The organism is Pseudomonas sp. GM50 (assembly GCF_000282375.1).
In the GTDB taxonomy this organism is placed as follows: domain Bacteria; phylum Pseudomonadota; class Gammaproteobacteria; order Pseudomonadales; family Pseudomonadaceae; genus Aquipseudomonas.
The window spans coordinates 1-43049 of record NZ_AKJK01000074.1 but is presented as its reverse complement, the minus strand read 5'-3'; the positions used below and the strand labels follow the sequence as shown (position 1 = coordinate 43049).

Genomic DNA, 43049 nt, shown 5'->3' with positions numbered 1-43049 from the left:
CCGCCACCGGCGGTGCTGCCGGTGCCGTAACGAGTAATGCTCATGAGTGGTTCTCCTGATTGAAAAAGTTAAAAGCGCGTGTTCTTGAGAAATTCCGCCAGACGCGGGGACTGTGGGCGTTCGAACAATTCCTTGGGCGGCCCCTGCTCTTCGATCCGCCCCTGATTCATGAACACGATCTTGTCCGACACCTCGAAGGCAAAGCGCATTTCGTGGGTCACCAGCAGCATGGTCATGCCGTCTTCGGCCAGCCCCTTGATCACGTTCAGCACTTCGCCGACCAGTTCCGGGTCGAGGGCCGAGGTGACTTCATCGAACAGCATCAGGCTTGGGTTCATCGCAATCGCCCGGGCAATCGCCACGCGCTGTTGCTGGCCGCCAGACAACTGACCGGGGTAATGATCGCGCCGTTCCAGCAACCCAACCCGCTCCAGCCATTTTTCCGCCAGCGCCACGGCTTCATCCTTGTGCAGCTTTTTGACCTTGAGCAACCCCAGGGTGACGTTCTGCAACGCGGTGAGGTGCGGGAACAGATTGAATTGCTGGAACGCCATGCCGGTCATGGCGCGATGGCGGGCGATGACTTTTTCCGCGTGACGCACGCGCTTGCCGTTGACCTCGTCATAGCCGATGGATTCGCCGTCGAGCAGAATCTGCCCGCCCTGGAACTCTTCGAGCATGTTCACGCAGCGCAGCAGCGTGGTCTTGCCTGAGCCGCTGGAGCCGATCAGAGTGACCACGTTGCCGCGCTGCATCGTCAGGTCGACGCCCTTGAGCACTTCGAGCTGGCCGTATTGTTTGTGCAGGCCGCGGATGTCCAGCAGCGCTTGAGTCTGCGTTGAAACTTGAGCTTGTGTCATGGCAAGGCCACCCGCTTTTCAATGTGCCGGCCGAGTAATTCGATGGCGTAGTTGATGACGAAAAACAGCAATCCGGCGAACAGGTAAAACTCCAGGGTCATGAACGTCCGGGCGATGATTTGCTGGGTGCTGAGCAGCAACTCGGCGACGCCGATCACCGACAACAGCGTCGAGGCCTTGACGATCTCGGTGGACGAGTTGACCCAGGTCGGCAGAATCTGCCGCAGCGCCTGGGGCAACAACACGTAGCCCAGCGCCTGGTAAAACGTCAGGCCGATGGCCTTGCTCGCTTCCATCTGGCCACTGGGCAGCGCTTGCAATGCACCGCGCACAATCTCGGCGACGTGGGAGCCGCAAAACAGCGTCAACCCCAAGGTGCCGGCGCCGAATGCGCTGATTTGCCAGCCCAATGCCGGAGCCATGTAGAAGCAGGCCAACACCAATACAAACACCGGCGTGCCGCGAATGATGTCGACGTAAAAGCGGAACGGCGCGCGCATCCAGAACGTGCCATAGGTGAGCACCAGACCGGCAACGATGCCGACCAGCGTGCCCAACAAAATCGCCAGCGCCGAGCACTGCACACTGGTCAGAAAGCCCTGCCACAGGACTTCCCGCGCCACCCATAACTCATGCAACCAACTGGGGGATTCGTACATGAGGGGCTCCTATCGGCGAATCGCCAGACGCTGTTCGAGGTAACGCAGCATCATGGCAATGAGGTAACAGGCCGCAACATAGAGCGCTGTGGTCACCAGCCAGGTTTCAATCACCCGGTAGCTCTCGACATTGATCTTGCGCGCGTAATAGGTCAGCTCCGGCACGGCAATCGCCGCCGCCAGCGAGGTGTCCTTGAACAGCGAAATGAAGTTGTTCGACAGGGCCGGCAGCACATTGCGCAGCATCACCGGCACGGTGACGTACGCCTTGACCTGCCACTCACCGAGCCCGATGGCCAGGCCCGCTTCACGTTGCCCCTTGGGAATGCTCAACAACCCGCCGCGGAACACTTCGGTCAGATACGCCCCGGCATACAGCGACAGGGTGATGATGAACGAGGGGATCTTGTCCAGACGAATCCCCAGGCTCGGCAACGCGAAGTAGATCAACAGGATCAACACCAGAATCGGCGTATTACGGATCACCGTCACATACACCGACGCCAGCACCCGCAACGGGCGGTGCTTTGACAGCAAGGCAAACGCCATCAGCAGGCCGATCACGCAGCCGATGGCGATCGACACCAGCGCCAGCTCAAGCCCCAGACCGAGCCCCGCCAGCAAGGTGTCGAAGTCGCGCCAGACGGCGGCAAAATTCAACTGATAGTTCATGGTCAGCAGTACCTTGAGCGGGGCGATTTAAAACCGCCCCGCTCCTCATTCAAAAATTGGAAACGTCGCGAGCGAAGGAAAGACAAGGCGAAAACAGACGAGAAAGCGGAGTTGACTTTAGTCAATGAGCATTTCGAGTCTGTTTTCAACGCAGTATTTCCGAGCGCAGCAGTTTTCATTTGAATTCAGCGGGGAAACCGATGGCTGGGGTCGGCAGGTCTACACCGAACCACTGCTTGAACGACGCCGCATACGTCGGGAACTCAACACCGGTCATGCTTTCATGCAGCACGGTGTTAACGAAGTTCAACCAGTCCTGATCGCCGCGCTTGACTGCACAGGAGTAGGTTTGCGGGCTCCAGGCATAGGCCGGGCTGCGATAGCGACCAGGGTTCTGCACCATCAGGTATTTCACCGACGACTGATCGGTGGCCGCCGCGTCGGCACGGCCGGAGTTCACCGCCTGATACATCAAATCCACGCTGTCGTATTGATCGACCTTGGCCTTGGGCAACGCCTGATGCACCAGTTCCTCGGCGTACACGTTCTGCAGCACCGCCACGATGACGCCATCGCCGGCAGCTTTCAGGTCGTCGATTTCCTTGTACTTGCTGTTGGCCGGCAACAACAGGCCGACGCCTTCGCGGTAGTACGGCAGGGTGAACGCCACTTGCTGTGCACGGCTGGCGGTCACGGTGATGAACTGGCAACTCATGTCGACCTTGTCGGTCAGCAGATTCGGAATCCGCGCATCGGATGACTGCACCACGAACTCGACCTTGCTCGGGTCGTTGAACAACCCTTTGGCCACCATCCGCGCGATATCAATATCGAACCCCTGCAACTTGCCATCCGCGCCCTGGAAGTGCCACGGCGCATTGGTACTGCCCGTGCCCACAATCAATTTCCCACGGGCCAGCACGCTGTCGAGCTTGCTGTCTGCTGCCTGGGCGACACCCACGACAGCAGCCGAAGCCGCGAACAGAAAAACACACGCTTTAAACAAAGAAGGTCGGCGATGCATGGCAAGCACTCCAGAGTTGTGTTTATTCCGCTATACCGGAACATGGTATGTAACAACGGAATAGACAGCAGAAAGTGTGCCACAGGATGGATAGAAAATCCTGCCAATGCTGGAAAGACAATTGATTCAAATGGATAGACAGGATTCACACGCCGGGCCCACGCACAATCATGCATAGGAAAGCGCTACCGCTGGCTACAGGGTGAGTAGCAAGGCCACATTCGAGTGCATGACGTGCCAAAAATGCAGGCAACACACTGGCTCGCCATATCGCAGAAACCTGTTCTTACGACTGACCGCTCGTCGACTTTCTTGCTTTACCTGTCAGATCTGACAGTTGTGGTTCGCTCATTCGAGGCGTCCAATCTGTTCAGCCCGGTTCCGAAGCCGCTATCACAATGTGGCTGATGATGATCGGAGCTCAGCCATTACTTACAGGAGTTTTTGTATGTCTCAACAATCAGAAAAAACCAACTTGCTGAAGAACGGTGATTTTTCAGAAGCAGGCCTGCACTGGAAAGCGATTGATGCGAAGAAAGTCGACTACCGAGATGGTTATTGTGCCCTACAGACACCGGGCTCAATCAATCGAGAGATATCAATCCAGGGGGGTGGTTCATTCCGATTTTCCGCAAAAATGCGTACTGACCCGCGTGCTTACGGCAGAGTACGCCTGCTGATTGAACCTTCATGGTCAATCATTGAGCTCAATTTAAGCAACAGCGACGACTGGACTTTCGCTTATACAGACTTCTCAGTGGGGTCTGACGCTACCAGTTTTAAAATCAAGCTCGAAGCGGCCGATGGCTCATTAGAAACTTTCGGCGTGTATGTCGACGACGTAGTTCTCGAACGACGTTGAAGCCCTGACCAGCTGGTAGCCAACCACCTGGCTACCAGCCCCTTCACCGCCACAACATCTGCCCTTGTTGAAGACGGAGATTTCAATGAGCTCGATAACCACCCATCAGACCATGGCTGCGGCCTACCGCAAGGCCCTGAAAACCTGGCGCCCGGTGATCCTGTATTTCGGCAATAAAAACTGTTACGCCTGCGAAATGGCCGAGCCGGTTTTCCGTACGATCGCCGAGCAGTATAAGGATCATGCGCAGGTCTACATGCTGAGTACGAGCGAGTCCCCCAGGCATCCGGAAGTCACCGGCACCCCCACGGTGTTGTTCTACAAAGAGGGGAAATTGCTGAAGAAACTCAAGGGGATTGGAACCCGGGAAACCCTGGAAGAGAATTTCAAAAAGCACATCGGCAAGCTCAGGCCTAAACAGGTTGCCCGCAAACCTCACCACGACTTGCCGTGGTTGCAGAAAACCCTCAGCACTTTATGCACCGCGCCTCGGGCGCGGGAACTGTTGAATGTGCGTTTAATGAGTACCCTGTAGGAGCGAGGCTTGCCCGCGAAGAACGATGACGCGTAACGCCTGAAAAACCGCGATGCATTCTTCGCGGGCAAGCCTCGCTCCTACAGGTTCTGCGAATGCTTGAGCGACGCCAGCACCCGCTCGGCATTCGCACCGCACCCCATGCCCTCGGGTCGCGCCTGGATACTCTCGATCACCTCCAGTAACTGCGCCTTGCTCTGGGCCAGGTGCAGTTGCATCGCTTCGATCTGTTCGATCTTGCGCCCGAGGCTCGCCACCAGTTCGTCATGATTGACCTCACCCGTCGTGGCATCCGGTAGCAGCAGCTTCAGTTCTTCCAGACTAAAACCGGCCTGCTGAGCACACTGGATGATCTTCAGGGTTTGCAACACTTGCGGCGGATAACGCCGATAGCCATTGGCCTGCCGCTCGACCTGACGGATCAGGCCCTGGGCTTCATAAAAACGAATGCGCGAGGCGTTCAAGCCGCTTTGCTGCGCCAATTCACCAATCTTCATCACGGGCCTCGTTTGCACGCTTGACATTAAAGTTAACTTTAAGCTTAGCCTCTACGCTTCACTGATGAGGAGTCAAGCATGTCGCCCTTCCAAGCGTTGAATTTGCCCAACGGCCAGACCATCGGCAATCGCATCGCCAAAGCCGCGATGGAAGAGAACCTCGCCGATACCGGGCAGGCACCTTCCAGCGAGTTGTTTCGGCTGTATCAAGCCTGGGCCGACGGCGAAGCCGGGTTGTTGCTGACCGGCAACGTGATGATCGACCGCCGCGCCATGACCGGTCCCGGTGGCGTGGTGCTGGAAGATGAGCGAGACCTCGAACGTTTTCGTCAGTGGGCAACCATCGGCCGGGCCGGTGGTGCGCAGTTTTGGGTGCAACTCAATCATCCCGGCCGCCAGACCATGGCCAACCTCGGCCAGCAAGCCTGGGCACCTTCGGCGGTGGCGCTGGATCTGGGCGGGTTTTCGAAGATGTTTGCCGAGCCCAAACCCATGAGCGAGAACGACATTGCAGAAGTCATTCAACGCTTCGCCACCAGCGCTGCCCTGGCGGAAAAGGCCGGTTTCACCGGGGTGCAGATCCATGCCGCGCACGGGTATCTGATCAGCCAGTTTCTCTCGCCATTGACCAATCGCCGCACCGACCGCTGGGGCGGCGCTCTGGAAAATCGTGCGCGCCTGCTGCTGGAAGTGCTCAGCGCGGTTCGCAAGTCCGTATCGCCGCAGTTTTGCGTGGCGGTGAAGCTCAATTCCGCGGACTTCCAACGTGGCGGTTTCGACGCCGACGATGCCCGGCAAGTGATCCAGTGGCTCAATGACCAGCAAATCGATTTGCTGGAACTCTCCGGTGGCAGCTACGAAGCCCCGGCCATGCAAGGCGAGGCTCGCGACGGTCGGACCCTGGCACGAGAAGCGTACTTTCTGGAAATGGCCGGTGAACTGGCCAGTGTGGCGAGCATGCCGGTGATGGTGACCGGCGGAATACGGCGACTGGCGATCGTCGAACAGGTACTCGACAGCGGCATCGCCATGGCCGGCATCGGCACGGCCATGGCCATCGAACCGAACCTGGTCAAACGCTGGCGTGCAGGCCAGAACAGTCACCCGCAGTTGCCGCCAATTCGCTGGAAACGCAAACCTTTGGCGGCGCTGGCGAACATGGCCGTGGTGAAGTTCCAGCTTCATCGATTGAGCCGCGGGCGCAAGCCTAGACCGCAAGTTTCGGCGGTATGGGCATTGATCCTCGATCAGTTGTACATCGCCCGGCGTACCCGTCAGTACCGCCAGGCGATGGGTAAATAACCGAAGGTCAAACCTGTGGGAGCGAGCCTGCTGTGGCGAGGGGGCTTGCCCCCGTTGGGTCGCGGAGCGGCCCCAAAACCAGAAGCTCCGGGACTGCTACGCAGTCCAACGGGGGCAAGCCCCCTCGCCACAGCAAGCCCGCTCCCACAGGTTCCGCTCCTTGCCGGGTTGTTTATCGTCCGGCAAAGCGCAACCGCGACAACATGCGCAGATCGCCTTCGCGGTAATAGTCATCGGTCCAGCTGTCATCCGGCGCCAACGGCCGGACCTGTTTGAGTTGTAGTTTTTTTGCAAAGTAGCGGAACCGGTAATGCTCGTAAAAGCGCAGCAGTTCCAGCCCGTAGCGATCGGCCAGGTCGGTGTCGCCACGGATGATCAGGAAGTTCTCATCATTGCCATTACTGGCTGCCTCACTCAGGTTATGGCTGCCGCTGATGATCGTCGGTGCGTCGGTGGTGAAGTCGACGACGATGGCTTTGGTATGCACCAGCAGCCTGCCCTTCTGGCCTTTCATGTTTTCCTTGAGCCAGCCTTCCAGGCCGGTATTGAGCAACGCGGTGGCGGCAAATTGAGCGGTGCGGTCAGCGTGGATACCGGTGATGCTGCTGACGGTGTTTTGCAGGCCGTAACGCAAAATATCGTCGTGGGGCTGGCCGAGCAATGCGTTGAGCACTTCGTCCGGCAAGGCAAACGCGGTGACAAACAGCAGGTCTTTTTTAGCGGCGTTGATGATCTCGACGAACTCATGCAGGTCGCCCTGGCCCGAGCGCGGTGAAAAACCGGCGAACAGCGGCTGGTCCGGTGCCATCGGATTGTGTTCCGTGAGCCATTCCCGTGTGGCGCCGACATCCGTGGGGTCGGCCCAGACCTGCTCGAAGGTTTGCAGATAACTGGCGCCGATCCGAGCGTCGTCCAGCACATGCACGACGTTGGCCTGACGGTAAACGCCGTTGGGAGTGAAGTTGGTGCTGCCACAGAGCACCGCTTCGGGCTGATGCTGCCCCGCTGCGTCGAGCCGGCTGAGGACCATGAACTTGTTGTGGAAGATGTTGTGAGTGACTCGCCCGCGCTTGTTCGCCGCCGGGATTTTTTCCAGGCTGGCTTCGTTCATCGCAGTGGTGTCTTCGTCGGGTTGGGCGTGGTACAGGACCCGAACCTTTACGCCGCGCTCGAAAGCGGCGTTCACCGCATCGACAATCACCTTCAGCTGGTATTCATAGATCGCGATGTCCAGCGCCCACTGACCATCCTCGGCCCGTTCGATGAACCCCAGCAAGCGTGCGAGCAGACCATTTTCCAGCCATTGCCGTGGAGCATCGGGCCATTCTTCGATGGGCAGTTTCTTGTTGGCGCTGAGCTGCGCATCGAGGTCGGCGAATTTGCGCTGGAAGGCCTGACTCGCGGCCACCGCCCGGTTGAAGATGACATTCTGGCCCGCTGGAAGGCCATTGTCGGTGGTGAGCGTCACTTCCAGAAACTCACCCAGCTGCGGCGCATCGGCGGTGCCGTAGGCCAGGTGAATCCGATAATGGATCGTCACACCCGGGTTGACCGCGTAATCGGCCCAGCGAAATTTCTGCAACGGCGCGGCATCACTAGGGGTGGCGTGAAACTGGGGGAACGTATGAGCCTTGCCGGGGAAGGTCAGGCTGTTGAACAGAAACAGCCAGGGTTTGTTGCCTTGCTGTTTTTCGATGGCGAAACCCAGCAGGCCTTTGCGACGGGGTTCGGCCACGTCGATGGCCAGCAGCACGCCGTTGGTGCCAGCGTAGGCTTTGACGCGAAAATCGTCCTGATCGTTGCGGGCTAGAACGCGCATGGGTCACTCCTGTGATTGGCTTGCTTACAGAGCATAGGGCAGCGATGCGGATTAACCGCAATTATCCGATTCTGAGGTGATGCCATCGCGAGCAGGCTCGCTCCCACAGGGAAACGCATTCCAATGTGGGAGCGAGCCTGCTCGCGATGGGGTCAATACTGTCAGCACAAAACTCAACCTGAAATCAGCTCATCGATATGTCGATAATCAACCTGCAACTGCGCCGCCAACACCTTTGCCCGGCCAAGATGAATCGGCCCGCGCTCAATGTCGATCAGCAGCCCCGGGCAATCCAGCGCCGGCAACGTTGACCATTCCTTCACCCGTCCATCCGTCACCAACAGCAGCCGTTGCTGCTCTGCCGGAAAACGTTTTTGCCGTGCCGCTAGCCAGTGCCCTGCTTCACTCAGCGCCGCCAGCATCGGTGTACCGCCGCCGGCACCCAGCCCGTCGAGCCAATCGCGCAAGCCCGCGGAGGCTTTCAACCCTTGCACTTGCCACTTCGGCACATGACCACTGGCGGTCAGCAACGCCAGTCGCGCGCGCTGCCGATAGGCATCGTCGAACAGTTGCGCCAGCAGGCCCTTGGCATCGCTCAACGCTTGATGACGTCGGGTTGAGGCCGAGGCGTCGACGATCACCAGCCATAATTCATGAGGACTGCGGGTACGCAGGTGAAACAGTACATCGTCGCGTTGACGCGGTCGGCCATTGAGCAAGGTGCCGGGCCAATTGATCGATCCGCTCAGGGTTGCGTGACGCTTGCCCTGTTTACCGTGATCCAGCCGTCCTGCGTGGGGTCTGGCATTCGCCCCCGCGTCTGATCGAGGGCGAATGCCTAGGGCTTTTTTGGCCAGCTCGGCACTTCACGTCGTGCGCCGACCGGCAGCGCCTGGGCGGGCATTTCGCCCCACTGGCCCTGACCTTCGCTCGGGTTGGGGTTCTGATTGGAGGGCTGTGCTGCGGGGGATTGGTGCGGCATCGGTGGCGAGTGTTCGCGACGGCGATGGCGCAACGCAAACTCGGCGACCGCGTCGATATCGTCCTCGCTGATCGCGTTCGCGCCCCGCCATGCCGCGTGAGCCCGGGCCGCGCGCAACCAGACCAGATCGGCTCGCAGGCCATCGACGCCGGCAGCAAAGCAGCGCTCGGTGATCTGCGCCAGCGCGGTATCGTCGAGGGGAATGCTCGCCAATGCCGAGCGCGCCTTTTGGCAACGCTCGCGCAGTGCGTGTTGCTGGCTTTCCCATTCGGCGCAGAACCCTTGCGGGTCGCTGTCGAAATCCAGTCGACGACGGATGATCTGACCGCGCTCGGCGGGTGCGGTGTGGCCACTGAGGGCGACGTTCAGGCCAAAGCGGTCGAGCAATTGCGGACGCAGCTCGCCCTCTTCCGGGTTCATGGTGCCGATCAGCACAAATTTCGCCGAATGCCGATGGGAAATCCCGTCGCGCTCGATCAGGTTGGTGCCGCTGGCGGCCACGTCGAGCAGCAAGTCCACGAGGTGATCGGGCAGCAGGTTGACTTCATCGACATACAACACGCCGCCGTCGGCCTTGGCCAGTACACCGGGAGAAAACTGTGCGCGCCCCTCGCTCAGGGCCGCGTCCAGATCGAGGGTGCCCACCAGCCGTTCTTCGGTGGCGCCCAAGGGCAAAGTGACGAATTGACCGCTGGCCAACAGGTCCGCCAGGCCACGGGCCAGGGTGGATTTGGCCATGCCCCGTGGACCTTCGATCAGCACGCCACCGATTTTCGGATCGATGGCGGTCAGGTACAGCGCGAGCTTCAAGTCATCGGCGCCGACCACGGCGGAGAGCGGGAAATGGGGGGTGTCGGTCATGTTCAAATCTCGGTCATGGTCGGTGGCAGGCACACCTTGTACCTTGTGGGAGTGAGCCTGCTCGCGATAGCGGTGGATCAATCGACATCAATATTGACTGGTCGACCGCTATCGCGAGCAGGCTCGCTCCCACAGGGGGTTGCGGCGCGTCAGGTGTCTTCTTCTATATCCAGCAACAAATTCTCCAGCGCCTCGCGGTACTCGCCCGGTTCTTTCCACATCCCCCGCTGCTGCGCCTCGAGCATGCGCTCGGTCATGTCGCGCAGGGCATGGGGATTGTGTTCGCGGACAAACTCCCGGGTCGCCGGATCGAGCAAATAAGCGTCCGCCAGCAACGCATATTGGTGATCGTCGATCAACTGCGTGGTGGCGTCGAACGCAAACAGGTTATCGACCGTCGCCGCCAGTTCGAACGCGCCTTTATAGCCATGACGCTTGACCCCGTCGATCCATTTCGGATTGGCCGCACGGGAACGGATCACCCGGTTCAGCTCTTCCTTCAACGTGCGAATCTTCGGCAAGTCCGGCTGACTGTGGTCGCCGTGATAACTGGCCGCCGCTTCACCGCTGAGGCTTTCGACGGCCGCCAGCATGCCACCCTGGAACTGGTAATAGTCGTTGGAATCGAGCAAGTCGTGCTCACGGTTGTCCTGGTTTTGCAGCACCGCCTGCACCTGGCTCAGACGCTGGGCGAACTGTTCGCGGGCGGCGGTGCCTTCATCGGAGCCGCCGTAAGCGTAGCCGCCCCAGTTCAGGTAAACCTCGGCCAGGTCTTCGCGGCTTTGCCACAAGCGAGCGTCGATGGCGCCCTGCACGCCCGCTCCGTAAGCACCCGGTTTGGCCCCGAAGATGCGCCAGCCGGCCTGCCGCCGCGCCGCGTCTTCATCCAGCCCGGATTCCAGCAGCGCTTGCCGCTCGGCGCGGACCTTGGCCGCCAACGGGTTGAGATCGTCCGGTTCATCCAGCGCGGCGACCGCTTGCACGGCGGCGTCAAACAGCCGGATCAGGTTGGCAAAGGCATCGCGGAAGAATCCGGAGACGCGCAAGGTCACATCCACCCGTGGGCGGTCCAGCAAACTCAACGGCAGAATCTCGAAATCGTCGACACGCTGGCTGCCGGTAGCCCAGACCGGTCGCACGCCCATCAGCGCCATGGCCTGGGCGATGTCATCGCCGCCGGTGCGCATGGTCGCGGTGCCCCAAACCGACAGGCCGAGCTGCCGCAAGTGATCGCCATGGTCCTGCAAGTGACGCTCAAGAATAAGGTTCGCGGACTGGAAGCCGATGCGCCACGCGGTGGTGGTCGGCAGGTTGCGAACATCCACCGAATAGAAGTTGCGCCCGGTGGGCAAAACGTCCAGACGGCCGCGACTGGGTGCACCACTCGGCCCGGCCGGAACGAATCGACCGTTGAGGGCGTCCAGCAGGCCGCGCATTTCCGCCGGACCGCAGGCGTCCAGGCGTGGGGCAACGACTTCGCGCAGGCTGTCGATGATGGCGCTCACTTCCGACCAACCTGCCTCTTGTGGGAGCGGGCTTTTGTGGCGAGGGGGTTCACCCCCGTTGGGTTGCGAAGCGGCCCCAAAAAATGGGACTGCTGCGCAGTCCAACGGGGGCAAGCCCCCTCGCCACAAGGTTTGAGGCATGCTCAGTGCCTGCGAGATCAGTTGAGCGGCGAACAGCTCAAGACGTTCACGGGTATCGCCCGCCGTGCGCCAGACTTCATCGCTGATCGACAACAAGGCATCCGGTCGAGGACCATCCCAAGGCTCGGCCAGCGCACAATCCAGCGGATCAAACCCCAACACAAACGCCTTGGCCAGCGCCCGCAACAAACTCGATTGCGCCCCTCGACCGTCGCCGCGCGGAATCCGCAGCAAGGCCAACAAGGTGTCGATGCGCAACCGCCCGACCGGCGACTCGCCAAACACGTGCAGGCCATCGCGGATCTGCGACTCCTTCAAGTCGCACAGGTACGTGTCCAGACGCGGCAACCAGATCGCCGCATCGGTATCGCTGTCGAGCTTTTCGTCGAGCTGCAGTTCACGGTCGATGTGCGTGTCGCGCACCAATTGCAGAATGTCACGCTGCAACTCTCGGGCGCGGCGCGGATCGAGCAATTGCGCTTCGTAATATTCGTCGGCCAACAATTCGAGATTGCGCAGCGGGCCGTAGGTTTCAGCGCGGGTCAGCGGCGGCATCAAGTGATCGATGATCACAGCCTGCGTACGGCGTTTGGCCTGGGCGCCCTCACCCGGGTCGTTGACGATGAACGGATAGATGTTCGGCAGCGGCCCGAGCAATGCGTCCGGCCAGCAGTTTTCCGACAGTCCGACGCCTTTGCCCGGCAGCCATTCGAGGTTGCCGTGCTTGCCCACGTGGATCACGCCGTGAGCGCCGTAGGTGTTGCGCAACCAGAAGTAGAACGCCAGATAACCGTGAGGCGGCACCAGATCGGGGTCGTGATACACCGCACTCGGGTCTACCTGATAACCCCGCGCCGGTTGAATGCCGACGAAGGTCAGGCCGAAGCGCAGACCGGCAATCATCATTCGTCCGCCACGGAACATTGGATCGCTTTCGGGCGAGCCCCAACGTTCCAGCACGGCTTGGCGATTGGCCTCGGGCAGCGCGTTGAACATCAGGTTGTAGTCGTCCAGCGCGAGACTTTGATGACAGGGACGCTGGTCGAGGGTGTCGAGGTCATTGCTGACGCCGCCGAGCAATTGCTGGATCAGCGCGGTGCCGCTGTCCGGCAACTCGGCCGGCAGCGGATAACCTTCGGCGTGCAGGGCACGGAGGATGTTCAATGCCGCAGCCGGAGTATCGAGGCCGACGCCGTTGCCGATGCGCCCATCGCGAGTCGGGTAGTTGGCGAGAATCAGGGCGATGCGTTTTTCGCCGTTGGGCACCCGCGCCAGATCGATCCAGCGCCGCGCCAGTTCTGCGACAAAATCCATGCGCTCAGGTTGCGGCCGGTAGCAGACCACGTCGGACTGACTGCGCTCGCTGCGCCAGGCCAGGTCCTTGAAACTGATCGGCCGGCTGATGATCCGCCCGTCCAGCTCCGGCAGTGCGATGTGCATCGCCAGGTCGCGGGGGCCGAGGCCTTGTTCGCTGGCGCGCCAACCGGGTTCATTGTCCTGGGCGCAAATCGCCTGGATCACCGGAATATTGCGGCGAAACGGCCGTAGGTGCGGCGCTTCAGGGCTGGACTGGGCGAAACCGGTGGTGTTGAGAATCACCCCCGCCTCGACTTCATCCAGCAAGTCTTCGACCACCGTCAGGCAGCCGGGCTCTTTCAAACTGGCCAGCGCAATCGGCAATGGGTTCAACCCCGCCGCCTGCAAACGCTGGCAGAAAATATCGATGAAACCGGTGTTCGCCGCCTGCAAATGCGAGCGGTAAAACAGCACCGCCGCCACCGGCTGATCAGCTTGCCAGTCGGCTTGCCAATCGCTCAACTCAGCGGGGCTTTTTTGCGGGTGGTAGATCGCGGTGCGTGGCAGGGTTTGCGGCTCGGCCCATGAGTAGTCGCGATCCAGCCAGCGATTGGCGAGGCAGCGAAACAGGTCGAGTGCGTTGGCCATGCCGCCCTGACGCAGGAAGTGCCAGAGCCGGTCGCGGTCTTGCGCGGTTACGGTGCTCAGGTCACTGAGCTCCGGGTCCGGGCGATCGTCCCCCGGCACCAGAATCAGCTGCACGCCGCGCTCGGACAATTCCACCAGACGCTCAATGCCATAACGCCAATAGGCGATGCCGCCGTGCAGCGAGATCAGAATCACTTTGGCGTGGCGCAGCACTTCGTCGACGTAGAGATCGACCGAGGCGTGATTCTGCACCTGCATCGGGTTGGCCAGGCGCACGCTCGGGTAATCGTCGGGCAACTGCTGCGCCGCTTCGGCGAGCAACGCCAGGCTGGAATCGCCGCTGCACAGGATCACCAGCTCGGCGGGAGTTTGTCCAAGGTCGGCAATGTTGTCATCCGACACGAAACCGCCGGGCTGGGTCCTGAGCAGGTGCATGGTTTAAACGCTGAGCGCAGCGCGCAATTGCGCTTCGAGCGCAGCGGCGTCCAGATCCTGACCGATCAACACCAGACGCGTGGTGCGCGCTTCTTCAGCGCCCCACTGACGGTCGAAGTGCTTGTCGAAACGCGTGCCCACGCCCTGGATCAGCAGGCGCATCGGCTTGTTCGGCACCGCTGCAAAGCCTTTCACCCGAAGGATGCCGTGCTGGACCACCAATTGAGTCAGCGCATCCATCAGCAGGCTTTCGTCGGCTTGTGGCAGCTCGATCGAGATGGAATCGAACGCGTCGTGGTCGTGGTCGTCCTCGCCTTCATGGTGATGATCGTGATGGCTGTGGCGGCTGTCGATGTGTTCTTCCGAACCGGCGCCGAGGCCGATCAGCACGTCCAGTGGCAGACGACCGCTGCTGGCTTCGATGACTTTCACCGCTGGCGGCAGTTCTTCAGCGACTTCCAGGCGCACACGGGCCAGGTCTTCAGCGCTGATCAGGTCAGCCTTGTTGAGGATCACCAGGTCGGCGCTGGCCAGTTGGTCGGCAAACAGCTCGTGCAGCGGCGATTCGTGGTCCAGATTCGGGTCGAGTTTGCGCTGGGCATCGACCTGATCCGGGAACGCAGCGAAGGTGCCAGCAGCGACGGCCGGGCTGTCGACCACGGTGATCACCGCGTCAACCGTGCAGGCGCTACGGATTTCTGGCCATTGGAAGGCTTGAACCAAAGGCTTTGGCAGGGCCAGGCCCGACGTTTCGATGAGGATGTGGTCGAGGTCGCCGCGACGAGCGACCAGTTCGCGCATCACCGGGAAGAATTCTTCCTGAACCGTGCAGCACAGGCAGCCGTTGGCCAGTTCGTAGACGCGGCCGTTGGCTTCTTCTTCGGTGCAACCGATCGAGCACTGCTTGAGGATTTCGCCGTCGATGCCCAGCTCGCCGAACTCGTTGACGATCACCGCGATGCGACGGCCCTGGGCGTTGTCGAGCATGTGGCGCAGCAAGGTGGTTTTGCCCGAGCCGAGGAAGCCGGTAACGATGGTGACGGGGAGTTTGGCCAGTGTTTTCATCGGATGCCCTTTGGCAAGGTGGCGGGCATACGGGACGACAATCGCAGCGGCAGGTGCGCGCGCAAGAGTTCCGCCACCGGATCACCCCGCCCGGTTGTAGTGAGAATCTGTGTCGAGGCAGGTCTCCTGGCTGACGGTGTGCCAATCGTTCGACTGGCGTTAGCTGCGCCTTCCCGCGAACCTGATGGATCAGGGCTTGCAGTGGCGTGGCAGCGAACATCACCGTTCACAGTTGCGGGGGCAGCCGCGGCATCGACCGCGTTCCCTTCTTAGCTTCGGCAAATGCCGAAGAACCTCGAAAGCGCAAGGCTACGCATCGTGTGGGGGCGGGTCAATGTCCTATAGGAGAATGCGATCACCTGTGGCGAGGGGGCTTGCCCCCGTTCGGCGGCGAAGCCGTCGTAGATCCTGACAACTCGGTGTGGCTGAAAGAACGCAAGGGGTCGCTTCGCAACCCAACGGGGGCAAGCCCCCTCGCCACAGAAGTGAGAAACCATGCCAATTGACGCCCAACCCCCGCCCATGCTCTCCTACACGCCTTGTTACGGGTGCCCTTCACAGGGTGAAACGGGAAACCGGTGAATCATGTGCTTTACTCTAAAGCCATGTCAGTCCGGTGCTGCCCCCGCAACGGTAAGCGAGTGAAGCGTCAGATCCACTGTGCCCGTCATACGGCATGGGAAGGTGATGCTTGCAGGTTTCGGCGCAAGCCCTGCCCCTCGCGAGCCCGGAGACCGGCCCGCAACACAAAGTGACTTTTACGTTCACTGAATAACAAACCCGCGGTGGGCGGGCGCTGTTCGAAATCTCTGCGTGCCCCGGCGTGCGGAGGTTTTCATGCGCTCTATTCACCCGCTGACAGACCAGAGGGAAGCGCCATGTCGATCATCAGCAGCACCGGCAGCAACACCGATAAGAACAGCACGATCAGCACCACCACAACCCTGAGCCAACGCCTGACCGCCGCTTTTTGTGCGTCGATCCTTGGCGCCAGCCTTGTGTATTTCGCCGGTTTCTCGCACATCGAAGCGGTACACAACGCCGCGCACGATACCCGTCACAGTTCTGCCTTTCCGTGCCATTGAGACCTGCTGACATGATCAAGCGTATCGCGCAAACCGCAGGTTTCACCGGGCTGCTGGCCGCCCTGCTGCTGACCCTGCTGCAAAGCTTCTGGGTGGCTCCGCTGATTTTGCAGGCCGAGACCTACGAAAAATCCGAGCCGGCCGCGGTTGAAATCCATGAGCACGCCGCGGGTGCTGTCACCGCTCATACCCACGATGCCGAAGCCTGGGAGCCGGAAGACGGCTGGCAGCGCGTGCTGTCGACCACCGGCGGCAATCTGGTGGTGGCGGTCGGTTTCGCCCTGATGCTCGCGGGCCTCTACACCTTGCGCGCTCCACGCCGTACCTCTCAGGGCTTGCTCTGGGGTCTGGCCGGTTATGCGACGTTCGTGCTGGCGCCAACCCTCGGCCTGCCACCTGAACTGCCGGGCACTGCCGCTGCGGATCTGGCGCAACGGCAGATCTGGTGGATTGGCACTGCCGCCTCCACCGCTGTCGGCATCGCGCTGATCGTGTTCAGCCGCCACTGGCTGATGAAGATCCTCGGCGTGGCGATTCTGGCCGTTCCGCACGTCATCGGCGCGCCACAACCGGAAGTGCACTCCATGCTGGCTCCAGAAGCCCTGGAAGCGCAGTTCAAAATCGCTTCGCAGCTGACCAACATGGCGTTCTGGCTGGCCCTGGGCCTGATCAGCGCCTGGTTGTTCCGCCGCAAAAGCGATGGCCAATACTCCGCATGACTGACATCAGCGCAGCGCCGACCCTGGTGGTCGGCCTGGGCTGCCAGCGCGGCTGCCCCGTCAGCACGCTGCGGGCGCTGCTTGATCAGGCGTTACAGGCTCATCAAATCGAGCTCCGTGAGATCAAGGCCTTGGCCAGTATCGACCTGAAGCGCGAAGAACCCGCCCTGATCGAACTGGCCGAACAGCTGGCATTGCCGTTGATGTATTTCAGCAGCGAACAATTGGCCGGTTATGAACCGCAACTCAGCCACCACTCGGACATCGCGTTCGAACGCACCGGTTGTTACGGCGTAGCGGAAAGTGCCGCGCTGGCACTGGCCGAACAATTGGCTCAGGCACCGGCAAAGTTGCTGATTCCACGACAAAAATACGCCCAGGCCACCCTCGCATTGGCCAGCGCCGCGTAAAATCCCCGATAATCCCCGCCTTCGATCATGAGCAATCTTCATCTGAAGCGTGCCCATACCCTTTTTCTGACAGGAAACGACGATGACCGTCTACTTCATTGGCGCAGGCCCCGGCGACCCGGAACTGATCACCGTCAAAGGCCAGCGGCTGATTCGTAGCTGCCCGGTCATCATCTATGCAGGCTCCCTGGTCCCCGCCGCCGTGCTGGAAGGCCACCGGGCCGAACAGGTGGTTAACAGTGCCGAACTGCACCTGGAACAGATCATCGAGCTGATCAAGAGCGCCCATGCCAACGGCCAGGACGTGGCCCGGGTGCATTCCGGTGATCCGAGCCTGTACGGCGCGATTGGCGAGCAGATTCGTTACCTGCGTGAACTCGACATCCCTTTCGAAATCATTCCCGGCGTCACCGCCACCGCCGCCTGCGCGGCGCTTTTGGGTGCCGAGCTAACCCTGCCGGACGTGTCACAAAGCGTGATTCTGACCCGCTACGCCGACAAGACCGCCATGCCAGCCGGTGAAGAGCTCGGTAGTCTGGCGCAGCATGGGGCGACCATGGCGATCCACCTCGGGGTCAATCATCTGGAGAAGATCCTTGCCGAGTTGCTGCCGCACTACGGCGCCGACTGTCCGATCGCGGTGATCCACCGGGCGACCTGGCCGGATCAGGATTGGGTGGTGGGAACTCTGGCGGATATTGCCGGGAAGGTTCAAGCCAAGGGATTTCGCCGCACGGCGCTGATTCTGGTGGGTCGGGTGTTGGGTAGCGATCACTTCAGTGAATCGTCGTTGTACCGCGCGGGGCATGCGCATTTGTATCGCCCATAGGACGCCATCGCGGGCAAGCCCGCTCCCACAGTTGACCGCATTCCAATGTGGGAGCGAGCCTGCTCGCGATGGGGCCAATGAATTTCACCCATAAAAAAACGGTGCTCACGGGCACCGTTTTTTTTATGTCGCAGCGAACACCTTAGTAGTAGGCGTTTTCTTTCTGCGTGTGGTCGGTCACGTCGCGAACGCCCTTGAGCTCGGGAATACGCTCGAGCAAGGTGCGCTCGATGCCTTCGCGCAGGGTGACGTCTGCCTGGCCGCAGCCTTGGCAACCGCCGCCGAACTTCAGCACGGCGATGCCGTCTTCAACCACATCGATCAGGCTGACCTGACCGCCGTGGCTGGCCAGCCCCGGGTTGATTTCGGTTTGCAGGTAGTAGTTGATGCGCTCGTTGACCGGGCTGTCGGCGTTGACCATCGGTACTTTGGCGTTTGGCGCCTTGATGGTCAGTTGGCCGCCCATGCGGTCGGTGGCGTAGTCGACTACCGCATCGTCCAGGAAGGCTTCGCTGAAGTGATCGATGTACGCGGTGAAGCTTTTCAGCCCCAACGCAGTGTCTTCAGGTTTTTCTTCGCCCGGCTTGCAGTAGGCAATGCAGGTTTCGGCGTACTGGGTGCCAGGCTGGGTGATAAAGACGCGGATGCCGATACCCGGGGTGTTCTGCTTGGAGAGCAGATCAGCCAGGTAATCGTGGGCGGCGTCGGTAATGGTAATAGCGGTCATGGAAACTCCTCGCAGGCTTGGACGCAGTTTACGCCAATCATCGCGCCGGACAAAGTCCTAGTATTTTTGTCGGGAAAGTGTGCCTGTCGATGAACATCTGATCACCGTCGCCCCCTGTAGGAGCGAAGCTTGCTCGCGAAAGCGGTCTGACATTCAGTATAGATGTCGACTGTTGGACCGCTTTCGCGAGCAAGCTTCGCTCCTACAGGGGTTCAGCCAGGGTTCGGGGGGCGTGTTCAGGCTCTCAATCAAAGATTCTCGTAGCGGTTCATGTCCAGCACACCCTCTTCCACCGGGTCGGTGTCGTGGATGTAGCGGCTCAGATCATGGAAATACTGCCAGAACTGCGGATGACTGCGACGAATGCCCCAGCGTTCAACGATTTTCTCGAAGCTGGCGGCGTCCCTGGCGTTTTCCATCGCGTCGACGAACGCGGGCACTTGTCCGGCCGGGATGTTGAACATGAAGTTCGGGTAGCTGCTGAGCACACCCGGGTAAATCGTCAACGTATCGAGCCCCGGCTGATAACGTAGCGATTCACCGAGCAGGAACGCCACGTTGCTGTGGGCCCGGTTGCGCAGCAGGCTGTAGACCTCGCGCTTGCCGCTTTGGGTCTCGATGCGCAACATCGTGGCTTCCGGCAACTGTTCGATGACTTTCAAACCGGCGGCCGGGCGCGAAGTCAGGCGGCTCAAGGCCTGTTCGGCGTTCTGCAACGCCAGATCGATGTTCGGCCGCGAGCAATAAGCGCCATCGCAGCGGTTGATCGGGTCAGGCTTGGCATTGAGTTCGCCGTACCGGGCCAGCAATTGCAGGGCGAAATCGCGTTTCGGGTCCTTTTCGTCCAGTATCAGCGCCGTTGGTTTGTCGTTGTCGATGTCCTCGTAATCCAGCCACATCTTGAACTTGCCGCCGTTCTGATACCAATCGTCGAGGAAGCCGTCCCGCGAGTCGGCAGGCATCAAGCGCAGGAAGTTCTGCTCGGCACCATTGCGGATCAGGTCGAAGTACAGTCGGGTCTGGGCCTGATGGGACACGTTGCCGAACACATCGAAGTTGACCGCCAACTGGTAATACGTGCGCTCCAGCAACGGGTAATCGAACAGCCAAATGGTTTGCGGGACGTCACCGATCAGGCCTTTGTTCACCGAGGCGCTGTCGAAATGCCGGAAGATGCTCAGCAGCGCGTTGTCATTGCCGGCCCACAGGGTCGACCAGCTCGGTGCCGGCAGGTCGGCGTAGCTGTCCCGGCGCAGGGCCTCATATTCGTTGCGTTTGTCGCGGTAGTCGTGCCACAGGCTCAGGACACTGCCGACGTCATCATTCTGCCCCGGCATCGCCAGCAACGGCGTGGCCTGACCGCGATATTTCGGGTCGGTGATGTAAAGGTCATGCTCAGGGGCCTGGAACAGCGCCCAGAAGTTGTCGCGGATCACGTCGGTGGCGATCTGGCCACGGCAGACCGGGCCACGAATGAAAGTGCGCACGAAGTATTCGGCGTTATCAAGCATGAACTGGTAACGCGCCTGCGCCGGGATGGCCTCAAAGGTCGTGAACGGATTGGCCCGTCGCTCCGGCCCGTAGCCCGGCAGCGCGTTGACCTGCCAGTTGCCGCTGTAAAACAGGCTTTTGATCCGCGCCATCTTCGCCGCGTTCAGCGGATAGGTGATGTGGGTCTTGTGCACGATCACGCCTTGCACCGGCCACAAACGGTAGTAGACCTGAGTGCCCGGATCGTCATTCGGACGGCGGGTGTTGATCAAATCAATCGGCTGCCCGGTCGGCGTGCGCGAGCGTACCCACTGAAAGAAATGCCCCGGCTCGCCGTCCTTGAAATAGAGGTGCGCCAGAAACCAGTGCTCAAACAACCAGCGCCCCACCAGACTCTCCCGGGCACCCGGCGCGTTGAGCAGGTTTTCCCACTGCACCACCTGCAAGGCTTCCTTGGCGCTGGGCACCAGGCCCTGCTCATCGATTGGCGCGCCTGAGGCCAGCCAGCGTTGCAACGTCTGGTATTGCTGATCGGTCAGGCCGGTGACCGCCAACGGCATGCCTTCTTTCGGGTGGGAGCTGGCATAGCCGCCGAACTCCGCCGGCATGGCGCACATGTTCTCGCGGTTCAGGCCCAGGACGATGTCTTCCGGCAATTTGGCGTTAGGTTGCAACGGCGTTTTGTGGCCCAGTTCAAGCATGCGCGCCATCAGCGCCGCCTGGCTGCCTTGGGCGTCGAGTACCGAATAAAAGCCCTTTTGCTGCCAGGCACGCTTGCCGAAGGCGTCATAAAACAGCCGGGTCGGCGCCGCAGCCTGGCGGCGCTCGCCGTCATAGACTGGCACCTTCGTCGCGCCTCGGGCCGCCCCTTCGCCACTGCCCAGATTGAGCTGACAGGCGGAGTCGTAGCAGGCATGGCAGGCCACGCACTTTTCGGTGAAGATCGGTTGAATGTCCCGGGTGTAGGAAATATCCGGACCTTGTGCAGCGGCGCCCCCGCTTAAAAACAGCATCAATAGGCTGGTGACGACGCGATACGACATATCCCTGGTCCTGATCATGAGAAAACGCCGCGATTCTACCGGTCTGGCTTGTGCATCAACATGAACGATATTCATGCAAAACCCGTACATGCTCCAAAAGCGCACAGGTTTGTTATTATCCCGCCCCTTCGTCATGGCCTTACCGAGTAGTCCAAATGTCCGATCGCAGCGTTCGCCTTCAAGCTCTCAAGCACGCCCTCAAAGAGCGCATCCTGATTCTCGATGGCGGCATGGGTACGATGATCCAGAGCTACAAGCTCGAGGAGCAGGATTACCGTGGCAAACGCTTCGCCGACTGGCCGAGCGATGTCAAAGGCAACAACGACTTGTTGGTGCTGACACGTCCTGACGTGATTGGCGGCATCGAGAAGGCCTATCTGGACGCCGGCGCCGACATTCTGGAAACCAACACCTTCAACGCCACCCGGATTTCCATGGCCGATTACGGCATGGAAGAACTCGCCTACGAATTGAACGTAGAAGGCGCTCGCCTGGCCCGCAAGATTGCCGATGCGAAAACTCTCGAGAACCCGGACAAGCCGCGTTTCGTCGCTGGCGTACTCGGCCCGACCAGCCGCACCTGCTCGCTGTCGCCCGACGTCAACAACCCTGGCTACCGCAACGTGACCTTCGATGAGCTGGTGGAGAACTACACCGAAGCCACCAAAGGCCTGATCGAAGGCGGCGCCGACCTGATCCTGATCGAAACCATCTTCGATACCCTCAACGCCAAAGCGGCGATTTTCGCCGTGCAAGGCGTGTTCGAAGAACTGGGCGTCGAGTTGCCGATCATGATCTCCGGCACCATCACCGACGCCTCCGGCCGCACGCTGTCGGGCCAGACCACCGAAGCGTTCTGGAACTCCGTGGCCCACGCCAAACCGATTTCGGTCGGCCTGAACTGCGCCCTCGGGGCCAGCGAGTTGCGTCCGTACCTGGAAGAACTGTCGAACAAGGCCAACACCCACGTTTCCGCGCACCCGAACGCCGGCCTGCCGAACGAATTCGGCGAGTACGACGAACTGCCGGCAGAAACCGCCAAGGTCATCGAAGAGTTCGCCCAGAGCGGCTTCCTGAACATCGTCGGCGGCTGCTGCGGCACCACGCCGGGCCACATCGAAGCCATCGCCAAAGCGGTAGCCGGTTATGCGCCGCGCGAGATTCCGGACATTCCCAAGGCCTGCCGCCTGTCGGGCCTGGAACCGTTCACCATCGATCGCAGCTCGCTGTTCGTCAACGTCGGCGAGCGCACCAACATTACCGGTTCCGCCAAGTTCGCCCGTCTGATCCGTGAAGACAACTACACCGAAGCCCTGGAAGTCGCCCTGCAGCAGGTCGAAGCGGGCGCCCAGGTGATCGACATCAACATGGACGAGGGGATGCTCGACTCGAAGAAGGCCATGGTGACCTTCCTCAATCTGATTGCCGGTGAACCGGACATCTCCCGCGTCCCGATCATGATCGACTCCTCCAAATGGGAAGTGATCGAAGCCGGCCTCAAGTGCATCCAAGGCAAGGGCATCGTCAACTCGATCAGCATGAAAGAAGGCGTCGAGCAGTTCATTCATCATGCCAAACTGTGCAAACGCTACGGCGCCGCAGTGGTGGTGATGGCCTTCGACGAAGCCGGCCAGGCCGACACCGAAGCACGCAAGAAAGAAATCTGCAAACGCTCCTACGACATTCTGGTCAATGAAGTCGGCTTCCCGCCGGAAGACATCATCTTCGACCCGAACATCTTCGCCGTGGCCACCGGCATCGAAGAACACAACAACTACGCTGTGGACTTCATCAACGCCTGCGCCTACATCCGCGACGAACTGCCGTACGCCCTGACCTCCGGCGGCGTGTCGAACGTTTCGTTCTCGTTCCGTGGCAACAACCCGGTGCGCGAGGCGATTCACTCGGTGTTCCTGCTGTATGCGATCCGCAACGGCCTGACCATGGGTATCGTCAACGCCGGTCAACTGGAGATCTACGACCAGATCCCGACCGAGCTGCGCGACGCCGTCGAAGACGTGATCCTCAACCGCACCCCGGAAGGCACCGACGCCCTCCTCGCCATCGCCGACAAGTACAAGGGCGACGGCAGCGTCAAGGAAGCCGAGACCGAAGAGTGGCGCAACTGGGACGTCAACAAGCGTCTGGAACATGCGCTGGTCAAGGGCATCACCACCCACATCGTGGAAGACACCGAAGAGTCGCGTCAGTCCTTTGCGCGCCCGATCGAAGTGATCGAAGGGCCGCTGATGTCCGGCATGAACATCGTCGGCGACTTGTTCGGCGCCGGCAAAATGTTCCTGCCGCAGGTGGTGAAGTCCGCCCGCGTGATGAAGCAGGCCGTGGCCCACTTGATCCCGTTCATCGAACTGGAAAAAGGCGACAAGCCAGAAGCCAAGGGCAAGATCCTGATGGCCACGGTCAAGGGTGACGTGCATGACATCGGCAAGAACATCGTCGGCGTGGTGCTGGGCTGCAACGGCTACGACATCGTCGATCTCGGCGTAATGGTGCCGGCGGAGAAAATCCTGCAAGTCGCCAAAGAACAGAAATGCGACATCATCGGCCTGTCCGGTTTGATCACGCCTTCGCTGGACGAAATGGTTCACGTGGCCCGCGAGATGCAGCGTCAGGACTTCCACCTGCCATTGATGATCGGTGGCGCGACCACCTCGAAAGCGCACACGGCGGTGAAGATCGAGCCCAAGTACAGCAACGATGCGGTGATCTACGTCACCGACGCCTCCCGCGCCGTGGGCGTGGCGACGCAACTGCTGTCCAAGGAATTGAAGGCCGGTTTCGTCGAGAAGACTCGCCTGGAATACATCGACGTTCGCGAGCGCACCGCCAACCGCAGCGCCCGTACCGAGCGCCTGAGCTACCCGGTGGCCATCGCCAAGAAGCCGCAGTTCGACTGGGGCAGCTATGAACCTGTCAAACCGACGTTCACCGGCGCCAAGGTGCTGGACAACATCGACCTGAAGGTGCTGGCCGAATACATCGACTGGACGCCGTTCTTCATCTCCTGGGACCTGGCCGGCAAGTTCCCGCGCATCCTGCAAGACGAAGTGGTCGGTGAAGCCGCCACCGCGCTGTACGCCGATGCCCAGGAAATGCTCGCCAAGCTGATCGACGAAAAACTCATCAGCGCCCGTGCGGTGTTCGGCTTCTGGCCGGCCAATCAGGTGCGAGACGATGACATCGAAGTCTACGGCGATGACGGCAAGCCATTGGCCAAGCTGCACCACTTGCGCCAGCAGATCATCAAGACCGACGGCAAACCGAACTTCTCCCTCGCCGACTTCGTTGCGCCCAAAGACAGCGGCGTGACCGACTACGTGGGTGGCTTCATCACCACCGCCGGGATCGGCGCCGAAGAAGTGGCCAAGGCTTATCAGGAAGCAGGCGACGACTATAACTCGATCATGGTCAAGGCGTTGGCCGACCGTCTGGCCGAGGCCTGTGCCGAGTGGCTGCACCAACAGGTGCGGAAAAACTACTGGGGCTACGCCAAGGACGAGACGCTGGACAACGAGGCGCTGATCAAAGAGCAATACACCGGCATCCGCCCTGCTCCAGGCTACCCGGCCTGCCCGGATCACACCGAGAAAGCCACGCTGTTCAAGCTGCTGGACCCGGAAGCGGAAGAACTCAAGGCCGGCCGCAGCGGCGTGTTCCTCACCGAGCACTACGCCATGTTCCCGGCGGCAGCGGTCAGCGGCTGGTACTTCGCGCACCCACAGGCGCAGTACTTCGCCGTGGGCAAGATCGACAAGGATCAGGTGCAGAGCTACACCTCGCGCAAAGGTCAGGAATTGAGCGTGACCGAGCGTTGGTTGGCACCGAACCTGGGTTACGACGAGTAATCCCGGATCAGGCTTGCTGCGATGGCGTCCTTCAGGGCGCCTTCACGGGCTTGTGGTGAGGGGGCTTGCCCCCCAGATCCTGGGGCCGCTGCGCGGCCCAACGGGGGCAAGCCCCCTCGCCACACAAGCCCGCTCCTACAGGATTGGGAGTTGGATCAGGATTTTGTGAACGACAAAAATCCCTGTGGGAGCGGGCTTGCTCGCGAAGAGGCCGTCACATTCAACATCGCAGGCCTGGCACTCGTGCATTTGCAGGAGCAAGGCTTGCCCGCGATAACGCTTCTGAGACCGCATCGCGGGCAAGCTCGCGCCTACAGGCAGCTGTCAGACGCTTGGGTTATTCGAGGTGTCGACCTCCTTGCGCGACAGTTCGATCATCCTGCTGTTGCGTGCCGCCGCCAGGTCAAAAAGCCTGCTCATCAATGCTGCGTCATCGGCGCTGTCACCCTCCTCCGACATTTCCGCCTCATCGAGCTTCCTGAACTCTTCCGGGTATTTTTCCTTGAGGTACGCCACCCAGTAATCACGCTGGATCAGGTCTTCAAAAAACCCGTCGGACTGTTCCGCATTGATGACCTCAACGCGAGCGTCAGCCAGTTGCCGCGGTGTGACACCCGAGGCGTACGTCATGTGCGTCGGCTGTCCCGGTAGCTCCAGGCCGTCGCTCCAGCCACTCGTCAGGCCGATTCGATAGCCCAGGCGCACTTCCGCTTCATCCCGACCGTTGCGCGCAACGGCTTTTGTCGCCAGTTCGTCTACCTTGTCCAGCCGGAAAAGTTGCCTGGACAATTTCAACAGTGCCTCACCCTTCACAGCCAGTCGCCCGACGGGAACCTCGAGCAAGGCATTGTGCGTGAACACTTTGCTCTCCAGCCCACTGAAGGTGAGGATTCGACCATCGACACAGGTGCCATGGGTGTTGGAACTGGCGAACAGGACCTCCCTGAGTTCGGCGTTGCCGGCGGCCGCGTCCATGACCGTCCACACACGGCGTGTCAGGTCGGCATTCGCTACCCTGAACTCCTGCGTATCCTGCAATCGCGACAGTAAATGGAAGAACGCAGCGTTGTCCGGCTCGGCCGCGAGTTGATTCCAGACGAGCGTTTTTCCGGACAAGTCCTCGGGCGAAGCATTGGCCAGCCACGGCGCACTTTGGGCAAAATCCGGTGGCATATCGGGCAGGCTTTCATCGGACTCGAAGCTTTCACTTTCACTTTCACCATCGCCATCACCACTGGCTTCGGCAATCATTTCGTCAAGATCAGTACGCGACAGCCCCAGCACCGTTTCGCGAGTACCTGCCTCGCGGTAATCGTGGAGTCGCTCAAGACTTTCAAGCGCCACATTGTAGTTTTCACTCAGGTCCGTGCCGGAGATCAGTGCATCATGGCTGCCATCCAGAGCCTCGGCAGGGATCGTAGTGATGTCGTTGCTGCTCAGGTTCAATGCACTGAGATGGTTGGCGTCCAGCACGCCTTGCGGCCATTCGGTCAGGTTGTTGTGACGCAGATCGAGCGTCTCCAGTCGCTCAAACACTGCGACATCAAAATCGTCCAGGGCGTTGTAACCCAGATCCAGCCATTGCAGGTGTTCCAGCCGGTTCAACGCGGCATACAAATGCCCGGTATCGCTGAAGCGGTTTGCGGAAAGTTCCAGCCGCTCAAGGTTGCCCATGCTCTGGATGGGCTCAGGCAACGCTTGCAGGCCATTGCCGTTGAGTTTCAAGGATTTCACTTGGGTAAAGGCCTTGAGAAAGCCATCCGACCCTTGTTGGGAAAGCTTTACACCCGTCAGGTCCAGCGTGTCGACGTGGGAGAACACGGTCGGCAATTCGGGAAGATCGCCCAATTGCAGACCGTTGAGATTCAACGCCTCGCCCATCGTGCCTCCCGCGCCATTCAGCCCTTCGCGCCAGCACTCGAGGATTCGCACGGCAGCCACCCGGCGACTTTCCGCCGACACTCTCCATCCCGCACCGCTAGACTCCCGCGTATACAACCAACCATTCAATTGGCGCGTCAGCGTTTCGAACGTCTGGTCCCATTCGTCAAGCCGATCGATGATGTGTACATCCGTTGCTCCGCTTGTGCGCATCTGCTCGATTGCTTGCAACGCTTCATCGTCGGCAAGTGCCGGATTCAATCGTTGCAGGCGTTTTGCCAACAGCACGCTGCCTTCGCCTACAGGGATTGGCGGCACGGGCAGCAGATGCCGGGCGATGGAGAAACCGCTTTCGGTCGGAGGGAAAGTGGCCGGCACCTCTTCCAGATCGAACCTCTCCAGCGAGCCGGCCGGCAGGCCTTTGGCAAACTCGATGCGCTGGCGGGCCGCTTTCAGCGCCGCCATGGCTTGCGGGGTCAAGGGTATGCCGGTCAGCTGACTCTTGAGCAGCACGTCATCGGCAAGATCCGCCGGCAGCGAAGAAATTTGGCTGCCACGCAAATCCAGCCAGGCCAACTGCGGCAGATCCTGCGTTCCCGTTGGCCATTGCCGCAGGTCCGTGCCCCGCAAGTTCAAGGTCTTCAGGCGAGACAGGCGACTGACGTCCAGCGCGTTCAGCGGGTTGTTACTCAAGTCCAGGGATTCGACTGCGCGCAGGCCATCGATCGCGAGCTGCACCTCAGGGCCGACGACGATCCGGTTGCCGGAGAGGTCCAGACGGGTCAACTTCACAAGATCGCCCGCTGCAATCGGCACTTCGCTCAGTTCATTACCACTCAGGTCGAGGGCTTGCAGCTCGGTAAACCCTCGAATAAAGCCGCGAAACTGTTCAGCAGGCGCTTGCACCCCTTTCAAATAAAGGCTTTGAACATGATCGAAGGCACCGGCAGGCAGCTGGGGAAACTCACTGAATTGCACTTTCGGCAGATCAAGCGCCGAGGCATCGCCAGTCGAGCCGTAGCGTTTGAATGCACCGTTGCGCCAGCACGTCCTGATGAAAGCCGCCGCCCATGACCTTCCCATCACTTCCTTCAGATCCATTTTCTGCTGCATCGCACGACTGGCCCAGTCGTTCAGTTGCCCATCCAGCACACGGAACTGTTCGCTCAAGGCGTCCACTGCCGCAAACCTTGCTTGCTGCCCCTGCCATTGCTCGACAAAACTGTTGTACAAGCTTATGGAAGGCTCGTTCATGCCGTCAGCCAGCCGTTTCAGTTCCCCCCGGCAGTAATCCCTGACCATCTCCTCTCGATCGATGAGATGTTCGGGGTGATTGCTGACGTATTCATACGCCGGCTTGAAGTTTTCACGGACGAAGTTCGACCAGTCCAGCGATAACCCGGACCAAAGACTTTCATGCCCTTCGAACACCCCCTCGGGCAATGTTCTGATCCCTGTGCTTCTGAGATTCAGGCGTACCAGGTGCGGTAGCTCAAGCACACCTGCAGGCCATTGATCCAGCGAAGGTGCCAGCACCTCCAGGCTGCGCAGGTTGCGCATGCGGCTGACATCCAGTTCCAGCGGCGCGAAACCAGAGGCGTAAACGCTGAGATCTTCAAGCGTCGTCAGCGCACTCAATCTCGTCGGCATATCCACCGCATAGGGCACTGCCGAAGACAGGCTCAGCCCGGTGAGGTCGGGCATCGCGCTCAACGCTTCGGGCACGTTGGTCAACGCATCGCTGGTTGAATTGATCCGCAGGCGTTTCAGCTTGGGAAACGCGCCCAGCAATGCATCGACATTGGCGTCCGTGACACACCGCCCCCAGAGAAGCAGCCCATCCACGTGTGAAAAATCTGCCGCCAGTGAGGGCAGCGGGTCGTCACACACCACTTCCAGTGTGCGCAAAAGCGGCTGCTCCTCGACCAGCGGTGCGTTGCGCCAGGCCTGCTTGATATTTCGCGCAGCAGCGGCCTTGCCTCCTAACAGAGTGCGCAACATCGACTCGGACGCAGGCAAGCCAACCCATTGGTCCAGCACGGTCTCAAGCTGCTGCCACTCACGCATGCGCGTCTGCAAATGGCTGAAAATCTGTGCGTCGCTCTTACCTTCTCGCAACTGCTTGAGGATGAATCCGTTGGCCTGCTGATCGGTGAGCTGCGGATAGACATCCCGTACGCGAGTCACCAAAGACGGATTCAGCCCTTGCCCGCGTCCGCTTGCGTAGTAACCCACGGTGCGCTCCGTCACTCGTACGGGTGGCTTGAACGTCTTGTTCCGGCCCGAGCGTGCCTCCAGCAGTTGCGCCAATTCGGCTCGATGTTCGATGGCCGAGTCGATCATTGCCCGCTGCAAATCAGCGCCTTGACTGACGTGTGGAACGCCCAGTGCCCGGCGCGACTCGTCGGGCAAGGCGTGCATGATCGAGGCAAAAAAATTGTCGCCTTTCGAGGGCACACTATTGAGTGCCTCGCCATGCTCATCAAACGCCTGGTAGACCGGCCCCTTTTTGACCACATACTTGCGGCTCGCGGCGGTCTCGCTGCCGATGCCATCGATCAGCGGACCGTTGATGTGGCCGTCGCGGATCTCCAGGCGCACCTCACCGGACCAGCCCGGCAATTTTTCCAGTGCATGCAGTGCGAGCCATTTACTGTCGGCCGAGGCCATGCGCTCCAGGTGCAGACCGGCAAAGGCCTGACTGACACGCCCCTGCTGCGCATACCAACGGGCTTCCTCGAGTATTTTCAACGGAACTCGACGCGTTGTTTTCAGGCGGGTGAGTTCTTCCGCACTGGCATCCAGCAGCACCCGCTGTGCAGCGGTTTCGCCTAGCCCCGGAGATGTTCGCTGCAGTAGGGTGATGATTGGCTCACTGCTGACCTGCTCGCTGGCCTCAGCCCGCCCGACATCAGCCGCGAACAGCCGCAAGGCGTCAGCCAGTTCAGGCGGTGGAGGTAAATGATCCAGGTGCATTTTGCGCAAGGCATTGTCACTGACACCAACAACGTCGGCGATTTTGAGCAATTGCCCATCGGTCAACGCCTCGGTCACATGGCCCATGCGCCGCAGCAGCGTCAGGCGATCCCACTCAAGCGGACGCTCCAGTGTATGGCGCCAGGCACCGTGGCCGTTGTGCTCGAGTATTGGCTGATAGGCATCTGCGTCGGCCGGATGTTTGATGCGCCATTTTTTCAGCGGCTCATCGTAGGCTGTTTCATAGAGCTTGCCCGCCTGGCGGATATAGGTCTTGCCGTTTACCCGATGTTGTCCCGATGAGTCAGGGCCGGAGTTGCGACCCAGCACGACATCACTTTCATAGGCGCCCAGGTCTGGCCTCCATAAACGGGTCCGGCCATTGGGTCGCTTGATTTGCTCCAGGCTCTCGATCACAGGTTCAGGCTTCACCGCTGTCAGTTTACCCAGCCCTTTGCCCACGCCGGCCATCACGCCGATCAGCGCCAGGTTTTCTGCCACATCGATCAGATGTGCCTTGGCTGCGTTGCGATCGCCCTCACTCCACTCGATCGCCCCCTCCAGGGATTCGTACAACAGTTGACCCGCCATCACCGTCATCATGACCTCGCCCAACACCGGTACGAACATTGACACCATGTTCAATGCCAGCATGCCGATTTCCAGCAGATGACTGAGTTTTTCCGCGCGCACTTTCGCATCGACATCCGCAGTGGGAACCGCATGGCTGCGCGCATCGGCAATGACCTTGTCGCGGTTTTGTTCGTAGAGATAGGTCCAGAGGTCGGTATTATCAGACCAGAGGCCGGCTCCTTTTTGAATGATGCCGAAAGGGTTGAGATAGGGGTCTTCGACTGGCTCCCGCTTACCCTGATGCTCAGGGGGCAGTTCTTTGATACGGGCGACGGTAGAAAACGGCGGAATGAGCTGAGCGACTTTTACCCAGACCGAATGCAACGGGTCCGCTGGAGAGTCCGCAGCTTTACGGGTGAATTGGCCGAAGTAATACGGACGGTCGGCGTAGGCCACAAACTGACTGAAAAAACGTTGATAGGCTGTCGGACCATCGGACGATGTTATATCCCGTGCTGTGAACTGCCGTTTGAACGCTTCACGCAACTGCGAAGTCGTGTAACGCTTGAGCGGGTGCTGCGGATCATGGGGAACGTAGACAATGAACTCACTGGTATAGCGATACTTTTCACTGATACTGAACACCACGCAGCCTGTCATTCTGCGCTTCATCAAACTCAGGTCGCGAAACCAGACTTGTTTATCGCCCTGCCAGGGATGAACGTCCCCATCAACAACCGACAGGATCATTTCGTAGTCTTTGCGCTCGATGTCCTTTTTCAGCAAGGCCAGTTCGGCAGCAGCCCTCATCGCCTCTTTCTGGCTGGTAATGAATTGCTGGCGTAGTGTCGTTTCCGATTGCACATCCGTGGGCTGAAAAAATGCCTTCACGTAAGTCTGATACTTCGCTCCGATATCCAGATGACGACACAGTGTCAGGAATTGACTCACCGTCAATCCGACAGTGACTAGCTGGAATGTGCCGGGTGTCGATGTTTCTACCACGAAGCCGGATTTTTTATGAAAAGCTCCCTGCTCACACTCGGCTGCTTCAAAGTTATGCAGCGCGGCCTGCAGCAGCGAAAGCTTCATGACCTCGAAATTTGCAACTTCAATTTCAAGATCACTGATTTCCAGTGGTCGCCTGAGGCATAACAATGTTCTGTTGACGTCTACGTCTGCACCGTACTGATCCTTGAGTGCCTTGATCAGCAACGGTTCCGCGAAGGTATCGATGTCCTGAAGTGTCGACATCGTCTTGTCCAACCGGGTCTGCGAGGTAAAACTGGCGTTGAAACGTTCTCTCAGTGCCTGCTGTTGCGTGAGGGATGCACGCTGATACCAATCTGGCAGACGCGTGCCGGTATTTTTCATCGCATGACGTCTTGCTGGCGTGGCATTAACCAGCCATTCGGGAGCCATCTGCTCAAGAAGCTCGCCATGAATACTGGTTCTCTCTGAAACCCGTGGCTTTAACTGCACGAGTGGGGTCTTCGTCGTGGAAGATGAAGATGGGGGCGTGGCGGGCATAGTGTCTCTCCTGATAAGTGGAGCGACAGAACACCATTTCAGGAGAACGCATCTGCGGTAGATAGTTATCGCTATACCGACGAGTTGTTACGAATGACTTCGATCCGGGGCGAGCCTGCCACGGCACGAATCGTCAAATTGGCTATGCTCTGGGGAGATACTTTGAGACGAGGGATTTATGGACGATCCAGTCGACAACAACAAGCCGCCGACCTTCTGGCAGATGCTGCACAGCGTCATGGCGGCAGCGTTCGGGGTGCAGAGCGGGAAGAACCGGGCCCGGGACTTCACTCACGGCAAGCCCAGTCATTTCGTGATTCTGGGGATTCTGTTCACGGCAGTGTTCGCGTTGACGCTATTTGGCATCGTCAAACTGGTATTGCACCTGGCGGGGATCTGAACCGGCTCAGTGCATCAGGGCTTGCAAGCTGAACGGGTAGCGATACGACGTCGGTCGCCCCTTGGCCGAGAGCTTTTGAAAGTCCACGCCGTAATCCTGAGTGGTACTCAAGGCCAGCAGTCGCCTGGCTTGCGCGCGATCGATCAGCTGCAACAACGGAATCTGCCGGTCGCGCCCACCGTACTGGCTGACATCCACCCCCTGATCGTAGTCATGCAGTTGCACCAGGGCCCAACCACCCAGAGTGAAGTGCCCGCCCAACAGCACACTCAACCGCCCTTCCAACAGCGCCTGTAACGCGGTCGGTGAATTGTTGATGGCGCTGAACAGCACGTCCTTGCCGGGTTGGCCGCCTGTTTCGGCGTAGGCCTGCATGGCGCCAAAGGCCATTTCATCGTTGGCCGACCAGACCAGCGACGTGTGCGGATAACGCTTGAACAATAACCTGGCCTGTTCATAGGCGCGCTCGCGGGTCCAGCCGCCGTAGACCAACTGGCGCAACCGCACTTCAGGGTGTTCGGCCAATGCCCGCATCATGCCCTTCTCACGCTGTTGCGCGGCTGGGGTGAGCTTCAGGCCGGAAAAGGCCACAAGGTCAATGACTTCACCGGGGGCGATTGGGCGATGCTGGCGAATCAGTTCCTTGAGCATCAAGTAGCCGCCCTCCTCGTTATTGGGCACCAGACTGCCCAGCCAGTCGGGGTACTTGTCTGGTTGGGCGCCGAGCAGGCGCATCTGGTCCGGGGTCAGGCCATTGTTGACCAAAAACAGTTTCACACCGCTGCCTTGAGCCAGACGCAGGATTTCGGGCGCGACGGACAGTTCGTTGACGAACACCAGATAATCCGGTCGATTCGGCCCTTGCAGGGCTTCGCGGGCCTGTTTGAGCGTGGTTTCAGCATTTCGCTCGGCATACTGGATGTGCAAATCCATGCCCAGGTCCTTGGCAGCGGCCTGCATGAACTGCGAGTAACTGACCCAGAACACCTCTTGGGTGGTCCCGGGATTGAGGAACAATACGGACGCGGCCTGGGCACACGATCCCAAGACCGTACCAAGCGCCAGCACAACACCACAAATGAACTTCAACATTAAACGTCCGAGCCCCCAAAAATCCGCTGCGCATTATAGCCAGCGAAGTTTCTGGAACGGCGCTTATTCCGGCTTTTGTCCGACAATCGTCGGCGCCGGGCCCGGACGGGGTCGTTTATTGATGGCTGACCCAGAACACCGCTGTGCCAACGACCAGGATAATCAGGAACAAAATCGCCCAGGCATCGACCGTGCTATCGCTTTTCCCTGCTTTGGTTGGGTTGCTCATTGCATCGCCTCTTGTCGGTTTTATCGGTGATTGCATAAAGACTCGAGCACAGTTAAGACGATGATTGCCCGCACCACAAATGTGGGTTTTGCACCTATGAGTTTCATTAGTCGTTTTGGTTCTTTGCATATACTCAAACATCACTTTTGCGCATAACTGCAAACTGGTATCTTGCGTCGGCTCCGTTGGGAGTGCGCGGCCGTGCGCGCAGAATTGCCGAGGCTGTATCGGATGAAAGCTTGCGAAAACGCAGCTGTATCCAACCGGCCCAAGCCTGAGAACAGGACTTATATGTACGTATACGACGAGTACGATCAGCGGATCATCGAGGACCGCGTCAAGCAGTTCCGTGATCAGACCCGACGCTATCTGGCAGGCGAGCTGAGCGAAGAAGAATTCCGCCCCCTGCGCCTGCAAAATGGCCTTTATATCCAGCGCTTCGCGCCGATGTTGCGTGTCGCGGTGCCTTACGGCCAACTGACTTCGCGCCAGACGCGAATGATGGCCAAAATTGCCCGTGACTACGACAAGGGCTACGCCCACATCAGTACCCGGCAGAACGTGCAGTTCAACTGGCCGGCCCTGGAAGACATCCCGGACATCCTGGCTGAACTGGCGACCGTGCAGATGCATGCGATCCAGACCAGCGGCAACTGCCTGCGCAACGTCACCACCGACCAGTTCGCCGGTGTCGCGGCCGACGAGTTGATCGACCCGCGGCCATGGTGCGAAATCGTCCGTCAGTGGACCACGTTCCACCCGGAATTCGCCTACCTGCCGCGTAAATTCAAGATCGCCATCAACGGTTCGACGTCCGACCGTGCGGCCATTGAAGTCCATGACATCGGCCTTGAGCCGGTGCATAACGCCGCGGGCGAACTGGGTTTCCGTGTGCTGGTCGGTGGCGGCCTGGGCCGTACACCGGTGGTGGGCGCGTTCATCAACGAGTTCTTGCCATGGCAAGACCTGTTGAGCTACCTCGACGCCATCCTGCGGGTCTACAACCGCTACGGCCGTCGCGACAACAAGTACAAGGCGCGGATCAAGATTCTGGTCAAGGCCCTGACGCCTGAAGTGTTCGCGCAGAAAGTCGACGCGGAAATGGAACACCTTCGCGGTGGCCAGACCACCTTGACCGACGCCGAAGTGCATCGCGTGGCCAAACACTTCGTTGACCCGGACTACAAGGCACTGGACAACCAGACGGCCGAACTGACCGAGCTCGACAAACAGCACCCAGGCTTCGCCCGCTGGCGCACCCGCAACACCCTGGCGCACAAGAAGCCGGGTTACGTTGCCGTGACGCTGTCCCTGAAGCCGACTGGCGTTGCGCCGGGCGACATCACCGACAAGCAGCTCGATGCCGTTGCCGACCTCGCTGACCGTTACAGCTTCGGCCAACTGCGCACCTCCCACGAGCAGAACATCATTCTGGCCGATGTCGAGCAGAGCCAATTGTTTGCCCTGTGGGGCGAATTGCGCGAGCAAGGTTTTGCCACGCCGAACATCGGTTTGCTGACCGACATCATCTGCTGCCCGGGCGGCGATTTCTGCTCCCTGGCCAACGCCAAGTCGATCCCGATCGCCGAGTCGATCCAGCGCCGTTTCGAAGACCTGGACTACCTGTTCGACATTGGCGAGCTGGACCTGAACATCTCTGGCTGCATGAACGCCTGTGGTCACCACCACGTCGGCCACATCGGCATTCTCGGGGTGGACAAGAAAGGCGAAGAGTTCTACCAGGTGTCCCTGGGTGGCAGCGCCAGTCGCGATGCGAGCCTGGGCAAGATCCTCGGCCCGTCTTTCGCACAGGAAGCCATGCCTGACGTGATCGAGAAGCTGATCGACGTGTACATTGAACAACGTACCGAAGACGAGCGCTTCATCGACACCTATCAGCGTATCGGCATCGACCTCTTCAAGGAGCGCGTCTATGCAGCGAATAATTAAGAACAACGAAGTCGTCGACGAAACCTGGCACTTGCTGCCGAAAGATTTCAACATCGACGAGATCAGCAACTGCGACGACCTGATCGTCCCGTTGCAGCTGTGGCGCGAACACAGCCGTATGCTCAAGGCCCGCGATGGCGGCCTGGGTGTGTGGCTGGATGCCGATGAAGAAGCCGAAGAAATCGGTGAAGACGTGGATAATTTCCAGGTCATCGCCTTGAACTTCCCGGCCTTCACTGACGGCCGCAACTACTCCAACGCCCGCCTGCTGCGTGACCGTTACGCTTTCAAAGGCGAATTGCGGGCGATTGGCGATGTACTGCGCGACCAGTTGTTCTACCTGCACCGCTGCGGTTTTGACGCGTTTGCGATTCGCGCCGATAAAGACCCGTACGAAGCCCTTGAAGGCCTCAAGGACTTCTCGGTGACCTATCAGGCTGCTACCGACGAACCGCTGCCGCTGTTCCGTCGCCGCTAAGTACGCGTACAACAAAAAGCCCTGAATCGGACATCCGTTTCAGGGCTTTTTTGTGTCCGGCGTAAACGATGGCCGGAAGATGTTTACCAGAAGCGTTGCTGGGTCAACCGGCTCCACCAGTTCAGCAACACGCGATCAACCGAACCGCTGGCCGCGATACCGATGCGCTCCTGCAGGCTTTTGCGTTCGGCGTAATGCAAGTGATAGAGCTCGGACTGCTTGGCTCGTTCGGCAAGGTATTCATCGCTGGTCTTGAGTTCATCCACCAGTTGCTTGTCCAGGGCCGAGACGCCCAGCCAGATTTCACCCGTGGCCACTTCATCGATGGCCAGTTGCGGGCGATAGCGGGAAACGAAGTTCTTGAACAGCTGATGGGTGATGTCCAGGTCTTCCTGGAATTTCTCCCGGCCTTTCTCGGTGTTTTCGCCGAATACCGTCAGGGTGCGCTTGTACTCACCGGCCGTCAGTACTTCGAAGTCGATGTCGTGTTTTTTCAACAGGCGATTGACGTTGGGCAACTGCGCCACCACGCCGATCGAGCCGAGGATCGCGAACGGCGCACTGATAATCTTCTCGCCGATGCACGCCATCATGTAGCCGCCACTGGCCGCGACCTTGTCGATGCACACGGTCAATGGCACGCCGGCGTCACGAATTCGCGCCAGTTGCGAAGACGCCAGGCCATAGCTGTGGACCATGCCGCCGCCGCTTTCCAGGCGCAGCACCACTTCATCCTTTGGCGTGGCGAGGGTCAACAGCGCGGTGATTTCGTGGCGCAGGCTCTCAGTGGCCGACGCCTTGATGTCACCGTCGAAATCCAGCACGAACACCCGTGGTTTGGCCTCGGGTTTCTTCTTTTGCTTTTTCTCGGTTTTAGCCTGGGACTTGCGCAAGGCCTTGAGCTGATCCTTGTCGAGCAAGGTTTGCTCCAGGCGTTCGCGCAGCCCTTTGTAGAAATCATTGAGTTTGCTGACTTGCAGCTGGCCGGCCGGCTTACGCCGACCTTTGCTGCGCAACGCCGCAAAACTGGCCAGGACCACCAGAATGGCGATCACCAGAGTCACGGTCTTGGCCAGGAAAATGGCGTACTCGAACAAAAGCTCCACAGGGACTCCTTCAATCAATGCGCGGATTAAACACGCGCGGGATATCTCCAGCATACCCATGCGCTGGCCCGGCGACCAGTCATGAAACCTTTGGCAACAGGCCTGTAACGGGCATTTCAAACAAGCGTATGTTTTTTCATTGACAGCTCACCGCCATCCTCATAACCTCGCCAAACCTTCAACGTACCGGGATGACGCGGACGTGGGCAGCATCTACTTGATTCGACATGGCCAGGCCTCCTTTGGTGCAGACGACTATGACGTCCTGTCGCCGACCGGTATTCGCCAGGCAGAACTCCTCGGCCAGCACCTGGCCGAACTCGGTGTCAGCTTCGATCGCTGCCTGTCGGGCGACCTGCGCCGCCAGCAACATACCGCCAACAGCGCGCTGGAACAGTTCGCCGCCGTCGGGATGCCGGTGCCGGTGCTGGAAATCGATTCTGCCTTCAACGAATTCGACGCCGACGCGGTGATCCGTGCCCTGCTGCCGGCCATGTTGGAGGACGAGCCCCACGCGCTGGATATCCTGCGCAACGCCGCACAAAACCGTGCTGAATTCCAACGCATCTTTGCCTTGATCATCGAGCGCTGGCTCGCCGGCACCTACGACACACCGGGCCTGGAGAGCTGGCTGGGTTTCGTCGAACGCGTGCAGGCCGGTCTGCATCGATTGCTCGAACAAGCCGACAATACCCAGAAAATCGCCGTGTTCACCTCCGGCGGCACCATCACTGCCCTGCTCCACCTCATTACGCAAATGCCCGCAAAGCAGGCCTTTGAACTGAACTGGCAAATCGTCAACACCTCGCTCAACCTGCTCAAGTTTCGTGGTCGCGAGGTGGCCCTGGCTTCCTTCAACAGTCATGCACACCTGCAACTGCTGAAGGCCCCGGAACTCATCACGTTTCGCTGAGTCCGGATTATTGTGACCCTGGCTGTAATCACCCAGCTCTTATTACCCAAGAAAGGATCGAACCATGACCTCCGTAGCTGATGCCGTACAAGCAATGAAAGCCAAGTTCAACCCAGCCGCTGCTGCCGGTCTGGACCTGGTATTCGGTTTCCGCATCGACGACACCAAGCACTTCTCGCTGATCGTCAAAGACAGCACCTGCGAACTGCAAGAAGGCGAGAATCCGGACGCCCAGGTCACTCTGGTAATGGACGGCGAAACCCTGGAAGGCATCGTCGACGGTTCGACCGACGGCATGCAAGCGTTCATGGGTGGCAAACTGCGCGCTGAAGGCGACATGATGCTGGCCATGAAACTGTCCGAGCTGTTCCCGGCCTAAGCACGTCGCTCCCGTCTTTCGGGAGCACGTCTGGCTGCAAACGAATCCCGCCCCTCGTGGCGGGATTCGTCGTTTTCGCCCTCGGAAAACGGCTATCTGTGGATTTGCCGACTATATTCCTTCTGGCCGCATGCGTCAGACATCGGCTGTTTGCCCTCACTTCTTTTGGAAGAATTTTGTGGAGAGCACTGCCATGACCCCACCTGACGACCGCGACGGATTCAACCGTCGTCGTGTACTGCAAGGCCTTTCGGCAGGCGCCGTCGGTGCCTGGGTCAGCCCACTATTCGCAGGGAGTAAAACCATGCCCGATGCCCCGGCCGATCTGATTCTGTACAACGGACGCCTGCACACCGTCGACCGCAAGAAACCCCAGGCCAGTGCCGTCGCGATCAAGGACGGACGCTTCGTGGTGGTCGGCAGCGATGCCCAAGCCATGGCACTGCAAGGCCCTGGCAGCCAGATCATCGACCTGCATGGCCGCACGGTGATTCCCGGTCTCAATGACTCTCACCTGCACTTGATCCGTGGCGGTCTGAACTACAACCTTGAGCTGCGCTGGGAAGGCGTGCCGTCCCTGGCCGACGCCTTGCGCATGCTCAAGGACCAGGCCGATCGCACACCGACGCCGCAATGGGTGCGGGTAGTCGGTGGCTGGAACGAATTCCAGTTTGCCGAGAAACGTCTGCCGACGATTGAAGAACTGAACAAGGCCGCGCCAGACACCCCGGTGTTCGTCCTGCACCTCTACGACCGCGCCCTGCTCAACCGTGCCGCCCTAAAAGTGGTCGGCTATACCCGCGACACGCCGAACCCGCCGGGTGGTGAGATCCAGCGTGATGCCAATGGCGACCCCACCGGCATGCTGATCGCCCGCCCCAACGCAATGATCCTCTACTCGACCCTGGCCAAGGGACCGAAGTTGCCACTGGAGTATCAAGTCAACTCGACCCGTCAGTTCATGCGCGAACTCAATCGGTTGGGCGTCACCAGCGCCATCGATGCCGGCGGCGGTTATCAGAATTACCCGGACGATTATCAAGTCATCCAGCAACTGGCCAAAGACCAACAGCTCACGGTGCGCATTGCCTACAACCTGTTCACCCAAAAACCCAAGGAAGAGCTGACCGATTTCAAAAACTGGACCAGTACCTCCCATTACGGCCAGGGCGATGACTTCCTGCGGCACAACGGTGCCGGGGAAATGCTGGTGTTCTCGGCAGCGGATTTCGAAGACTTCCTCGAGACTCGCCCCGACCTGCCGCAAACCATGGAGCAAGAGCTGGAACCGGTGGTGCGGCATCTGGTGGAGCAGCGCTGGCCCTTCCGCCTGCACGCCACCTATAACGAATCCATCAGCCGCATGCTCGACGTGTTCGAGAAGGTTAACCGGGATATTCCATTCGACGGTTTGCCGTGGTTCTTCGATCACGCCGAAACCATCACCCCACGGAACATTGAGCGGGTCAAAGCTCTCGGTGGCGGCATCGCCATCCAGGACCGCATGGCGTTCCAGGGCGAGTACTTTGTCGACCGTTACGGCGCCAAGGCGGCCGAAGCGACACCCCCGATCGCGCGCATGTTGGCCGAGGGTGTGCCGGTTGGCGCTGGCACCGATGCCACGCGCGTGTCCAGCTACAACCCCTGGACCTCGCTGTACTGGCTGGTCAGCGGCCGCACCGTCGGCGGGCTGGCGTTGTACCCGCAAGGCTTGAGCCGCGATACGGCGCTGGAACTGTTCACCCACGGCAGCGCCTGGTTTTCTTCCGAACAAGGCAAGAAAGGCCAGATCAAGGTCGGGCAACTGGCGGACCTGATTGCGCTGTCGGCGGACTACTTCCACATCGAAGACGAAGCCATCAAATGGATCGAGTCGGTGCTGACCATTGTCGACGGCAAGATCGTCTACGGCAGCGCCGAGTTCGAAAAGCTGGGGCCACCACCGATTCCGGTAGTGCCTGAATGGTCGCCGGTGGTGAATGTGCCGGGGCACTGGAAACCACTGGCGCCGCTGACCGCGCAAGTACACCAATGCGTGGGCGCTTGCGCGGTGCATGCCCACAGTCATGAGCGGGCGCGGTTGTCGTCAGCGCCGGTCAGCGACTTTCAAGGGTTCTGGGGGGCATTTGGCTGTTCGTGTTTTGCGTTTTGAACAAAATATTTCCAAACACCATCCATCCAATGTGGGAGCGGGCTTGCTCGCGAAGACGGCCTAACATTCAACAGTGATGTTGACTGTCAGTCCGCTTTCGCGAGCAAGCCCGCGCCCACATTAAATCGCTGTTCAACCTTCTGTCCCGAAACACCCACTGACACAAGCTTGATCTCGATCAGTTGCTCATCCCCTCGCAATCACTACTATCGCGCTTCCATCGAAGGCCACGGACGGCTCATTGGGAGCCTGCGGCCCGTTATTCTCAAGGAAGAGTCAATCATGCAGTCATTGAAAATCATTCTGCTGGCATCAGCATTCAACGGCCTGACCCAACGGGCCTGGCTGGATTTGCGTCAGGCCGGACACTCACCCAGCGTGGTGCTGTTCACCGATGAAGAGGCGGTGTGCGAGCAGATCGAACACTCAGGCGCCGATCTGGTGATCTGCCCGTTCCTCAAGGATCGGGTACCGCAACAGTTGTGGAGCAACCGCCAGCGTCCCGTGGTGATCATTCACCCAGGCATCGTCGGCGACCGTGGCGCCAGTGCGCTGGACTGGGCGATCACCCGCGAACTCGACCGCTGGGGCGTGACCGCGTTGCAAGCGGTGGAGGAAATGGATGCGGGGCCGGTCTGGGCCACCTGTGAATTCAATTTGCCCCAGGGCCTGCGCAAATCCGAGTTGTACAACGGGGGCGTCAGCGATGCGGCGATCACTTGCATCCGCGAAGTCGTGGAAAAATTCATCGCCGGTTTCGTTCCTGTGCCCTTGGATTACAACCAACGCCATGTGATTGGCCGCTTGCAGCCGAACATGAAGCAAGCCGACCGCTCCTTCAGTTGGCACGACAGCTCACACTTCATCAAACGCTGCATCGACGCCGCCGACGGCCAGCCCGGCGTATTGGCGAGCCTGGCCGGCGGTCAGTATTACCTGTATGACGCTCACCTGGATTCGCGCAGCGGCACGCCGGGGGAAATTCTCGCGGTGCATGACGATGCGGTGCTGGTGGCGACCGGCGATCACAGCCTGTGGATCGGTTCGTTGCGACACAAACCCCGGCCCGGCGAAGAAACCTTCAAACGCCCGGCCCGGCACGTGCTCGCCGAACAGCTGACGCAGGTCCCGACCCTGGATTGGTCGATCGCCTCCCAACCCTTCAACAACGAGCCCTATCAACCGATCCGCTACCGCGAGTCGGGGCATGTCGGCGAGTTGACCTTCGAGTTTTATAACGGCGCGATGAGCACCGAACAGTGCCAGCGACTGGTGGAGGCCCTGCGCTGGGCCAAGTCCCGGGACACCCAGGTGCTGCTGATCAAGGGTGGGCGCGGCAGCTTCTCCAACGGCGTGCACCTCAACGTGATCCAGGCCGCAGCGGTTCCGGGGCTGGAAGCCTGGGCCAATATTCAGGCGATCGATGATGTCTGTCAGGAATTGCTCAGCGCCCGGCAACTGGTGGTCAGCGGCCTGACCGGCAATGCCGGAGCCGGTGGCGTGATGCTGGCGCTGGCGGCCGATATTGTCTTCGCCCGGTCCGACATCGTGCTCAATCCCCATTACAAAACCATGGGCCTGTACGGCTCCGAGTACTGGACCTACAGCCTGCCCCGCGCCGTCGGCCGGGCAATGGCGGAAAAACTCACTGAAGACTGCCTGCCGGTCAGCGCCACTCAGGCCTTGCAACTGGGCATGGTCCAGGAAATCGGTCCGCGCTGCCCCGACGAGTTTGGCCTGTGGTTGTTGCAGCGGGCCAATGGTGCGTTGAGTGATCCGGCGTATCAGGCGGTGCGTGAGCGCAAAAGCCAGCTCGAGACTCAGCTGATGCAGCACTGTCGCAATGCCGAGCTGGAAGAGATGCAACTGGACATGGTGCAGAACCGCAAACAATTTGCCGAGAAATGCCGTCATTTTGTGTTCAAGCGCAAGGCGTGTGGCACGCCGCAGCGGTTGGTGGCGCAGTGGGCGGTGGTAAGGGAGGTCGAGTTTGCGGATTGATCGTTTGGTATGAGGTGACTGGGCCAGACAGTGAAACCTGTGGCGAGGGAGTCCCC

The 43049-nt window shown here is 59.9% G+C and carries 30 protein-coding genes and 2 riboswitches; of the genes, 15 read left to right on the top strand and 15 right to left on the bottom strand.

What is annotated here, in order from left to right:
- Positions 1–68 precede the first annotated feature (68 nt).
- From PMI30_RS11525 to PMI30_RS11540, 4 genes are all read right to left on the bottom strand, one after another.
- Positions 69–860, bottom strand: coding sequence for an amino acid ABC transporter ATP-binding protein (locus PMI30_RS11525; protein WP_008011046.1), 792 nt, complete (start codon positions 858–860; stop codon positions 69–71).
- Positions 857–1519: an amino acid ABC transporter permease gene (locus PMI30_RS11530; protein ID WP_007898262.1), complete on the bottom strand. Its 663-nt coding sequence runs from the start codon at positions 1517–1519 to the stop codon at positions 857–859. Before PMI30_RS11530 ends, PMI30_RS11525 begins: the two co-directional genes overlap by 4 nt.
- Positions 1520–1528: 9 nt before the next feature.
- Positions 1529–2191, bottom strand: a complete 663-nt coding sequence (locus PMI30_RS11535; RefSeq protein WP_008011044.1) for an amino acid ABC transporter permease — start codon at positions 2189–2191, stop codon at positions 1529–1531.
- Positions 2192–2366: 175 nt separating this feature from the next.
- Positions 2367–3215 carry a transporter substrate-binding domain-containing protein gene (locus PMI30_RS11540; RefSeq protein WP_008011043.1) on the bottom strand — a complete coding sequence of 283 codons (849 nt, stop codon included), beginning with the start codon at positions 3213–3215 and terminating at the stop codon, positions 2367–2369.
- 448 nt (positions 3216–3663) lie between these two features.
- Between PMI30_RS11540 and PMI30_RS11545 the strand changes: the two genes are divergently transcribed.
- Together PMI30_RS11545 and PMI30_RS11550 are read left to right on the top strand one after the other, a co-directional pair.
- Positions 3664–4077, top strand: coding sequence for a hypothetical protein (locus PMI30_RS11545; protein ID WP_008011041.1), 414 nt, complete (start codon positions 3664–3666; stop codon positions 4075–4077).
- Positions 4078–4162: 85 nt separating this feature from the next.
- Positions 4163–4612, top strand: coding sequence for a thioredoxin family protein (locus PMI30_RS11550; RefSeq protein WP_008011040.1), 450 nt, complete (start codon positions 4163–4165; stop codon positions 4610–4612).
- 80 nt (positions 4613–4692) lie between these two features.
- On the opposite strand, the gene PMI30_RS11555 is transcribed toward PMI30_RS11550, so the two are convergent.
- Positions 4693–5109: a MerR family transcriptional regulator gene (locus PMI30_RS11555; protein WP_008011039.1), complete on the bottom strand. Its 417-nt coding sequence runs from the start codon at positions 5107–5109 to the stop codon at positions 4693–4695.
- Positions 5110–5187: 78 nt separating this feature from the next.
- Here PMI30_RS11555 and PMI30_RS11560 point away from each other — a divergent pair, with 78 nt between their 5' ends.
- Positions 5188–6411, top strand: a complete 1224-nt coding sequence (locus PMI30_RS11560; RefSeq protein WP_008011037.1) for an NADH:flavin oxidoreductase/NADH oxidase family protein — start codon at positions 5188–5190, stop codon at positions 6409–6411.
- A 172-nt stretch (positions 6412–6583) separates the two neighbouring features.
- On the opposite strand, the gene PMI30_RS11565 is transcribed toward PMI30_RS11560, so the two are convergent.
- The 5 genes from PMI30_RS11565 to cobW all read right to left on the bottom strand — a co-directional run bounded on the left by PMI30_RS11565 (position 6584) and on the right by cobW (position 15163).
- On the bottom strand, positions 6584–8230 hold the full coding sequence (locus PMI30_RS11565) for a phospholipase D-like domain-containing protein (RefSeq protein WP_008011034.1): 1647 nt from the start codon (positions 8228–8230) through the stop codon (positions 6584–6586).
- Between the two features lie 173 nt (positions 8231–8403).
- Positions 8404–8949 carry a vWA domain-containing protein gene (locus tag PMI30_RS11570; protein WP_008011030.1) on the bottom strand — a complete coding sequence of 182 codons (546 nt, stop codon included), beginning with the start codon at positions 8947–8949 and terminating at the stop codon, positions 8404–8406.
- 119 nt (positions 8950–9068) lie between these two features.
- Complete coding sequence (locus PMI30_RS11575; protein ID WP_008011029.1) at positions 9069–10073, bottom strand: ATP-binding protein; 1005 nt, start codon at positions 10071–10073, stop codon at positions 9069–9071.
- A gap of 149 nt (positions 10074–10222) precedes the next feature.
- The gene (gene cobN, locus PMI30_RS11580) at positions 10223–14098 is read right to left on the bottom strand and encodes a cobaltochelatase subunit CobN (protein WP_008011027.1); all 3876 of its coding nucleotides are present in this window, start codon (positions 14096–14098) and stop codon (positions 10223–10225) included.
- Positions 14099–14101: 3 nt separating this feature from the next.
- Positions 14102–15163: a cobalamin biosynthesis protein CobW gene (gene cobW / locus PMI30_RS11585; protein WP_007898232.1), complete on the bottom strand. Its 1062-nt coding sequence runs from the start codon at positions 15161–15163 to the stop codon at positions 14102–14104.
- A 99-nt stretch (positions 15164–15262) separates the two neighbouring features.
- A riboswitch (cobalamin riboswitch) is annotated at positions 15263–15476 on the bottom strand.
- A 216-nt stretch (positions 15477–15692) separates the two neighbouring features.
- Positions 15693–15920: riboswitch (cobalamin riboswitch) on the top strand.
- Between the two features lie 121 nt (positions 15921–16041).
- On the opposite strand from cobW, the gene PMI30_RS11590 reads away from it, so the two are divergent.
- From PMI30_RS11590 to cobM, 4 genes are all read left to right on the top strand, one after another.
- Positions 16042–16248: a CbtB domain-containing protein gene (locus PMI30_RS11590; protein WP_008011025.1), complete on the top strand. Its 207-nt coding sequence runs from the start codon at positions 16042–16044 to the stop codon at positions 16246–16248.
- Positions 16249–16259: 11 nt separating this feature from the next.
- On the top strand, positions 16260–16967 hold the full coding sequence (locus PMI30_RS11595) for a CbtA family protein (protein ID WP_008011023.1): 708 nt from the start codon (positions 16260–16262) through the stop codon (positions 16965–16967).
- Positions 16964–17377 (top strand): cobalamin biosynthesis protein, encoded by a 414-nt coding sequence (locus PMI30_RS11600; RefSeq protein ID WP_008011022.1) that lies wholly within the window; start codon positions 16964–16966, stop codon positions 17375–17377. Before PMI30_RS11595 ends, PMI30_RS11600 begins: the two co-directional genes overlap by 4 nt.
- Positions 17378–17459: 82 nt before the next feature.
- Complete coding sequence (gene cobM, locus PMI30_RS11605; RefSeq protein ID WP_008011020.1) at positions 17460–18206, top strand: precorrin-4 C(11)-methyltransferase; 747 nt, start codon at positions 17460–17462, stop codon at positions 18204–18206.
- Positions 18207–18348: 142 nt separating this feature from the next.
- On the opposite strand, the gene nfuA is transcribed toward cobM, so the two are convergent.
- Together nfuA and PMI30_RS11615 are read right to left on the bottom strand one after the other, a co-directional pair.
- Entirely contained in the window at positions 18349–18933 is a 585-nt protein-coding gene (gene nfuA, locus PMI30_RS11610) for a Fe-S biogenesis protein NfuA (RefSeq protein WP_008011019.1), read from the bottom strand.
- 248 nt (positions 18934–19181) lie between these two features.
- The gene (locus tag PMI30_RS11615; protein WP_008011017.1) at positions 19182–21467 is read right to left on the bottom strand and encodes a fatty acid cis/trans isomerase; all 2286 of its coding nucleotides are present in this window, start codon (positions 21465–21467) and stop codon (positions 19182–19184) included.
- A gap of 155 nt (positions 21468–21622) precedes the next feature.
- On the opposite strand from PMI30_RS11615, the gene metH reads away from it, so the two are divergent.
- Entirely contained in the window at positions 21623–25333 is a 3711-nt protein-coding gene (gene metH, locus PMI30_RS11620) for a methionine synthase (protein WP_008011015.1), read from the top strand.
- A gap of 324 nt (positions 25334–25657) precedes the next feature.
- On the opposite strand, the gene PMI30_RS11625 is transcribed toward metH, so the two are convergent.
- On the bottom strand, positions 25658–32293 hold the full coding sequence (locus PMI30_RS11625) for an NEL-type E3 ubiquitin ligase domain-containing protein (RefSeq protein ID WP_008011011.1): 6636 nt from the start codon (positions 32291–32293) through the stop codon (positions 25658–25660).
- 178 nt (positions 32294–32471) lie between these two features.
- Here PMI30_RS11625 and PMI30_RS11630 point away from each other — a divergent pair, with 178 nt between their 5' ends.
- Positions 32472–32693, top strand: coding sequence for a DUF2970 domain-containing protein (locus PMI30_RS11630; RefSeq protein WP_008011009.1), 222 nt, complete (start codon positions 32472–32474; stop codon positions 32691–32693).
- Between the two features lie 6 nt (positions 32694–32699).
- Here PMI30_RS11630 and PMI30_RS11635 read toward each other — a convergent pair whose 3' ends face one another.
- Entirely contained in the window at positions 32700–33785 is a 1086-nt protein-coding gene (locus PMI30_RS11635) for an ABC transporter substrate-binding protein (protein ID WP_008011007.1), read from the bottom strand.
- Positions 33786–34305: 520 nt separating this feature from the next.
- Here PMI30_RS11635 and PMI30_RS11640 point away from each other — a divergent pair.
- Positions 34306–35964, top strand: a complete 1659-nt coding sequence (locus PMI30_RS11640; protein ID WP_008011006.1) for a nitrite/sulfite reductase — start codon at positions 34306–34308, stop codon at positions 35962–35964.
- Complete coding sequence (locus PMI30_RS11645) at positions 35948–36442, top strand: DUF934 domain-containing protein (protein WP_008011005.1); 495 nt, start codon at positions 35948–35950, stop codon at positions 36440–36442. The genes PMI30_RS11640 and PMI30_RS11645 overlap by 17 nt, the downstream gene beginning before the upstream one ends.
- An 83-nt stretch (positions 36443–36525) precedes the next feature.
- Here PMI30_RS11645 and sohB read toward each other — a convergent pair whose 3' ends face one another.
- A complete protein-coding gene (sohB, locus tag PMI30_RS11650) occupies positions 36526–37548 on the bottom strand; it encodes a protease SohB (protein WP_008011004.1) in 1023 nt (340 codons plus the stop codon).
- A gap of 202 nt (positions 37549–37750) precedes the next feature.
- Here sohB and PMI30_RS11655 point away from each other — a divergent pair, with 202 nt between their 5' ends.
- The 4 genes from PMI30_RS11655 (at position 37751) to PMI30_RS11670 (ending at position 42993) form a co-directional block, all read left to right on the top strand.
- On the top strand, positions 37751–38461 hold the full coding sequence (locus PMI30_RS11655) for a histidine phosphatase family protein (RefSeq protein WP_007898210.1): 711 nt from the start codon (positions 37751–37753) through the stop codon (positions 38459–38461).
- Between the two features lie 64 nt (positions 38462–38525).
- On the top strand, positions 38526–38840 hold the full coding sequence (locus PMI30_RS11660) for an SCP2 sterol-binding domain-containing protein (protein ID WP_007898209.1): 315 nt from the start codon (positions 38526–38528) through the stop codon (positions 38838–38840).
- A 304-nt stretch (positions 38841–39144) separates the two neighbouring features.
- Positions 39145–40992: an amidohydrolase gene (locus PMI30_RS11665; RefSeq protein WP_032835668.1), complete on the top strand. Its 1848-nt coding sequence runs from the start codon at positions 39145–39147 to the stop codon at positions 40990–40992.
- Between the two features lie 282 nt (positions 40993–41274).
- Positions 41275–42993, top strand: a complete 1719-nt coding sequence (locus PMI30_RS11670) for a hydrogenase maturation protein (RefSeq protein WP_008011002.1) — start codon at positions 41275–41277, stop codon at positions 42991–42993.
- The last annotated feature ends 56 nt before the right edge of the window (positions 42994–43049 follow it).

Coding starts and splice junctions, on each gene's coding strand:
- PMI30_RS11545 (WP_008011041.1), top strand. CDS start 3,664: ATGTCTCAACAATCAGAAAAAACCAACTTGCTGAAGAACGGTGATTTT.
- PMI30_RS11525 (WP_008011046.1), bottom strand. CDS start 860: ATGACACAAGCTCAAGTTTCAACGCAGACTCAAGCGCTGCTGGACATC.
- PMI30_RS11560 (WP_008011037.1), top strand. CDS start 5,188: ATGTCGCCCTTCCAAGCGTTGAATTTGCCCAACGGCCAGACCATCGGC.
- PMI30_RS11635 (WP_008011007.1), bottom strand. CDS start 33,785: ATGTTGAAGTTCATTTGTGGTGTTGTGCTGGCGCTTGGTACGGTCTTG.
- nfuA (WP_008011019.1), bottom strand. CDS start 18,933: ATGACCGCTATTACCATTACCGACGCCGCCCACGATTACCTGGCTGAT.
- PMI30_RS11530 (WP_007898262.1), bottom strand. CDS start 1,519: ATGTACGAATCCCCCAGTTGGTTGCATGAGTTATGGGTGGCGCGGGAA.
- PMI30_RS11565 (WP_008011034.1), bottom strand. CDS start 8,230: ATGCGCGTTCTAGCCCGCAACGATCAGGACGATTTTCGCGTCAAAGCC.
- PMI30_RS11540 (WP_008011043.1), bottom strand. CDS start 3,215: ATGCATCGCCGACCTTCTTTGTTTAAAGCGTGTGTTTTTCTGTTCGCG.
- PMI30_RS11645 (WP_008011005.1), top strand. CDS start 35,948: ATGCAGCGAATAATTAAGAACAACGAAGTCGTCGACGAAACCTGGCAC.
- PMI30_RS11595 (WP_008011023.1), top strand. CDS start 16,260: ATGATCAAGCGTATCGCGCAAACCGCAGGTTTCACCGGGCTGCTGGCC.
- PMI30_RS11665 (WP_032835668.1), top strand. CDS start 39,145: ATGCCCGATGCCCCGGCCGATCTGATTCTGTACAACGGACGCCTGCAC.
- cobM (WP_008011020.1), top strand. CDS start 17,460: ATGACCGTCTACTTCATTGGCGCAGGCCCCGGCGACCCGGAACTGATC.
- PMI30_RS11550 (WP_008011040.1), top strand. CDS start 4,163: ATGAGCTCGATAACCACCCATCAGACCATGGCTGCGGCCTACCGCAAG.
- PMI30_RS11600 (WP_008011022.1), top strand. CDS start 16,964: ATGACTGACATCAGCGCAGCGCCGACCCTGGTGGTCGGCCTGGGCTGC.
- PMI30_RS11660 (WP_007898209.1), top strand. CDS start 38,526: ATGACCTCCGTAGCTGATGCCGTACAAGCAATGAAAGCCAAGTTCAAC.
- PMI30_RS11555 (WP_008011039.1), bottom strand. CDS start 5,109: ATGAAGATTGGTGAATTGGCGCAGCAAAGCGGCTTGAACGCCTCGCGC.
- PMI30_RS11615 (WP_008011017.1), bottom strand. CDS start 21,467: ATGTCGTATCGCGTCGTCACCAGCCTATTGATGCTGTTTTTAAGCGGG.
- PMI30_RS11575 (WP_008011029.1), bottom strand. CDS start 10,073: ATGACCGACACCCCCCATTTCCCGCTCTCCGCCGTGGTCGGCGCCGAT.
- PMI30_RS11625 (WP_008011011.1), bottom strand. CDS start 32,293: ATGCCCGCCACGCCCCCATCTTCATCTTCCACGACGAAGACCCCACTC.
- PMI30_RS11590 (WP_008011025.1), top strand. CDS start 16,042: ATGTCGATCATCAGCAGCACCGGCAGCAACACCGATAAGAACAGCACG.
- PMI30_RS11640 (WP_008011006.1), top strand. CDS start 34,306: ATGTACGTATACGACGAGTACGATCAGCGGATCATCGAGGACCGCGTC.
- cobN (WP_008011027.1), bottom strand. CDS start 14,098: ATGCACCTGCTCAGGACCCAGCCCGGCGGTTTCGTGTCGGATGACAAC.
- cobW (WP_007898232.1), bottom strand. CDS start 15,163: ATGAAAACACTGGCCAAACTCCCCGTCACCATCGTTACCGGCTTCCTC.
- metH (WP_008011015.1), top strand. CDS start 21,623: ATGTCCGATCGCAGCGTTCGCCTTCAAGCTCTCAAGCACGCCCTCAAA.
- PMI30_RS11535 (WP_008011044.1), bottom strand. CDS start 2,191: ATGAACTATCAGTTGAATTTTGCCGCCGTCTGGCGCGACTTCGACACC.
- PMI30_RS11670 (WP_008011002.1), top strand. CDS start 41,275: ATGCAGTCATTGAAAATCATTCTGCTGGCATCAGCATTCAACGGCCTG.
- PMI30_RS11630 (WP_008011009.1), top strand. CDS start 32,472: ATGGACGATCCAGTCGACAACAACAAGCCGCCGACCTTCTGGCAGATG.